Origin of the sequence: Streptomyces sp. NPDC057099 (genome assembly GCF_042671245.1) — a bacterium.
Lineage (GTDB): Bacteria > Actinomycetota > Actinomycetes > Streptomycetales > Streptomycetaceae > Streptomyces > Streptomyces purpurascens.
The window spans coordinates 1-56,367 of record NZ_JBHUTX010000040.1; the positions used below are offsets into that span (position 1 = coordinate 1).

Annotated in this window: 51 protein-coding genes and 1 pseudogene (1 of these 52 only partly in view); 28 read left to right on the forward strand and 24 right to left on the reverse strand. The window is 72.8% G+C overall.

The window, feature by feature from the left end:
* The 3 genes from ACFT4A_RS32585 to ACFT4A_RS32595 all read right to left on the reverse strand — a co-directional run.
* The coding region (locus tag ACFT4A_RS32585; RefSeq protein ID WP_382837359.1) for a DUF1996 domain-containing protein at positions 1–2,008 on the reverse strand (2,008 nt) is incomplete at its 3' end.
* Between the two features lie 243 nt (positions 2,009–2,251).
* Positions 2,252–2,935: a lytic polysaccharide monooxygenase gene (locus tag ACFT4A_RS32590; protein WP_382837361.1), complete on the reverse strand. Its 684-nt coding sequence runs from the start codon at positions 2,933–2,935 to the stop codon at positions 2,252–2,254.
* A gap of 141 nt (positions 2,936–3,076) precedes the next feature.
* Complete coding sequence (locus tag ACFT4A_RS32595) at positions 3,077–3,709, reverse strand: GNAT family N-acetyltransferase (RefSeq protein WP_382837364.1); 633 nt, start codon at positions 3,707–3,709, stop codon at positions 3,077–3,079.
* 75 nt (positions 3,710–3,784) lie between these two features.
* Between ACFT4A_RS32595 and ACFT4A_RS32600 the strand changes: the two genes are divergently transcribed.
* The gene (locus tag ACFT4A_RS32600; RefSeq protein ID WP_382837367.1) at positions 3,785–4,324 is read left to right on the forward strand and encodes an MmcQ/YjbR family DNA-binding protein; all 540 of its coding nucleotides are present in this window, start codon (positions 3,785–3,787) and stop codon (positions 4,322–4,324) included.
* Between the two features lie 88 nt (positions 4,325–4,412).
* The gene (locus ACFT4A_RS32605; RefSeq protein WP_382837369.1) at positions 4,413–5,507 is read left to right on the forward strand and encodes a YihY/virulence factor BrkB family protein; all 1,095 of its coding nucleotides are present in this window, start codon (positions 4,413–4,415) and stop codon (positions 5,505–5,507) included.
* Positions 5,508–5,512: 5 nt separating this feature from the next.
* Here ACFT4A_RS32605 and ACFT4A_RS32610 read toward each other — a convergent pair whose 3' ends face one another.
* The 3 genes from ACFT4A_RS32610 to ACFT4A_RS32620 all read right to left on the reverse strand — a co-directional run bounded on the left by ACFT4A_RS32610 (position 5,513) and on the right by ACFT4A_RS32620 (position 10,974).
* The gene (locus ACFT4A_RS32610) at positions 5,513–5,965 is read right to left on the reverse strand and encodes a flavodoxin family protein (protein WP_382837372.1); all 453 of its coding nucleotides are present in this window, start codon (positions 5,963–5,965) and stop codon (positions 5,513–5,515) included.
* A gap of 88 nt (positions 5,966–6,053) precedes the next feature.
* The gene (locus ACFT4A_RS32615; protein WP_382837374.1) at positions 6,054–10,391 is read right to left on the reverse strand and encodes an HAD-IC family P-type ATPase; all 4,338 of its coding nucleotides are present in this window, start codon (positions 10,389–10,391) and stop codon (positions 6,054–6,056) included.
* A gap of 16 nt (positions 10,392–10,407) precedes the next feature.
* A complete protein-coding gene (locus ACFT4A_RS32620) occupies positions 10,408–10,974 on the reverse strand; it encodes a hypothetical protein (protein ID WP_382837377.1) in 567 nt (188 codons plus the stop codon).
* 254 nt (positions 10,975–11,228) lie between these two features.
* Between ACFT4A_RS32620 and ACFT4A_RS32625 the strand changes: the two genes are divergently transcribed.
* The 3 genes from ACFT4A_RS32625 (at position 11,229) to ACFT4A_RS32635 (ending at position 16,410) form a co-directional block, all read left to right on the forward strand.
* Positions 11,229–13,118 (forward strand): protein-arginine deiminase family protein, encoded by a 1,890-nt coding sequence (locus ACFT4A_RS32625; RefSeq protein ID WP_382837380.1) that lies wholly within the window; start codon positions 11,229–11,231, stop codon positions 13,116–13,118.
* A 207-nt stretch (positions 13,119–13,325) separates the two neighbouring features.
* On the forward strand, positions 13,326–14,990 hold the full coding sequence (locus ACFT4A_RS32630) for an alkaline phosphatase D family protein (protein ID WP_382837382.1): 1,665 nt from the start codon (positions 13,326–13,328) through the stop codon (positions 14,988–14,990).
* A 55-nt stretch (positions 14,991–15,045) separates the two neighbouring features.
* On the forward strand, positions 15,046–16,410 hold the full coding sequence (locus tag ACFT4A_RS32635; RefSeq protein WP_382837385.1) for a carbohydrate-binding protein: 1,365 nt from the start codon (positions 15,046–15,048) through the stop codon (positions 16,408–16,410).
* A gap of 7 nt (positions 16,411–16,417) precedes the next feature.
* Here ACFT4A_RS32635 and ACFT4A_RS32640 read toward each other — a convergent pair whose 3' ends face one another.
* Genes ACFT4A_RS32640 through ACFT4A_RS32660 form a run of 5 tightly spaced genes read right to left on the reverse strand, consistent with a single transcriptional unit; the run spans position 16,418 to position 20,367 of the window.
* Positions 16,418–17,593: a serine hydrolase domain-containing protein gene (locus ACFT4A_RS32640; protein ID WP_382837388.1), complete on the reverse strand. Its 1,176-nt coding sequence runs from the start codon at positions 17,591–17,593 to the stop codon at positions 16,418–16,420.
* Positions 17,590–18,507 carry a DUF6895 family protein gene (locus tag ACFT4A_RS32645; protein ID WP_382837390.1) on the reverse strand — a complete coding sequence of 306 codons (918 nt, stop codon included), beginning with the start codon at positions 18,505–18,507 and terminating at the stop codon, positions 17,590–17,592. Before ACFT4A_RS32645 ends, ACFT4A_RS32640 begins: the two co-directional genes overlap by 4 nt.
* The gene (locus ACFT4A_RS32650) at positions 18,504–19,466 is read right to left on the reverse strand and encodes a DUF6895 family protein (protein ID WP_382837393.1); all 963 of its coding nucleotides are present in this window, start codon (positions 19,464–19,466) and stop codon (positions 18,504–18,506) included. The genes ACFT4A_RS32645 and ACFT4A_RS32650 overlap by 4 nt, the downstream gene beginning before the upstream one ends.
* Positions 19,463–20,158 (reverse strand): hypothetical protein, encoded by a 696-nt coding sequence (locus ACFT4A_RS32655; protein ID WP_382837395.1) that lies wholly within the window; start codon positions 20,156–20,158, stop codon positions 19,463–19,465. The genes ACFT4A_RS32650 and ACFT4A_RS32655 overlap by 4 nt, the downstream gene beginning before the upstream one ends.
* A 20-nt stretch (positions 20,159–20,178) precedes the next feature.
* On the reverse strand, positions 20,179–20,367 hold the full coding sequence (locus tag ACFT4A_RS32660) for a hypothetical protein (RefSeq protein WP_189729786.1): 189 nt from the start codon (positions 20,365–20,367) through the stop codon (positions 20,179–20,181).
* 210 nt (positions 20,368–20,577) lie between these two features.
* On the opposite strand from ACFT4A_RS32660, the gene ACFT4A_RS32665 reads away from it, so the two are divergent.
* Positions 20,578–21,111 carry a DoxX family protein gene (locus ACFT4A_RS32665; RefSeq protein ID WP_382837397.1) on the forward strand — a complete coding sequence of 178 codons (534 nt, stop codon included), beginning with the start codon at positions 20,578–20,580 and terminating at the stop codon, positions 21,109–21,111.
* A gap of 75 nt (positions 21,112–21,186) precedes the next feature.
* Complete coding sequence (locus ACFT4A_RS32670) at positions 21,187–21,750, forward strand: hemerythrin domain-containing protein (protein WP_382837400.1); 564 nt, start codon at positions 21,187–21,189, stop codon at positions 21,748–21,750.
* A gap of 75 nt (positions 21,751–21,825) precedes the next feature.
* Here ACFT4A_RS32670 and ACFT4A_RS32675 read toward each other — a convergent pair whose 3' ends face one another.
* Together ACFT4A_RS32675 and ACFT4A_RS32680 are read right to left on the reverse strand one after the other, a co-directional pair.
* A complete protein-coding gene (locus ACFT4A_RS32675) occupies positions 21,826–22,791 on the reverse strand; it encodes an NAD-dependent epimerase/dehydratase family protein (protein WP_382837403.1) in 966 nt (321 codons plus the stop codon).
* 127 nt (positions 22,792–22,918) lie between these two features.
* A complete protein-coding gene (locus ACFT4A_RS32680) occupies positions 22,919–23,449 on the reverse strand; it encodes a hypothetical protein (protein ID WP_382837406.1) in 531 nt (176 codons plus the stop codon).
* Positions 23,450–23,701: 252 nt separating this feature from the next.
* Here ACFT4A_RS32680 and ACFT4A_RS32685 point away from each other — a divergent pair, with 252 nt between their 5' ends.
* Positions 23,702–24,334: a hypothetical protein gene (locus tag ACFT4A_RS32685; protein ID WP_382837531.1), complete on the forward strand. Its 633-nt coding sequence runs from the start codon at positions 23,702–23,704 to the stop codon at positions 24,332–24,334.
* Positions 24,331–24,867 (forward strand): hypothetical protein, encoded by a 537-nt coding sequence (locus tag ACFT4A_RS32690; RefSeq protein WP_189729795.1) that lies wholly within the window; start codon positions 24,331–24,333, stop codon positions 24,865–24,867. Before ACFT4A_RS32685 ends, ACFT4A_RS32690 begins: the two co-directional genes overlap by 4 nt.
* A 31-nt stretch (positions 24,868–24,898) precedes the next feature.
* Here the strand turns inward: ACFT4A_RS32690 and ACFT4A_RS32695 are convergent, their stop codons facing one another.
* The gene (locus ACFT4A_RS32695) at positions 24,899–25,222 is read right to left on the reverse strand and encodes a hypothetical protein (RefSeq protein ID WP_382837410.1); all 324 of its coding nucleotides are present in this window, start codon (positions 25,220–25,222) and stop codon (positions 24,899–24,901) included.
* Between the two features lie 210 nt (positions 25,223–25,432).
* On the opposite strand from ACFT4A_RS32695, the gene ACFT4A_RS32700 reads away from it, so the two are divergent.
* Both ACFT4A_RS32700 and ACFT4A_RS32705 read left to right on the forward strand, forming a co-directional pair.
* On the forward strand, positions 25,433–25,888 hold the full coding sequence (locus tag ACFT4A_RS32700) for a hypothetical protein (protein ID WP_382837413.1): 456 nt from the start codon (positions 25,433–25,435) through the stop codon (positions 25,886–25,888).
* 61 nt (positions 25,889–25,949) lie between these two features.
* Positions 25,950–26,804, forward strand: a complete 855-nt coding sequence (locus ACFT4A_RS32705; RefSeq protein WP_382837416.1) for a fructosamine kinase family protein — start codon at positions 25,950–25,952, stop codon at positions 26,802–26,804.
* 50 nt (positions 26,805–26,854) lie between these two features.
* Here ACFT4A_RS32705 and ACFT4A_RS32710 read toward each other — a convergent pair.
* Positions 26,855–27,318: pseudogene (locus ACFT4A_RS32710) on the reverse strand (alkaline phosphatase family protein); the annotation flags it as partial.
* Between the two features lie 126 nt (positions 27,319–27,444).
* Positions 27,445–28,761, reverse strand: coding sequence for a hypothetical protein (locus tag ACFT4A_RS32715; protein ID WP_382837418.1), 1,317 nt, complete (start codon positions 28,759–28,761; stop codon positions 27,445–27,447).
* A gap of 186 nt (positions 28,762–28,947) precedes the next feature.
* Between ACFT4A_RS32715 and ACFT4A_RS32720 the strand changes: the two genes are divergently transcribed.
* The 6 genes from ACFT4A_RS32720 to ACFT4A_RS32745 are packed head-to-tail and all read left to right on the forward strand — an operon-like array spanning position 28,948 to position 34,641.
* Entirely contained in the window at positions 28,948–30,807 is a 1,860-nt protein-coding gene (locus ACFT4A_RS32720) for an ATP-binding protein (RefSeq protein ID WP_382837420.1), read from the forward strand.
* Complete coding sequence (locus tag ACFT4A_RS32725; RefSeq protein ID WP_382488620.1) at positions 30,804–31,226, forward strand: roadblock/LC7 domain-containing protein; 423 nt, start codon at positions 30,804–30,806, stop codon at positions 31,224–31,226. The genes ACFT4A_RS32720 and ACFT4A_RS32725 overlap by 4 nt, the downstream gene beginning before the upstream one ends.
* Positions 31,223–31,585: a DUF742 domain-containing protein gene (locus ACFT4A_RS32730; protein ID WP_184598817.1), complete on the forward strand. Its 363-nt coding sequence runs from the start codon at positions 31,223–31,225 to the stop codon at positions 31,583–31,585. Before ACFT4A_RS32725 ends, ACFT4A_RS32730 begins: the two co-directional genes overlap by 4 nt.
* Positions 31,557–32,183, forward strand: coding sequence for an ATP/GTP-binding protein (locus ACFT4A_RS32735; RefSeq protein WP_382837423.1), 627 nt, complete (start codon positions 31,557–31,559; stop codon positions 32,181–32,183). Before ACFT4A_RS32730 ends, ACFT4A_RS32735 begins: the two co-directional genes overlap by 29 nt.
* Complete coding sequence (locus ACFT4A_RS32740) at positions 32,180–33,418, forward strand: cytochrome P450 (protein ID WP_382837426.1); 1,239 nt, start codon at positions 32,180–32,182, stop codon at positions 33,416–33,418. Before ACFT4A_RS32735 ends, ACFT4A_RS32740 begins: the two co-directional genes overlap by 4 nt.
* Complete coding sequence (locus tag ACFT4A_RS32745) at positions 33,415–34,641, forward strand: cytochrome P450 (protein ID WP_382837429.1); 1,227 nt, start codon at positions 33,415–33,417, stop codon at positions 34,639–34,641. The genes ACFT4A_RS32740 and ACFT4A_RS32745 overlap by 4 nt, the downstream gene beginning before the upstream one ends.
* A gap of 214 nt (positions 34,642–34,855) precedes the next feature.
* Here the strand turns inward: ACFT4A_RS32745 and ACFT4A_RS32750 are convergent, their stop codons facing one another.
* Positions 34,856–36,349, reverse strand: a complete 1,494-nt coding sequence (locus ACFT4A_RS32750) for a helix-turn-helix domain-containing protein (RefSeq protein WP_382837432.1) — start codon at positions 36,347–36,349, stop codon at positions 34,856–34,858.
* A 136-nt stretch (positions 36,350–36,485) separates the two neighbouring features.
* Between ACFT4A_RS32750 and ACFT4A_RS32755 the strand changes: the two genes are divergently transcribed.
* The 5 genes from ACFT4A_RS32755 (at position 36,486) to ACFT4A_RS32775 (ending at position 41,852) form a co-directional block, all read left to right on the forward strand.
* Entirely contained in the window at positions 36,486–37,106 is a 621-nt protein-coding gene (locus tag ACFT4A_RS32755) for an L-threonylcarbamoyladenylate synthase (RefSeq protein ID WP_184598807.1), read from the forward strand.
* A gap of 362 nt (positions 37,107–37,468) precedes the next feature.
* Positions 37,469–38,224 carry a dienelactone hydrolase family protein gene (locus ACFT4A_RS32760; RefSeq protein WP_382837435.1) on the forward strand — a complete coding sequence of 252 codons (756 nt, stop codon included), beginning with the start codon at positions 37,469–37,471 and terminating at the stop codon, positions 38,222–38,224.
* Positions 38,225–38,346: 122 nt separating this feature from the next.
* Positions 38,347–39,192, forward strand: coding sequence for an MHYT domain-containing protein (locus ACFT4A_RS32765; RefSeq protein WP_382837438.1), 846 nt, complete (start codon positions 38,347–38,349; stop codon positions 39,190–39,192).
* 46 nt (positions 39,193–39,238) lie between these two features.
* Entirely contained in the window at positions 39,239–40,744 is a 1,506-nt protein-coding gene (locus ACFT4A_RS32770; RefSeq protein WP_382837440.1) for a metallophosphoesterase family protein, read from the forward strand.
* A gap of 79 nt (positions 40,745–40,823) precedes the next feature.
* A complete protein-coding gene (locus ACFT4A_RS32775) occupies positions 40,824–41,852 on the forward strand; it encodes an LLM class flavin-dependent oxidoreductase (protein WP_382837443.1) in 1,029 nt (342 codons plus the stop codon).
* Positions 41,853–42,185: 333 nt separating this feature from the next.
* On the opposite strand, the gene ACFT4A_RS32780 is transcribed toward ACFT4A_RS32775, so the two are convergent.
* Entirely contained in the window at positions 42,186–43,160 is a 975-nt protein-coding gene (locus ACFT4A_RS32780) for a TauD/TfdA dioxygenase family protein (protein WP_382837446.1), read from the reverse strand.
* 88 nt (positions 43,161–43,248) lie between these two features.
* Positions 43,249–44,793, reverse strand: a complete 1,545-nt coding sequence (locus ACFT4A_RS32785; RefSeq protein WP_382837449.1) for a glycoside hydrolase family 32 protein — start codon at positions 44,791–44,793, stop codon at positions 43,249–43,251.
* A gap of 157 nt (positions 44,794–44,950) precedes the next feature.
* Between ACFT4A_RS32785 and ACFT4A_RS32790 the strand changes: the two genes are divergently transcribed.
* From ACFT4A_RS32790 to ACFT4A_RS32805, 4 genes are read left to right on the forward strand one after another with little or no spacing between them, the layout of a single operon-like run.
* Entirely contained in the window at positions 44,951–46,360 is a 1,410-nt protein-coding gene (locus tag ACFT4A_RS32790; RefSeq protein WP_382837452.1) for an extracellular solute-binding protein, read from the forward strand.
* Positions 46,357–47,313 carry a carbohydrate ABC transporter permease gene (locus ACFT4A_RS32795; protein ID WP_382837455.1) on the forward strand — a complete coding sequence of 319 codons (957 nt, stop codon included), beginning with the start codon at positions 46,357–46,359 and terminating at the stop codon, positions 47,311–47,313. The genes ACFT4A_RS32790 and ACFT4A_RS32795 overlap by 4 nt, the downstream gene beginning before the upstream one ends.
* Positions 47,314–47,330: 17 nt before the next feature.
* Positions 47,331–48,185 carry a carbohydrate ABC transporter permease gene (locus ACFT4A_RS32800; protein WP_382837458.1) on the forward strand — a complete coding sequence of 285 codons (855 nt, stop codon included), beginning with the start codon at positions 47,331–47,333 and terminating at the stop codon, positions 48,183–48,185.
* Complete coding sequence (locus ACFT4A_RS32805; RefSeq protein ID WP_382837461.1) at positions 48,182–49,558, forward strand: glycoside hydrolase family 32 protein; 1,377 nt, start codon at positions 48,182–48,184, stop codon at positions 49,556–49,558. Before ACFT4A_RS32800 ends, ACFT4A_RS32805 begins: the two co-directional genes overlap by 4 nt.
* Here ACFT4A_RS32805 and ACFT4A_RS32810 read toward each other — a convergent pair.
* Positions 49,521–50,585 carry a LacI family DNA-binding transcriptional regulator gene (locus ACFT4A_RS32810; RefSeq protein WP_382837463.1) on the reverse strand — a complete coding sequence of 355 codons (1,065 nt, stop codon included), beginning with the start codon at positions 50,583–50,585 and terminating at the stop codon, positions 49,521–49,523. The genes ACFT4A_RS32805 and ACFT4A_RS32810 overlap by 38 nt on opposite strands.
* 104 nt (positions 50,586–50,689) lie before the next feature.
* Between ACFT4A_RS32810 and ACFT4A_RS32815 the strand changes: the two genes are divergently transcribed.
* Positions 50,690–51,520, forward strand: coding sequence for an aldo/keto reductase (locus ACFT4A_RS32815; RefSeq protein WP_382837466.1), 831 nt, complete (start codon positions 50,690–50,692; stop codon positions 51,518–51,520).
* Between the two features lie 35 nt (positions 51,521–51,555).
* Here ACFT4A_RS32815 and ACFT4A_RS32820 read toward each other — a convergent pair whose 3' ends face one another.
* The 4 genes from ACFT4A_RS32820 to ACFT4A_RS32835 form a co-directional block, all read right to left on the reverse strand.
* Positions 51,556–53,901, reverse strand: coding sequence for a SpoIIE family protein phosphatase (locus ACFT4A_RS32820; protein ID WP_382837469.1), 2,346 nt, complete (start codon positions 53,899–53,901; stop codon positions 51,556–51,558).
* 60 nt (positions 53,902–53,961) lie between these two features.
* Positions 53,962–54,429 (reverse strand): peroxiredoxin, encoded by a 468-nt coding sequence (locus ACFT4A_RS32825; RefSeq protein ID WP_382837471.1) that lies wholly within the window; start codon positions 54,427–54,429, stop codon positions 53,962–53,964.
* Positions 54,426–54,806 carry a DoxX family protein gene (locus ACFT4A_RS32830; protein WP_382837474.1) on the reverse strand — a complete coding sequence of 127 codons (381 nt, stop codon included), beginning with the start codon at positions 54,804–54,806 and terminating at the stop codon, positions 54,426–54,428. Before ACFT4A_RS32830 ends, ACFT4A_RS32825 begins: the two co-directional genes overlap by 4 nt.
* Positions 54,807–54,881: 75 nt before the next feature.
* A complete protein-coding gene (locus tag ACFT4A_RS32835) occupies positions 54,882–55,628 on the reverse strand; it encodes an AraC family transcriptional regulator (RefSeq protein WP_382837477.1) in 747 nt (248 codons plus the stop codon).
* Positions 55,629–55,718: 90 nt separating this feature from the next.
* Between ACFT4A_RS32835 and ACFT4A_RS32840 the strand changes: the two genes are divergently transcribed.
* Positions 55,719–56,367, forward strand: the 5' portion of a protein-coding gene (locus tag ACFT4A_RS32840; protein WP_382837534.1) for an MFS transporter. The gene runs 509 nt beyond the window's last position; only the first 649 of its 1,158 coding nucleotides appear in the window; it begins with the start codon at positions 55,719–55,721; its stop codon lies beyond the right edge, outside the window.

Here is a 56,367-nt window from a genome sequence, read left to right on the forward strand (position 1 = left end):
GTCTGGCGCGGCGGAGGACCACGAAGCCCGAGATGAGGAGTACGGCACCCGCCGCGGCCGGCCACAGTTGGGCGCCGGTCTCGGCCAGACTCCCGCTGCCGACCGCCTGGGGCTCGGTCCGGGGCGGGGCCGCCGGGGTCGCGGCGGCGCTGGTCGCCGTGCCGACGGCCTGGGACTCGCCGAGGCCGTCCGAGTCCTCGCCGGTGTCGCCCTTCGAGCCGCCCTGCTCACCGGACTTCGCCGAGGGCGTCGCGTACACCTCGGCCTCGTCGGCGGGCGAGTCGCTCGGCTCCGGCTCGGGGGCCGGCTTGGCCGTCGCCGGTGGCTTGGAAGCCTCGTCCTTTCCGTCGTCGCCCGTGTCGGCGGGCTTGCCGCCCGCGTTGCCGTCCTTCGGGGCGTCCGGGGTACGGGTGGGCTGCTCCTGCGGGGCTTCGGGGGCCTTCGTCGGCTCCTCGCCCGGCTCCTCGCCCGACCCGGGCTCCTCGGTCGGCTTGTCGGTCGGCTTCTCGGTCGGCTTGTCGCCGGGCTCGGCTTCCGCTCCGGCTCCGCACTTCCGGCCGTCGTTGATGCAGTCGACCATCTCCCCCATCAGGTCCTCGTCGAAGACGTTGATGAAGTCGCCGTGGTCCGTGACCGGCTTGTGCAGCTGCTCGGGGAAGGAGTCCACCGCGAACAGCGGTGTCGTACGGCCGCCGTCCTTCAGGCTCGGCGCGTCGACGTCGTAGACGATGCGCTGGACCAGCTGCGGAATCGCCCGGAAGCCGGACGGGCACGCGCCGGAGGCGTCGGCGAACGCCACATGCGTGCGGTGGTTGGCGCTGTCGATGTTGCGGCCGTCCCAGCAGCTCTGGAACTTGAAGGAGCGCACCACGTCACTGCCCTTCGGGCACAGCGGGTACTTGTCCTTCAGCTGCCGGTCCTCGAAGCCGGTGCAGCTCCAGGAGGCGTTGGCGTTGGCCGTGCCGTTGACGAACGACTTGGCGTCGCCGGTGATGATGCGCAGCAGCCGCGGCATGGCCGTGACCTTGTCGCGCGGGTTGCCCACGAAGTCGAGCGTGACCTGCTTCGGCGTGACGATCGCGCCGGCGTTGCCCTCGATGCCGCCGCCGGGCGAGTTGGCGTCCTGCTCCTGGGTGCCGTTCTGCACGCGCAGGACGGGCCAGTAGTAGGAGGACTTGTCGCCCTGGTCGTCGCAGCTGGTCTCGGCGTTCGCGAGGTCCTGGTCGCCGGCGAAGGCGTTGTTGGCCTGGTTGCCGACGTAGTCGTGGAAGTGGTGGGCGCCGTTGGTGACACCCGGGGCGGCGATGATGTTGTCGGAGTTGAACAGGCCGTTCTCGTTCACGCCGCAACTGGTGGCGAAGGTGCCGCGGGAGGCGTTGCCCTTCTGGCGGGGGCTGTTCACATTGGGCTGGACGCCGGTGATGTCCGCGAAGTCGGCGGCGACCGGTCCGTTGCCCGCCTGTCCGCCGTTGTTGCCCTGGCCCTGCTCCTGGCCGTTCCCCTGCTCCTGGCCGTCCTGGCCTTGCTCCTGGCCGGGCTGCTCTTCGCCGCCGCCGTCGCCGTCCTGGCCCTCGCCCTGCTCGGGAGCCTGGTTGCCGGAGTCCCGGACGGTGCAGGCCGCGAGGGCGTCGAGCCCCTCGGGGCGGTCGCCGACTCGGTCGATGGCGATGGCGATGCGCTCGAGGGTCGCGCCCCGCTTCTCCTTCAGCGGGTTCATGATCGCGTTGTCGGCGAAGCCGGAGTCCTGCTGGATCTGTTGTGCCGACGCGCTCAGCCGCTGGTAGGCCTTGGCGATCTGCTCGTCCAGCAGGGCGAGTTCCTTGTCGACCTCCGCCCTCGCCTGCTCGGGGACCGAGGTCAGCCGGCTGCCGACGTCGGGGCAGTCGATCGTGGATCCCGCGGTCCGCACCCCCGTACCGGACCGCGTCTGGGCGGGCTCACCGCCCGAACCGCCGTCCGTGGCCGAGGCGTAGACGTTCGCCGCCATCAGGCCGCCTCCGCCCAGCATCAGCGCGACTGCGGCGAAGGTCGCGCGCCGTGGGCCTGTAGGGCGTCTTCGCGTATTGCGTGCCAAGGGTGCTCTCCTGCGCTTGAGGCGTTCCGGGCATGAAAATCCCCTCGCCCCATACGTGCGGGAGCACCGGAGCGTTCAGCCACCCCGGAAATTCTTCGAGAACTCTCAGAAAGCCCGCACAGCCGTACCCCGCCGGACTCGCCCCGTCCGGCGGGGTACGGCAGCCGAAGCGGCAGGTCAGCGGAAGTTCACGTCGCTGCACAGGAAGTAGGTCTGGTCCATGTGCGATGCCTGCCAGATCGTGTAGACGACGTGCCGGCCGCTCAGTCCCGAAGTACTCACGGGGATCTCGTAGTTCTGGCTGGGCCCGTACTTGCCGGTGCGGGTGACGAGCCGGAGGTCGTTCCAGGTCAGCGGCTGGGTCGCGGGGTTGAAGCCCTGCCGCGTGACGTACACCAGGAAGTAGTCGGCGCCGTGGCTGGCCTGGTCGTACAGCTTCACGGTGAAATTGCTGCCGATGTCCGTCGTCTTCCAGGCGCCGACCGTGTCGAGGGAGTTGTACCGGCCGCCCTCGGTCCGGCCGCCGCTGCACAGCTGGCCGTTGGGCACCACGGCCTGGAAGTTGCCGGCGGAGCCGTTGCGGTACAGGCCGTTCCAGTTCCACATGGCGTTCGCGTCGCTCCGCCACGCCTGCCAGCACATGGGGTCCTGCTGGGCCATGGCGGGGTTGAGGTGGTCGTTCCCCCAGCGCAGCCAGCAGCCGTAGTTGCGGGATGCCGGGTCGACGACGGAGCCGTGGGCGACGGCGGTGCCGCTCCACGGGATCAGGCTGAGCAGCGCGGCGACCAGCACGCTCAGGGCGAGCGTCAGACGGGACCTGACCGGACGGGACTCTTTATAAGCATGACCATGACAATCCATGATCTCCTCTTTCGGGTGTGGGGGTTGCGGTGCTTGCGGTGTGCCGTGCGTGGGGAGTGCGGGCACGCGTGGGAGCGCTCCCGCACTGTCCACGCTGCGCCCGATGGCACGGGTCGGCAACGCACGATTGCGCCACTTCCGTCAGAGCCGGTCGAGTTCGTTCGTGATGCGGCCGAGGTAGGTGGCCGAGCCGGGCTCCGGAACGTCGATCTCGCGGAACCCCAGGCGGTCGTAGAAGGCCCTGGCCTCGGTGTTGGCGGTCGCCATGGCCAGGTGGACGGCCGGGACTCCCCTGCCTTGGAGGGCCCCGAGCAGCGTCCGCATCAGACGGCGGCCGTGGCCCCGGCCCTGCCAGTCGGGCAGCAGGTCGATGTGCAGATGCGCGGGATACGCGGCCAGTTCGGGCCTCACCATCCGTTCCGGGTGGTGCAGCAGGTGGGCCATGGCCTCGTCCGGAGTGCGCGGCGGCTCGGGCGGTTCCGGGTAGCGGCCGGCGACCAGGGGCAGCCACGTGACGCGGAACTCCGCGGCGAACCGCGGGGTGTCGGCGGCGCCGAGGATGTAGCCGACCGCCCGCCCCTGGCCGTCGTCCAGCACGAATGCCAGTTCCGGCTCCAGGCGGACGTAGGGAGCCGCGAAGGTCACCGGGAAGATGCCCGGGTCCGCGTAGTGGGGGCGGCTGTCCCGGCCGGCGTGCGCGGTGCGGATGCAGATGTCGTCGAGGGCGGAACGGTCCTCGGGGCGGTACGGGCGGATCGCGGGGGACGTGGTCATGACGGCATCGTGCACGGCGTGGGAGCGCTCTCTCAACCCGCTGTGACGAGATGACGCGTGTGCCGGACTCCCGCCATGACGACCGTGACCCAGCTGCGCAAGGCGGCACTCGCCCTCCCGGAGGCCGAGGAGGGGACGCACTTCGGCATGGTCGCCTTCTCGGTGCGGGGCAAGGGCTTCGCCTCGGTGATGAAAGACGGCCGGGTGCGGCTGTACCTGCCGCGGGAGGAGACCGAGGCGGCCCTGGCCGCGCATCCCACCGGTGAGCGCCTCGAGCGCATGGGCACGCCGATCGGCTTCAGCGTGCCGCTCGCGGATGTCGGCGGCAAGGATCTCAACGCCCTGGTCCGGGCGTCCTGGTTCAGCCGCGCCCCGAAGCGACTCGCCGCGTCCCTGGCAGCGGCGGAGGCGGCGGCCGACGCCCCGGGCGGCGACCTGCCCGCCGGTATCGGCCGGCCCGCGACGCAGGCCCTGCTCGGCGCCGGTGTGACGACGCTGGAACAGGTGGCCCGGCACTCCCGGGCGGAACTGCTGGCGCTGCACGGGGTCGGGCCCAAGGCCGTGCGAGTGCTGTCGGAGGCGCTGGAGCAGCGGGGGCTCGCCCTGCGGGGGTGATGGTCCGGCCCGGGGCAGGTGACGCCGACGCGGCAGGTGCGGCCGGCCGGGCCCGCTTAGGGGCCCGGAGCGGGGTTACCCGGCTCGCATGGTGAAGCTGCATATTCCTGGTCGAAAAGAACATCACGCGGGTGAGACTCCGCCGTCGGAGCCGTCCGAGCCGTCGGAGCCGTCGGAGAGTTCTGGTCCCGCGCGCGGGACAGCCGGTCCGGGGCCCGAAGTGGAGCGTGCGGCGCCCGACACGCCGAGTGAGCTGCCCCGGACGTCGTGGGGTGCGGTGCTGAAGGGCAGCATGCGGGAATTCAAGAAGGACGAGCTGACCGACCGGGCGGCGGCGCTGACGTACTACACGGTGCTGTCGATGTTCCCGGCGCTGCTGGTGCTGGTGTCGCTGCTGGGGCTCACCGGCAAATCGACCACGGACAAGGTGCTCGAGAACATCCAGCAGTTCGCTCCCGGCGCCGCGCGCGACATCATCACCCGGGCCATCGAGCAGTTGCAGGGCAATGCCGGCATCGGCTCGGTGATGGCGATCGTCGGTCTCGTCCTGGCGGTGTGGTCGGCCTCCGGCTACGTGGCGGCGTTCATCCGCTCCGCCAACGCCGTCTACGACATGCCCGAGGGGCGGCCGGTGTGGAAGCTGCTGCCGGTGCGGGTGGGTGTCACGGTCGTGCTGATGGTGCTGGCCACGTTCAGCGCGCTGATCGTGGTCTTCACGGGCGCGCTGGCCCGCCAGGCCGGAACGGTGCTGGGGGTCGGCGACACCGCTTTGACCGTGTGGTCGATCGCGAAATGGCCCGTTCTGGTCGTGCTGGTCACGATCATGATCGCGATTCTGTACTGGGCGACCCCGAACGCCAAGGTGAAGGGGTTCCGCTGGGTCACCCCGGGCAGTGTGCTGGCCCTGCTGATCTGGCTGGTCGCGTCGGCGGGCTTCGCCGTGTACGTGGCCAACTTCGCCTCGTACAACAAGACCTACGGCACGATGGCCGGTGTCATCGTCTTCCTGGTGTGGCTGTGGATCACCAATCTGGCGATCCTGCTGGGTCTGGAGTTCGACGCGGAGACGGTACGGCAGCGGGCCGTCGCCGGGGGGCATCCGCCCGAGGCCGAGCCGTACACCCAGCCACGCGACACCCGGGCGTGGGACGAGGAGGACCGGCGCCGGGTGGACGACACCTGAGCTGTTCAGCCCATGAGTCCGGCGGCGACCGTCGCGCCCAGTTCCCAGCACCTCTCGATGTCGCCCTTGTCCGGCTCGCCGGTCACGGTCACGGCCTCGGCGGTGCGGCGCCAGCCGAGGCCCGTGGTGACGGACTCGATGCCCCGTACGGCTCCGGTCACGTCGTTCCCGCCGTGCACGTAGTAGCCGAACGGCCGGCCGCGCGTCGCGTCCAGGCACGGGTAGTAGACCTGGTCGAAGAAGTGCTTGAGGGCGCCGGACATGTAGCCGAGGTTCGCGGGGGTGCCGAGCAGGTAGCCGTCGGCCGCGAGGACGTCGGAGGCGGTGGCGGACAGCGCGGGCAGGCGCACGACCGTGACGTCCTCGATCTCGGGGTCGGTCGCCCCGGAGACGACGGCTTCGAACATCGCCTGGCAGTTGGGCGAGGGCGTGTGATGGACGATCAGCAAGGTGGCCACGGCACCCGACCTTACAAGTCGTGAAGGGCATGAGCGGCCGGCGCGAGATCCGGTGCCCGTCCCTCGCTCTCCGTACGAGAAGGGAGCGTTACGCCACCACCGGCCGGGCGATCCCGCTCTGCAGCAGTTCCCGGGCCTGCTGGGTCAGGTCGCCCAGGCGCAGGGCGAGGCGTGTCACGGCCTCGTAGAGCAGGTGGACGGCCCGGAGGTGTTCCAGGCGCGGGGCCAGGGCCGAGAGGGCGATCGCCAGGGCCACGCCCGCCCAGGCCACCGGACCGAGCGGGGTGCAGCCGAAGAAGTGGCTGACGCCGGGGGTCTGGACGAGGGCGGCGAGTACGGCGGCCGAGCCGAGGGCCGTCACCCACACCAGCGGGCTGCGGCGGCGGCCGGAGAGGGTCTGCACGAGCTGGGCGCCGACCACGCCGCACAGGGCCATGGTGGTGGACCGGCGTTCGGTGCCCGGGGTGAGGCGGCCGATGAGGTACGCCGTGACCGCGCCGAGGCAGGTGGTGATGCCCCGGCGCCGGATGGAGCGCAGCAGCGGGGCGCCGAGGACGTTGAGGCCCATCGGGCCGGTCGCGGCGTGCTCCGCCGTCGAGGGGTCGTCGCTCGGCGTCACCGCCACCGCCATGGCCGGGAACATGTCGGTGAGCAGGTTGACCAGCAACAGCTGACGTGTCGACAGGGGTGAGGCGCCGGCCAGCAGGGTGCCGAGGACGCTGAAGCCGACCTCGCCGGCGTTGCCGCCGATGAGGATGCTCACCGCGTCGGCGACGCTGCGCCACAGGGCACGGCCCTCGGCGACGGCGTCGACGAGGACGGACAGGTCGCCGGTGGTGAGCACGAGGTCGGCGGCGTTGCGGGCGGCCGCGGAGCCGCGGGACTCCACGCCGACCCCGACATCGGCGGCGCGGATCGCGGCGGCGTCGTTGGCACCGTCGCCGGCCATCGCCACGACCCGTCCGGCCTGTTGCAGGGCCTCGACGACGTGCAGCTTCTGCTCGGGTGCGACCCGGGCGATGACGCCCGCGCCGCGCAGGACCCGGACGCGTTCGCGGCGTTCCATGGCGACGAGTTCGTCGCCGGTGACCGCCTCGGTCTCCTCCGGCCAGCCCAGTTGCAGGGCGATGGCGCGGGCGGTCTCGGGGTGGTCGCCGGTGAGCATGACGGGCAGGATGCCGGAGCGGCGGAGTTCCGCGAGCAGGGCGTGCGAGGTGTCGCGCGGGACGTCGGCGAGGGCGACGAAGCCGCTGAACTCCAGGTCCGCGAGCGGCGCGTCGAGTTCGGCGTCGGCGTCGTCGGCCCTACAGGGGCGCCGGGCGACGGCGAGGACGCGCAGACCCTTTCCCGCCAGCTCGTGGGCGGTGTCGGTCGCGTGGCCGGGGAGGTCCCGGCAGGCGGGCAGGATCGTCTCCGGGGCGCCCTTGACGACGAGGAGTTCACCGAAGTCCGGGTCGCCGTCGCGGCCGACCGCCGCGGCGTAGCCCCTCCGGGTCTCGAAGGGCAGCTCGCCGGTCGGGGTCCAGCCCTCGTCGGGCGGGGCGACGTCGAGGACGGCCTCGTCGGTGGCGTGCGCGACACGGCGGCCCTGTCCCGTCTCCTCCTGCGGGCAGGCGCGTGCGGCCAGGCGCAGGACCGGCAGGGCCTGTTCGGTGCCGGTCTCGAGGACGGTGCCGTCGGCGGTGGCGACACGGACCAGGCGCAGTCTGTTCTCGGTGAGGGTGCCGGTCTTGTCGAAGCAGACGGTGTCGACCCGCCCGAGCGCCTCCAGGGTGCGCGGGGTGCGGACCAGGACGCCTCGCCGGGACAGCCGGCGGGCGGCCGCCATCTGCGCGACCGTGGCGACGAGCGGGAGTCCTTCCGGTACGGCGGCGACGGCGACCGCGACACCGCCGCTGACGGCGCGTCGGACGGGGCTGCCGCGCAGCAGGGACAGTCCGGTCACGGCGGCGCCGCCCGTGAAGGTCACCGGCAGTGCCTTGCGGGTCAGTTCCTGCAGCCGGGCCTGGACGCCGGCGGGTGGCGGGGTGCGGGCGGCGAGGGTGACGGCGCGGCCCGCCTCGGTCTGCTCGCCGGTGTCCACGACGAGCGCGGTGGCGCGTCCGGCCACGACGGTCGTGCCCTCGAACACCATGCAGGCGCGCTGGGCCACCGGCAGTCCGGGCGTGGCGTCGACGGCCTTGGACACGGGCAGGGACTCGCCGGTGAGTGCCGACTCGTCGACCTCGAGGCCCTCGACCTCCAGCAGGCGCGCGTCGGCGGGTACGACGTCGCCGGCGCCGAGGCTGATCTCGTCGCCGGGCCGCAGCCGGGCGGCGTCGACGGTGACGGTGCGCCGGTGGCCGTCCTGCCTGCGGGCCTTGGGCTGCTGCCGGGCGGCCAGCCGGGCCAGTGCCTGTTCGGCGCGCATCCGCTGGAGTCCGCCCGTCACGGCGTTGAGGTCCATGGCGCCCACGACGAGCATGGCGTCGACGAGGGAGCCGAGCAGCGCGGAGGCGACGGCGCCGGTTGCCAGGACGGGGGTGAGCGGATCGTCCAGTTCGCGGCGTACGGCACCGGCCGCCTGCCAGGTCCAGCGGGCGGGCGTCACGGCGGGGTGGCGGATCAGGCGACCGGCCTGCTGTCTCGAGCGGTCGGCGAGCAGGGCGAGTCCGCGGGGCTCGCCGTCGCGCCCGGCGCGTCCCAGCCGGTCGCGGACCTCGTGGGGTTCCAGGGCGTGCCAGGGGATGTGCAGTCGTGGCGGGGGCGGGGTGGCCCTGGCCACCTGGGCGGCGGCGAGCCAGCCGGCGAGCAGGGCGTTGGCGGCGGCGATGTTGACGGGGGCGTGCCGGGTGAGGGGCCACATGCCGAGCCGGCCCAGGCGCTGTCCGCCGCGGGCGACCAGGAGCCCCGACAGGGCGGCGCCCGCGCGGGCCAGTGTCTGCGAGCGGCGTCCGACGCGCCGGGCCGCGGGGATCGCCGTCAGCAGCCGCCAGACGTCGGCGAGGCCGCCCGGGGCCAGCGCGTCGACGCCCCAGGAGACGGCGGCCCGTCCGTCGGTGAGGGCGATGGCCACGTCTCCGGCGGGCAGTCCTGCCGCCACGTCTCCGTCTCCGGACTCGTTCAGGCGGGCGACGGTCACGACCACGTGCCCGTCCTTCTGCAGGGCCCGCACGACGTCTCCGAACGGCTTGGCTCCCGGGGCGACCTCGTCGGCGAGCCGGATGATGTCCTTCAGGTCGGAGCCGCCGGCGATCACGACGTGGAGTCCTGCCCTGCGGGCGGCGTCGAGGACGGCCTCGGCGAAGGGGTGGACCGGGTCGTCGGGCAGCCCGTCGGAGTCGTCTTCGGTGTCCTCCCGCCGGCTGCGCAGGGCGTCGGCGTGCAGGACGAGGGCGTCGGCGATCTCCAGTTGCCGCAGGCGCTCCCCGTTGCGCAGCAGGATCCCGGCGTGGGCGAGGAACGTGCCGAGGGTCGCGCCGAAGGCGGCCGGTCCGTACCGGGCGGCCTTCGGGGATCCCGCCAGGACCGCTTCGGCCGCGTCGTTCGCCCGGTGCGTGACGAGGAGGGTGGCGGCGGCGCCCGCGACGCTGCCGGTGCTGGCGTGGGAGGCGTACTCCGCGGCGGGCGTCACCTTGAGCGGCGGCCGGGTGTCCGGCAGACAGGGCAGGCTGGTGCGCCGTTCGTGGACGATGTCGTCGTGCAGTGCCTCGAAGGCCGCGGCCCGGGCCACGGCCTCGGTCAGCTGGGTGCCGCGCAGGGCGCCGTCGAGCACGAGGGCCAGCGGGGTCTGGCCGGCGCCGTGCGCGGCGGCGTTGGCTGCGGCCAGGACGAGTTCCATGCCGGAGGTGCCGAACCGCTCCCGGAGCAGGGCCCTGAAGCGGGGGTTCTCGCGCAGCAGGGTGACGGCCGCGGTGATGATGCGGGAGGTGGGCGGCAGACGCAGGGACCGGCCGACGAAGGCGCCGGCCGCGCCGGCGGCGTCCAGCAGGATCGCCGCCGCGGTGACGCGCACCTCGGCGGGATCGCCGGGGTGGCTGGTGTCCCGGGCGTTCGGGTCGGCGCCCTCGTCCAGGCCGAAGCGGGCGGCGAGGTCGGTGGCCCGCTCGGTGACACGGTCGGTGACGGCGTCCTCGGCCACGGTGATCACCAGGCGGGACAGTCCCTCGTCCCAGTACGCCGTGAGCACGTCCGGATGGTCGAGCAGTTCCTCCGCCATCTCGCGGGCGATCGCGCCGGCCTCGCCGTCGGTGCGCCGCAGGGCGAGGTGGACGCGCTGTCCGGCCATCCAGTGCTGTCCGCCGGTCAGCGCGTTGCGCGCGACGTTGCGCACGCGCCGCGTGGTGTCGTAGACGGACGTCACGCCCTGGGCGGTGCCGCGGACGGCCCCTGCGGCCGCACCGGCCACGGCCCCGACGAGCGGGGCGACGTCGAAGCGTGTGAGCATGTGCCGCCGTCCCGGCTCAGCCGGCTGACCGGCTGTCGTGTCCGTGCGGGTGAGCGTGTTCCCGGTCCGGCTCGTCGTGGTGCGCGGTGGCCTCGGCGACCTGCTTCAGCGCGGAGGCGGTGGCGGTGTCGCCCACCTTGGCGGGCTGTTCGTGGACGTGCTGTTCGGCTGGCTCGTGCCGGTAGTGGGACGCGGCGAGTCTGCCGCCGGGGCCGTGCGCGGAGGTGTCCTGCTCGTCGGGCGTGGCCTGGGTGCCCTTGCGGCGTTCACCGGTCCGGGCGGTCCGTGTGCCGCCGTTCGGTGACGCGCCGTCGTGCTCCTGTCCGGGCCGGGGCCGCGTCAGCCAGGCGACGGCGGCTCCGGTCAGTGCCACCGGCCACTCCACCACTCCGGCCACACCGAGCACACCGGCACCGGCGTAGACGGCCATCCTGCGTCCGCGCGGCGACACCTCGCCGATCTTGTCCAGGGCTCCTCCGGCCACCTTGCCCACCTGCTCCGCGCCCGGCAGATGCCTGAGGCCCGAGGCGACGGCCCGCAACGGCTGCGGAAGATCAGACGAACGTGATGTCTCCTGGTTCATGTCGACCTCCACGGGCGCGTTGTTCAGCGACGTCAACCGGTTTCCCAGCCCTTTGCCCCATATTCCGCCTTTGGGATGGTTGGCGCTTGTCTTGTTCGGCCGAGGCCCGAGGAGGAGGGCGCGGCCCGCCCGGTAGATCCATCGATGTAGCCGGCACCTCGGCGCACAGCACGATGTACGGCTCGCCGGGGCGGAGGAGCATGGTCTGCGGACGTCCTCCCGTACCGGCCTCTGATCTGCCGAGGAGACTCGTCATGCCCGAAACACCGAGGGCGCGTGTGCCGCGCCGCGTCGCGGTGGTCACCGTGGCCCTGCTGGTCGCCGCCACAGGGACGACGGCGGCCGCACAGAAGCCGCCGACCGCCGCGGACCTGCGTGCCGATGTGAACCAGGACGGCCGCGTGGATGTCGCGGGGACGTCCGACGAGACGGGCGAGGAGGTGTGGCGGCCTGGGCGTGGCGCGGTCTTCCTCGCGAACGTCGACGACGACGCGCGGCGCTGCCGGATGCGCCCCGGAGATCTGGACCGTATCGATCCGGCCGTGGACGAGCGGCTGGCGGCCTGCCATGACGGGGCGGACGAACGGGTCAACGGGGAGCGGGACCGGGCGGACCTCGCCCCGTTGCGGGTCCCGCCCGCGCCGGTGGGCGAGGACGCGTCGGGGCGGGTGGAGGTGGCGGCGGAGCAGCGGCCGTACGTCCGGCTGTTCGTCAGACGTGACGGGGCGCTTCGGGTCCTGCGCGGACCGCTGACGGCTCATGAACTGCGGGCGGGTGCCGAACTGGCCCTGGAGGGGCGGGACATCGTCCGCGACCCTCGGCGCTGGGACGGCGAGGTCACCGTCACCCTCACCGTGACCGACCGCGGCCGCACCACCTCCGACCGGGTGCGGCTGAAGGTGGCGCCCGTGCTGTTCCAGAACGATCTGCAGCGCGCCGAGCGTGTCTTCGCGGCCGAGCCGGGCCCGGGCAGCGGTGTCGCCCCCGGCCCCTGGAGCGCGGGCGACGCCTACCGGCCGAGGGAGTGGCGGCCGTTCGCCTCCTCCCTGGTACGGGCGGCGGGCGCCGCGGGGCTGTCCCGGCGGGACGTGACCTTCACGGCCGGTACGGAGCAGTGGTGGCGGGACATCTGGCGGCAGGACATGGTCGAACCGGGCATGGCCGGTGTCCCGGCGCCCGGTGGAGGGGTGCACAGCATGCGGGTGCTGTTGCGCGCTCCGGTGCTGTGGGCGCCGCCCGAGGGCGGCAGGACCACGCTGAGCCGGTCGGCCCGGCTGCTCTTCCGTGACTTCCGCGGGCCCGACATCGGGGTCGTGCAGCAGTTCACGCCGGGGCGTGAGCCGAGCGGCGTCGATCTGCAGAACTTCACCGGCAACTTCGAGTCCGTACCGCCGTACGAGGGTCACCCGCACGGGCGGGTGCTGTACGGCACGGCCCCGGAGCAGGCACCCGATGCGGCGTTCGTGCGGATGATCGAGGCGCAGGGCAGGCAGCCGGCCATCACCATCGACACGTCGTGGCTGCTGGTCGGCCATGTGGACGAGACGGTCCATGTGGTGCGGGCCGAGAACGAGCGCGGCTGGACACTGGCGGTCGCCGACCCCCGGCAGGCGCTGGAGCTGATGCGGCATGCGCGGCGCGCCGGGGAGGGCGGGCAGCGGCTGTTCGCGGACACGAGCGCGGAGCGCAAGCCGAGCGTCGACACCCTGCTGGCGGACGATGCCTTCCTCGCCGGCAACGAGGAGGCGGCGCGGCGCATCGACGACCAGATCGCCGTGCTGCTGCGGGAGACGGGGCTGTCCCGGCGCGACCTGGTGCGGGTGCCGGTGCTGTACAAGACGCTCGGGGCGGAAGCGGAGGGGCCCATGGGTGCGATCGCCTACTCCCCCAGCATCGCCAACGGCCTGTCCCTGACCGCCCGGGACTACGCCGCGCCGGATCCGCACGGGCCGAAGGTGCGCGGCCGCGATCTGTTCCGCACCGCCGCGCAGAAGGCCCTCGCCGCCGGCGGAGTGCGCGTGCACTGGGTGGAGAACTTCGCCTGGTCGCACCTGGCGGGCGGAGAGGTGCACTGCGCGACGAACGCCCTGCGGGACACGTCCGGGGGTGCGCGGTGGTGGAACACCGACCCGGGCGGCCGGTGACCTGCCCCCACTCCGCCACTCCCCCTCCGCCGCCGGCCGACGCCGGCGGCGGCGGAGGCGTTTTGCGGCCTCTGGTGTGAACGCCCCGCAGGTCGCGCCCGCTTTAGGCATTTTGTCTGCTTAGCATGCATGCTCCGCGCTCCGCACGTCGGCGATGCCCCACGCGTCCGCCCGGGGGCGCAACTGCCCCGTACGAGAGGACACCAGATGACGCTGACGGGCCGTCGCAATGCACCGTCCGAGCATGCCTTCTCTCCGCATGACGCGGTACTGCGCGGCGCGGCGCCGCACGTCGCCCGCCGCCGCTTTCTGACCGTCACCGCGGCGGCCGCGATGCTCGCCTTCACCACCAACCGGCCGGCCCGCGGCGCCACCGCCGCTCCGGAACTGGACGCCGCCCGGGTCTCCGACGACCCCTTCACCCTCGGCGTGGCCTCCGGCGATCCGCTGCCCGACTCGGTGCTGATCTGGACCCGGCTGGCCCCCGAGCCGTTCACCGCGGACGGCGGCCTGGGCCAGGAGCGGGTCGCCGTCTCCTGGGAAGTGGCCACGGACGAGCGGTTCGCGCTCGTCGAGCAGCGGGGTGTCGCCACGGCGCATCCCGAGTACGCCCACAGCGTGCACGTCGACATCAAGGGCCTGAGGCCGAACAGCCACTACTACTACCGCTTCCGGGTGGGCAGCTGGATCAGCCCCACGGGCCGCACCCGTACGGCACCGGCCGCGGGCAGCGCCCTCGACGGCATGCGGCTGGCCGCCGTGGCCTGCCAGGCCTACCAGGACGGCTACTACACCGCCCACCGACATCTGGCGGAGGAGGACGTCGACGTGGTGTTCCACCTCGGCGACTACCTGTACGAGTACCCGGTGGACTCGGCCGGCGGGGCCCGCCGCTACAGCGACCGCAAACTGCCCGACGTGTTCAACCGCGAGACGATCACGCTCGCGGACTACCGGCTGCGCTACGCGCTCTACAAGAACGACCCGGACCTGCGCGCCGCCCACGCCCGGCACCCGTTCCTCGTCACCTGGGACGACCACGAGACGGAGAACAACTACGCGGGCGCCTTCGACGAGAACGGCACGTCCCCGGAGCAGTTCCTGGCGCGACGCGCCGCCGCCTACCGGGCCTACTGGGAGAACCAGCCGCTGCGCGCCGAGCAGCTGCCGCAGGGCCCCGACGCCCGGCTGTACCGCCGGCTGGCCTGGGGGTCGCTAGTCCAGTTCGACCTTCTCGACACCCGCCAGTACCGCTCCGACCAGGCCTACGACGACCGGCCGCACGCGCCGGGCACCGAGTCGGACGACCCGGCCCGCACCCTGACCGGCGCCGCGCAGGAACGCTGGCTGCTGGACGGCTGGCGGAACTCCGGCGCGCTGTGGCACGTGCTGCCGCAGCAGGTGTGCTTCTCACAGCGCAAGTTCGACGTGACCGGCCCGGCCCGGGTCTCCATGGACGCCTGGGACGGCTACCGCGGCTCCCGCGACCGGGTCACGGCGGGCGCGAAGGCCGCGGGCATCGACAACTGGATGGTCCTCACCGGCGACGTCCACGTCGGGTACGCCTTCGACATCAAGGACGACTTCGACGACCCGCGGTCCAGGACGCTGGGCACGGAGTTCACCTGCACCTCCATCTCCAGCGGCGGCAACGGCACCGAGAAGCCCGACAACTGGGACACCTATCTGCGGGCCAACCCGCACATGAAGTACTACGACGGCCGGCGCGGCTACGTCCGGGTCGAACTGGGCCGCGCGAACGCCCGGGTCGACTTCCGGACCGTCCCGTCCATCACCCAGCCCGGGGGCACCGTCTCGACGACCGCTTCCTTCGTCACGGAGGTGGGTTCGCCCGGCCTGAAGACCGCGTGAGACGCCCGGTTCCCGCAGTACCGCAGTTCCACCGTGATCGAAGGAGACACATCGCATGGTCCACAGACACGCCGTGACCGGTCGCCGGGCGGCCCTGACCGCGCTCGGCGTACTCGTCGCCGGGCTCCCCTCCGCCGTGGCGGCCGAGCCGGCGCCCCCGGCGGGCCCGCTGCCCTCGGCCGCCCAGACCCTCGGCGCCGACCGGCCGTCGGCTCCGGTGCTGCGTGCCCTGGAGCGCGACCTCGGGCTGACCCCGGCCCAGGCGTCCCTGCGGCTGGTCAACGAGGCGGAGGCCGGCACCCGGGCGGGGAGGCTGCGCAACGCCCTGGGCAACCGCTTCGCCGGGGCCTGGCTGCGCGGCACGACGGCGCAGGAGCTCGTGGTGGCCACCACGAACACCGCGGACGTGCCCGCCATCAAGGCCCAGGGCGCCAAGGCCGCCGTCGTGAAGAAGACGCTCCGGGACCTCCAGGCGGCGAAGAAGAAGCTGGACGGGGCGGCGGCCCGTGCCGACACCCGTGACACGCCTCTGTGGTACGTCGACATCCCGGCGAACCGGGTCGCGGTGCAGGCCCGGAGCAAGGCCGCGGCCGCCGCGTTCGTCAAGGCCGCGGGACTCGACGCCAAGAGCGTGGGCGTCACGGTGACGGCGGACCGGCCACGCCTCCTCGCGGATGTCACCGGCGGCGACGCCTACTACATCAACGGCAGCGCCCGCTGCTCGATCGGGTTCTCCGTCACCAAGGGCGCGCAGCGGGGCTTCGCCTCGGCCGGCCACTGCGGCAAGAAGGGCGCCACGACGACCGGGTTCAACCAGGCGGAGCAGGGCACATTTCAGGCCTCCACGTTCCCCGGCAAGGACATGTCGTGGGTGGCCGTCAACGACCAGTGGACGACCACGCCGAACGTGAAGGTCGAGGGCGAGCAGAAGGTCCAGGTCACCGGCTCGGTCCAGGCCCTCGTCGGGGCCGCCGTCTGCCGCTCCGGCTCCACCAGCGGGTGGCACTGCGGCAAGGTCGAGCAGCACGACGCCAGTGTCAGCTACGCCGAGGGCAGGGTGGACGGGCTGACCCGGACGACGGTGTGCGCCGAGCCGGGCGACTCCGGCGGGCCCTACGTCGCGGGCGTCCAGGCGCAGGGCGTGACCTCCGGCGGTACGGGCGACTGCAAGAGCGGGGGCACGACGTTCTATCAGCCGGTCAATGCGCTGCTCAGCGACTTCGGCCTCACCCTGAAGACCGCCGCCGTGGAAGCCGCGGCACCGCAGGGCAGCGTCGCGCAGACGTGGGCCGCCGGCCGTGTCTACGAGGCCGGTGTCACGGTGAGCCACGCCGGGGTGCGCTACCAGTGCCTGCAGACCCACCAGGCCCAGGGCGCGTGGGCGCCGACCGGCACTCCGGCCCTGTGGCAGCGGGTGTGACGACGGGTCAGGACCGTCCGGCGCCGGTGCGGCACACGCCGTGGGCGCCGGGCCGGTCCCGCTGCTCCTCCGTCAGCAGCGCGTACGCGGTGGCCAGGAACGGGTCGTGGCCGCGGAAGCGGCGGGTGCACACCGCGGCCAGGGCCGTGCCGGTGTCGGGGCGGAAGCCCAGGAACGCCTGCTGGCCGAGGGTGGCTCCGCTGTGGAAGTACAGCGGTCCGCCGTCGGTCGGGTGACAGAACCAGGCGGTGGTGTGGACGTGCCGGTGCCCGATGCCCCGGCGGAGCACGGGTCGGCGCACCTCGCGCAGGGCCGCGGCGAGTTGTGGTGAGGGGCCGGTGGGGTCCAGATGGGCTTCGAGGAAGGTGAGCAGGTCGTGCGGGGTGGCCCGTACGGCACCCGCCGCCTGGAAGCCTCCGGCGTCGAAGGGGGGCACGGGTGACCGGCCGTCGGTGCCGTGCCCGAGTGCGTCGAACCCGGAGTCGTCCGCGCGCAGGGTCGTGTCGTGCAGGCCGATCGGGTGCAGGACCTGGTCGGTGAGCAGGTCCTCCCACGGTGTGGCGGTCGCGGCGGCGAGTGCGTGTCCGAGTACGGCGACGCCGTAGTTGGAGTAGCGCCACCGGGTGCCGGGGCGGTGGCGCGGCCGGTGCCGCAGGAAGGCGTCGACGACCCGGGCGGCCGGGAAGCGACCGTAGGGGTTGGTGTGCCAGGCGGGCAGGGCCCGGAGGAGGAAGCCGGGCGGCAGTGCGGGCAGTCCGGACGTGTGGGTGATCAGATGGGCGAGCGTCACCGGGTCCGCACCGGTCGGCCGCCCCCTGCCCAGGAGGCTGACGGCCGGTTCACCGCCGGACAGCCGGCCGCTGTGGATCAGCCGGGCCAGCAGCAGCCCGGTGAACGTCTTGGCGGCCGAGCCGATCTCGTACCGCAGGTCCTCCCGGGACAGCGGCGGAGGCGGGGCGGTGCCGCCGCTCAGGACGGTACGGCGGCCGTACCGCGAGAAGGCGAAGACCACGTCCGGGGCATCGGACACGGTGACGGCGTCCGCGAGCCGCGCGTCGAGTGATCCGTCGTCGGGGGCCGGATCCGGTGACTGGGCGCGCGGGACGGGGTGGGCCGCCTCGGGCGTGGTGCGAGGGGCGTCGGTGGCTTCGCCCTGCCGCGAGGCGTGCCGGCGGGGCGTCACGAGGCGTGTGCCAGGCGGGACAGGGAGCGGGATGTGGCCAGTACGGAGGCGTAGGCGGCGACCAGGGTCGGGTGGTAGACGATGTCGAACACCTCGTCCGGGGCGCCCTCGGGCATCGTCCGCAGGGCCGGCATGGCCCCGTCGGGCTGCTGTGCGGCGGCGAAGCCCTCCCAGGCCCGTTCGTCCAGGGTGGGGCGGGGCAGGCAGGCGTCGACCACCAGCAGTTCGCCCAGCAGGTCCCAGCGTTCGAGGTCCAGCCAGTCGTCGATCCAGACGGGCAGCCAGGTCGCGAGGTAGTCGGCGGTGGCGGGCGGCAGGCCGTCCGGGTTCTCGCCCCAGTCGGTCAGGTGGAACACGTTGTGCGTGACGTCGTAGGCGATGTGCCCTTCCACCGTCCAGGGCTCGGGGGTGCGGGCCAGCCAGGTGGTGTCCCGCAATTCGGCCTCCGCAGGACGCGGCGGGAGGCCGAACCGGCGCTGGAACGCGGACAGTCCGAGCCTGCGGGTGGGGGTCGCCTCGAACGACACCCAGCTGTCCAGCCGGTGGTTCAGGGCGGCGGCGCGCTCCACCTCCGGCTGGTTGTAGCCGAGTTCCTTGAAGGGCAGGTACACCTCGAACGGGATGGGGGAGATCGGCTCCGTGAGCTGCCCGCGCACCAGCATGCGGCCGCCGTCCAGCGTCTCGCGCCAGGCGTGGTCGAGGAGTTGCCGGGCCAGCTGCGCCTGGCGTGATCCCGCGACTCCCTCGCGGAAGAGCACCTTGCAGATCATGGCGAGTTCGCCGATGGGTTTGAAGCGCTCCAGGAAGCCGACCTCCGGGTCGACGTCGGGTTCCAGCTGGAATCCGTCACGGTGGGCCCACAGCCATTCCAGAGCGCCCGCTCCGACGTTGTGGATCAGGCGGGTGTCGGTCATCCCAGCACTCCTTGTCCGCCGGGCCGGTGGTGTGTGTCTGCCCGGGCTCCGTCCTCGAGTCGCCCTGTGGTCAGGGTTGCCGCGAAGGCGGCCATGAGGGTGGGGTGGTAGTGGGAGAGGAAGTCCGGGCCGCCGTCGTGGTCCGTCCCTCCCCCTTGCTCCGGGATCGCGCCGGAGGGGTGCTGTACCGCCGCGACCCGTGCCCAGGCGTCGTCGAGGACGGCGGGTTCGGGCAGCAGGGGCAGGCTCGCCGCCACGGCCAGAAGCTCGCACCCGAGGTCCCACATCCCGGCGTCCAGACAGGTGTCGAGCCAGGGCGGCAGCCAGTCGGCCAGGTAGTCGGCCAGGTCCGGTGGTACTCCCCCGGGCCCGGCGCGCCCCCAGTCGGTGAGGTGGAAGACCACGTGGGTGAGGGAGTAGCCGGAGGACTGCTCGAAGGTCCAGGGCTCGGGCAGCCCGGCCAGCCAGGTGTGCCGCAGTGCCTCCGGCAGCGCGTCGGAGGGCCGGATGCCGCTGCGTGTCTCGGCGTTCAGGACGCCGAGCCGCCGGGTGGGCTCCTGCTCGGTGAGCCGCCAGCCGCGGGTGCGGGCGACGGTGGCGGTGGCGGCCTCGTAGCCGGGGTGCCGCAGGCCCGCCGCGGCCATGGCGGCGTACACCTCCAACGGGTAGGTGGCGAAGGGCTCCAGCCGTTGCAGGCGCACGAACAGCTCTCCCCGGCCGGTCTGTTGCCACGCGAAGGCCATCAGGTCGGCCGCGCACGCGTGGAGCGGATCCGGGGGCGCGGTGTGCCGGGACACGGTCGCGCACACCTGGGCCAGTTCCCCGAGCGGTTTCCAGCTGCGGTTCACCTGTCCGTCGGCGGCCAGCGCGTCCTCGCCCAGCGCGAACTGCTCACGGTGTGCGGACACCCATGCCAGCGCGTCCTCGGCCACCTGTCGTGGCCCCCGTACGTCCCTCACACGAACGCTCCCGTCCGTGTCAGCCGCGCGGCCTTCACCTGCAGCGCCACGAGCGGATCCTGACCGCCCATCAACTCCACGAAGTCCAGGCCGTTCTCGAGACCCAGCGTCCGCGGTACGCCGTCCAGCAGGGTGAGCCAGCGTCCGGCGCCGGCCGCCTGCCGCCAGTCTCTGCGGCGTACGGCGCGCACGAAGCCGCGGGCGACGTCGACCGGCCGGTGCACGGCCGCGCGGGCGACCGCGCTGTCCTCGCCGGGCAGGGCGAGTGCGGCCAGCACCGCGAGCTGGTGCGTCAGGAGTTGCCAGGTCGCGCCCTCGAGCCAGGCGGCGTCGGGTTCTTCGTCCGGGCCGTCGGCGTGACCCGGGTCGAGCCGCCGCAGCGTGCGTCGCATGGCCCAGTGGCTCCACACGACGGTGGGGGCGGCCTGGGCGCCGGGCGGGTAGGTCTCCACGGCCTTCCGGAACACGGCGAGTTCGTCGGGCGGGGGCGGGGTGTGCACCAGGGTGCTCGGCAGCAACGCGTCGGCTCCCAGCACACGTACGGCCGCGAGGGCGAGTCCCTCCGCTTCCGGGTCGACCGCCACGGGGGCGGCCGCACGAGCGTGGTCTCCGCTCCGAAGAGCGGAGACCACGCCGGAAGCGAGGTCCCGCACCGCGTCCTGCAAGAGAGACGAAGTGCCTGACTGCTTCATGGTTGCTCCTGTCGATCCACTCAACCCTTCTTGGGGCGCGGGGTGGGCGGCGACAGGAGGAGTCCGAATCCGCCCTTGAACAGCGCGAGTGCGGCGCACTCACGGCTGTCGCGGTAGATACCGTCGGTTTCTGCCGGGTCGAGTGCGGCCTCGATGTCGGCGCTCTGGATGCCCGTCAGTTCCTTGGCGACCTTGTCGGTGGGGGACATTGCACCATCTCCTTGAGGGAAGCGGATGCTTTCTCCTCTAGTGCACCTGATGGTGACAAATCATGCCAACTTACCCATGAGTTTATTTACATCACTTGTTCAACATCCGACGCACGCGTATCAACTCCTGGGGGCGAACCGGGTGCGTGCTTTCGCCCCTGGCGGGGAACCCGGCGAGCGCTGTACCCACCGACACCCTGGGAGAGGGTCATGAGTCTGTTGCGCGTGCTCGGCCGCCCCATGCTGGCCTCGATGTTCCTGACGGGCGGCCTGAGTTCCGTCCGCGCCCCGGAGGAGGTCGCCCCGGTCGCCGAACCGGTCGTCCAACCGGTCACCGAACGTGTCTCGGCGCTGCCCGACCGCACCGAGCAGGTCGTACGGCTCAGCGGCGGCGTACAGGTCGTGGCGGGCCTGATGCTGGCCACGGGGCGCATGCCGCGTCCGGCCGCGCTGGCCATCGCTGCGACGCTGGTGCCCACGACGCTGGCGGCGCACCGGTTCTGGGAGGCAAAGGACCCCGAGGAACGGGCCCGGCAGCGCATCCACTTCTTCAAGAACATGTCGATGCTCGGCGGGCTGCTGATCGCCGCGGACGACACCGGCGCACGCCCCTCGCTGCTGTGGCGCGGCACCCATGCCGCGCACGGCCTGCGGCACGACGCGGGACTGGTGCGCCGCTCCGTCCGTGCCACCGCTCGGCCTGCCGCCGCGGCCGGCCGGGTCCGGGCCAAGCTCCCCGTCTGAGCCGCCCGGGACCTGTTCGGGGCCGCGCGTTAGCCCATTCGGGGCAGGGGGACCCGGGGACAGGAGGTGAAGGACATGGGACACGGAGGAAACGTCATCGACGAGCTGGTGACCGATCACCGCGAAGTCGAGGAGATGTTCGGCAGGATCGAGGCGCTGCCGTCCGGTCACCAGGACCGCAAGGTGTACGCGGACCAGGTCACGATCGAGCTGGTACGGCACTCGGTGGCCGAGGAGGCCTACCTGTATCCGGCCGTACGCGAGCACGTGGCCAACGGGGACGTCCTCGCCGACCGTGAACTCGCCGACCACGCGACGGCCGAGCGCATCATGAAGGACCTGGAGGCCTGCGACGCGGGCGACGCCGACTTCGACCGGCTGATGGGCATGCTGACGAGCGAGATCCGCTCCCACCTCGCGGACGAGGAGAAGACCCTCTTCCCCGCGCTGCGGCAGGCCTGTCCGATGGACACGCTCAACGAGCTGGGCGACAAGGTCCGCAAGGCGAAGAAGACCGCCCCGACCCGGCCCCACCCGGCCGCCCCCGACAGGCCCCCGGCGAACAAACTCCTTGCTCCGGGCACGGGGATGGTCGACCGGCTGCGCGACGCGCTGACCGGCCGCGGCAAGTTCGGCTAGGGCACAGCCGCGCGCACCCGGGGGCCCGGGCGCGTCGGTGCGCGCGCCGAGGAACCGGGGGCGTGCCCGGGTGGGTCAGCCGGCCGTCGCGTCCTCGCGGAACCAGGCGATCGCGCGCCGCAGCCCTTCCTCGGCGCGTACCTGCGGTTCCCAGCCGAGCTTGTCGCGGGCCAGCGTGATGTCCGGGCAGCGCACGGCCGGGTCGTCCACCGGGCGGGCGACGGGGCGGATCTCCGAGGCGGACCCGGTCAGTTCGACGACCAGTCGCGCCAGGTCGAGCATGCTGATCTCGGTCGGGCTGCCGATGTTGACGGGGCCGCGCATGCCGTGGGCGGCCGCCGCGAGGACGCCGCGCACGGTGTCGTCGACGTAGCACAGCGACCGGGTCTGCCGGCCGTCGCCGGTCACGGTGAGCGGCTCGCCCGCCAGGGCCTGCCGTACGAAGGCCGGCACCACGCGTCCGTCCTCGCCGCGCATCCGGGGGCCGTAGGTGTTGAACAGCCGCACGACGCAGGTGTCGGTGCCGAGGGTCTCGGCGTGTGCGGTGGTCAGCGCCTCGCCGAAGCGTTTGGCCTCGCCGTAGACGCCGCGCGGGCCCACGGGGTTGACGTTGCCCCAGTAGCGCTCGTCCTGGGGGTGCTGCCGCGGGTCGCCGTAGATCTCGGAGGACGAGGCCAGGACGAAGCGGGCCCCCGAGGAGTGTGCGAGGTCCAGGGCGTTGCGGGTGCCGAGGCTGCCCGTCTCCAGGGTGTGCAGCGGCAGCCGCAGGTAGTCCGCCGGGGACGCCGGGGAGGCGAAGTGCAGGACGAGGTCGGGCCGCTGCCTGACCGGCAGTCCCTCCGCGACGTCGGCCTGCACCAGCGTGAAGCCGGGCCGTTCGAGCAGCGGGGAGATGTTCTCCGCCCTGCCGGTGCTGAAATCGTCCACGCAGGTGACGGCGGCGCCCGCGTCCAGCAGGGCCGCGCACAGATGGGATCCGACGAATCCGGCACCGCCCGTGACGACGGCGTGTTCCCAGCTCCGTGCGAGGGCGGTGGTCATGTCGGTCTCTCCTCCGTCGGCGGCGTTCCCACGCTCAGCGTCCGCCGCCCGTGTGAGCGGGGCACGGTCGCGTACGGCAAAGAGGTGAGTGACGGAGGGTGAGGACGGGCTCCGGCAGGGGCGCCGGTCAGGCGGTCAGTGTGCGGCCCGGGTGGAGGCGGTCCAGGAGCTGGGAGTGGTGCAGTCCGGCCACCGGGGCTAGCAGGTCGGGGTGGCGCAGCAGGGCGGCGGCGCGGCGGTCGCCGTCGTCGGGGGCGACGAGCCGGCGGAACTCGGCCGGTGTGCCGGTGCTGTGGCTGCCCTCGGCGAGCGCGGCCACCGCCCGGTCGGCCAGCTCCGGGTCGGTGAGCAGGCAGGCGGCCCAGCTCGCGACGACCTCGTCCACCCAGGTGCGCCAGGCGTGCGCGTCGTCCCCGTCGTCGTCCGGGGCCGCGTCGGCGCCGGAGACCCAGTCGAGCCGCGCGGAGCCGCCGGGGCCCGCCATGCCGAGCAGGGCGGCGTCCATCTCGGTCGGGTACCTGAGCCACGCCGCAACCGTCACGGCCTGCCGGGCCTGTACCTCGCACAGGGCGGAGGCCAGCGCGCCCCCGGAGGCGGGGAAGGCGCGGGTCAGCCACTGGGCGGTCGCCGCGATGACAGGGGAGAGATCTGCTTGCACTGCCGGGCCGTCCGAAAGGGTGGGGGAAGCGGGGATCTGCCCGTAGACGGTAGTCGCCGCCGTGCTCGCCCGGGCGTGACAGGAACCTCCTCCGTGACGTGGCCTCGGCCACATCGCCGGAGCCCGGACGGAGGAGCCCCGGTGCCGTTTCGCCTCGAAAGGGCCGGGCACCCGGCCCGCGTGCTCTTCCACGGTCCCGGTGAGTCCGGCGAACCCAGTGGTCCGGCCCGGTCTACCCGAACCCGGTCGTCGCTGCGCACCCTGCGCTTCGACGGCTGGATCGCGGGCATCGGAACGGCGTCCGGCGCCCGGGTGGTGCTCGGGCACTGGGCGAGATCGCCGTTCGGGCCGTTCAGCGATGTGATGGTCGAGGAGCCCGGCGGGCTGCGGCTGCTGCTGGCGCCCTCGCGGGAGACCGCGGACTTCGTGGCCGCCACGTATGTCTTCGACGAGGTTCGGGTCGTGCCGGTCGGGGTGCGGGTCACCGACCGCCGGCACTGGGCCGTCTCGGCACCGCCGCTCGACCTCCGTTTCAGCACCGGCCGCAGGGGCCTGCGGGGCCTCGCGCTGCGGGCGGTGCCGGTCCGGCTCGCCACCAGTCCGGGCTGGATCGCGCTGTGGGACCGGCCCGCCCGGCTGCTGCTGGGCGCGCGCACCCACGGCAGCGCCCGGGCCGGCCGGCACCAGTGGTACGGCGTCCGGGACCTGCACCCCGTCACCTCGGCCATGGTCACCTACGAGGGCGAGAGCCTCGGCGCCCTCGCCCGGGTCGAGCCTCCCGTGCGGTTCGGGCCCGGCTCGACGCCCCGAAGTCCCTGCCTCGTACGTGTCACCACGCGGGTGGCCGTGGCACAGGGCCGGAGCAGAACAGGAGCAGTGCCATGACGGAACAGCGAGCGGACCCGCCGGGCGCACCGGGTGCTCCGGCCACGGACATGTCCCTGCTGGGCATCTACCTCAACGACCATCTCGCCGGTGCCACCGCCGGGACCGCCCGAGTCCGCTATCTGCTGCGCTCGTGCGGTGATCCGGTGCTCGCCGACGCGCTGGCTCCGATCGCCGACGAGATCGCCGAGGACCGGGCGAGCCTGCTCCACATCATGCGACGGCTGGACGTCCCGGTGCGGCGCTACAAGGTCTACGCGGGCCGGGCCGCCGAGCAGATGGGGCGTCTGAAGAGCAACGGCAGCCTGGTACGGCGTTCCCCGCTGAGCACGCTGTGGGAGCTGGAGGCGCTGCGGCTGGGAGTGGACGGCAAGACCGCGGTCTGGCAGGCACTCCGCGCCCTGGCCGGCACGGACCGACGCCTCGACGCGCGACAGCTCGACGACCTCGTCGAACGGGCCCGGCGGCAGCACACCTCGCTGGAGGAACTGCGCCGCAGACAGGTCGACGTCGCCTTCCGCGAGACCGGCTGACGCACGGTTTCTCCGGAGAATCGGCCCCACGTCACCAGAACCTGCTGCTGAGGGCGGGCTGATGCGTCAGATCCACGGCGTCGCGCAGCCGCAGCGCGACGCTGATGGTGGCGCGCAGGGCCGAGGGGCGTACGGTCTGGGCGGTCTCGGTGGCCAGGACCAGCAGACAGGCCGCCGCCTGCTCGACGACCGGGACGGGGAGGGTGAAGTCGCTGTCGGCGGCCGCGCGGAACGCCTTCAGGGGGATCGCGGCTCCGTCGATGGCCCGTTGCGCGGCCTGCTCCAGGTGCTGTGCGGCCTGTTCGCACACGGGGGCGGGCAGGGCGATGGTGCGCTGGAACGGTGAAGTCGTCATGCCCGACTGCTCCCCCGGCGGCGGCCGGTTCTGTCGGTGGGCGACGGGATTTCACCGTCCCGCGTGACCGGCGCGTGGCGAATGTCCCGGAATCGAAACGGCCGTCGAGCCGAGCACAACGGCGGGCGGCCGGGGCAGGTCTACTCCTGCGACCAAGACAAGAAAAGAAATAACGAACTGCCGCAACAGACCACAACGGGGGTATCCAGAATGATCCGCACCACCGCGCGTCCGGCCCGCTGGCGCGCCTACGCCGTCGGCTGTGTCGCCGCTCTCGGCATCGCCGCCGCCGCGGTCCCGGCCGCCGCCGCGTCCGCCGTCGACGGCAACGGCCGGTACACCGCCGAGGAGATCCACACCTTCCTCGAGGACTTCTACGGCGAGCACGGCCCCGGCGACTTCGCCCGCAAGTACGGCATCTCGCCGCAGCTCAAGGAGAAGGTCGCCGACAACCCGGAGTTCGACGTCCTGCTGTGCGCCCAGAACGTCCCGGCGTCCATCGACATCGGCCCGGTCACCACGGCCCAGTCCGCACGGGTCGGCTGGGCGACCGTGAGCACGTACTGGAACGGCGGGTCCGGCAAGGCCGACTTCACGGCCTATGTCGACCTGGACGCGACGCGGCCGATCCAGCTCCTCGACGTCGACTGCGGTTCCGGGAGCTGAGCGACTCGGCCACGACCGTACGCTGGTCGCAGATCAGCCGCGGAGCCGAGGAGGACCACGTATGACCGCCCGTACGGACGCCGCCGCCCGGCTCACCGGACGGGTGGTCACCGGCGAACGGCCCCTGTCCGGGGCCCTCGCGGAGGTCACCCTCGACGACGGGCGGGTGGTGGTCGTCAAGCGTGCCGACGATCCGGGGGCGACCCGGGCGGAGGCGGCCGGGCTGCGCTGGCTGGCCGGTGCCGGGGCGGTGCGGGTGCCGGGCGTGCACGGCCACGACGGGAGCTGGCTGGTCATCGACCGGGTTCCGCAGGGGCGGGCGAGCCGCGAGGCGGCGGTCCGTTTCGGCCGTGACCTGGCGGTCCTGCACGCCGCCGGGGCGCCGGCGTTCGGCGCGTCGCCACCGGACGGTCCCGCCGACGCGTACATCGGGCTCGCCCCGATGCGCAACGAGCCCGGCACCGACTGGCCGCGCTGGTACGCCGGGCATCGTGTCCTGCCCTATCTGCGGCGCGCCGTCGACCAGGGCACCGTCCGTCCCGGTGAGGCGACCGTCGTGGAGCGGCTGTGCGAGCGACTGCCCGGGCTGGCGGGGCCGGCCGAGCCGCCCGCCCGGCTGCACGGCGACCTGTGGAACGGCAACGTGCTGTGGGGGTCCGACGGGCAGGTGTGGCTGATCGACCCGGCCGCGCACGGCGGGCACCGCGAGACCGACCTGGCGATGCTGCGTCTCTTCGGCTGTCCCCACCTGGAGGCGGTACTGGAGGGCTACCAGGAGCAGGCGCCGCTCGCCGAAGGTTGGGCGGACCGAGTCGGCGTGCACCAGCTGTTCCCGCTGCTGGTGCACGCCGCGCTGTTCGGCCGGAGTTACGCGGAACAGGCCCTCTCGGTGGCCCGTGGCGCCCTGGCGGGGTGACCTGTCGGCGGGTCACGTCGTGCCGTGGAGCGGGCGGGGCGGGCCGGGCGTCACACGTGCGGGCGGCGGCCCCTCTCCTGGCGCGGGAAGCGCTGGTCGGCTCCCGGCAGCGTCGGCTCGGGCAGGGTCGCGACCTCCTGCTGGGCCTTCCGCAGCTGCTCGGCGGTGTCGTCGGGCAGACGCGGCGGACGCGGCCGGGCGTGCGAGAAGCGGAAGGCGGAGGTCAGGTCGCCGAAGGTCTCCCGCCGCCAGTCGCTGACGTTGGCTCCTCGACTCCGGTGAACCGCTCCAGGAACCGCAGCGCGGAGGTGTGGTCGAAGGGCTCGGAGGCGACCCAGCCGCCGACGGTCCACGGCGAGACGATGACGGCGGGGACACGGAAGCCGCCGCCGATCGGCAGCCCCTGGACGAACCCGTCCGCCGTGCCGGCGGCCGGGGTCGGCGAGACCACGTGATCGAACAGGCCGTCGTTCTCGTCGTAGTTGAGGATGAACGCGGTCTTGCGCCACACCTTCGCGACCAAGGCACGGGGTGCGGTTGGCCAAGACCTGACCGGCCATGTCCCCGCATGCCCAGCGCGTTGCCCGGGCTTGGGGGACGGATGGTCAGTGCGTGAACCGGGGCGCGGTCGGGGGCCGGGCTACGAGCGTCGCCCCTCGACCGCGGACCAGACCTCCGCGAGGAGGGCCGGGTGGTCCTCTCCGTATGTGACCACGGCCGCGTACAACGCGTCGAAAGCCGCCTGGAGCGGGTCGGGTTCGGCGGCGCCGATGATCGCGGGGAGGGCCGCGTGGGGCTGCGAGACGCGCAGGGACGGGTCCGGCGGGCCGAAGCTGATCATCAGGGTGCAGTGAGTGGAGTCGGGGGCCGGCGGACTCACCGTGGTGGTCGGTGATTCCGCCTCGGCGGCCGCCCTTCTCGCCACGGCGGCCGCCGGGCCGACCACGGCCTGTGCGACCTCCTGGGGGTGCAGGCCGCGGTCGCCCGGGGACAGGGACGGCCGGAAGGGGGGCCGCTCGGGCGGGACGGCACGGCCGACGGTGCGGTCCGGGACGTGCGGGTCGGTGGCCAAGGTCTGCCACATGCGGGCGTCGTCGTCGAAGGGCGGGGGCAGCGGGCGGCTCTCGGCCAGGGCCGTGAGCGCGTCGGTGACCCAGCCGAGGGAGGCGAGACCGGCCGCCTCACAGGCACGGCGGGCGGCGAGCAGGGCCACCGCGCGCTGGGTGGCGGAACCGGAGGCGTCGAGGGCGTGGAGCAGGGCGTGGTCGAACGGGCGGAGGCCGCGGACGTTGCCGCCGACCTCGCGCAGGGCCTGACTGGGCGACTGTCCGCCCCACTCCCAGCGTTCGCGGGCGAGCAGCCGCTCCCGTTCCGCCGCCTCCTCGGCGAGGCGCTCCTGGCGCTCGGCTTCGGCGCGTTCGGCCGGGGTGGGAGGCGGCGGCAGTTCACGGGCGTAGCGGTGCCAGTGGGCGGCGTTCAGCGAGGTCTGCTTCACGACGCGGTCCGGCTCGGGCGGGGCGGGCCAGAACTGCAGGAGGTAGCGGTCCAGTTGGGGCTCGTCGTCCGTCCGGGTGTCCTTCTCGCCCGCCCGGTCCATGCCCAGGGCGCAGTACCGCACCCGGTAGTCGGTCTCCTCCAGGCCGAGCGGCCAGGAGTCCTCGCCCGCCCACTGCACGAGCGCGCTGTCCCGCGACACGGGGCGGAAGGACACCTCCACCACGTCTTCCCAGACCGGATCCAGCGGCGGGGCCCCCTCACACACCTCGACAGTGAAGCCGACATCGCCGGTGTGCAGGCCGGTGCTCAGGTGCAGGGAGCCCGGCGACGCCGCCCCGCACAGCCCCGAGCTCTGCCCCGCGAACGCCTCGTCGAGGCTCGGCCCGTAGCCGTCCGGATCGCTCTCGACGTAGATCTGGCCATAGTGCACGAATACCTCTCCCTCGACCGGCCTGCGCACGATCAGCTCCTCCTCGCAAGGGATGGAATGGTGAGCGGTCGGCATCGTGGCATCCGCCACTGACAATCTCCTCCGCATGGCAATCCCGACAGTTACCTCAGATGCGAACAGACGGCGATCACTTTCGGAACGAAGTGGCGCTCCACCGTGCGAGATCAGTCGATGACGGTGTGTACTGTGCTGCGGGTGGCTCGCCAGAGCACCTCGGACTTCGCCCTGACCACTCCCCCTGGAATCGCTTCGATGATCGAACTACCGGACCTGGCCGTCGGTGGTCTCGCCCTCGGCACACTGTCCGCGTTCGCCCTCGGCGGCGGGCTGCTGCGCTCCCGGCGGCAACTGGCCGCCCAGCGCGCGAAAACGGCCGCGCTGCGGGCGCAACTCGACGGCACCTCACGGGCGTTCACGGCCGAGGTCGAGCATCTGGCGGCGCGGCGCCTGCCCTCCGCCGCCCGGCAGGTCGCGCATCCCCACGTCACCGTGCCCGGCCCGCTGAGCCCGCAGCTCGCCGGTTCGCCCCTGGGATTCGCGCTGGAGCAGGTGCTGAAGGGACTGCACGCCGAACTCGCCGCGCAGCGCACCCGGATCGACGCCGCCGCACAGGCCGGGATGCGCGGGGCGACCCGGGAGATCCAGGCGGCGCTGTACCGGCTGCAGGACGCCCTGCGCGGTCTCCAACAGCGCTACGACGACCCCGAGCTGGCGCAGACCCTGTTCGAACTGGACCACGAGAACGAGCAGTCGCTGCGCCGCGCGCAGATCGCCGCGGTGGTGTGCGGGGCCTGGGTCGGGCTCGCCCGGGAGGAGTCCCACCTCGTGGACGCGGTGACGGGCGGTCAGGCCCGGCTCGCGGGCTACCAGCGCGTCCGGATCCACAACCACCTGGCGGCCGGCACCGCCCTGGTGTCCCACGCCGTCGAGCCGGTCGCCATCATCGTCGCCGAACTGCTCGACAACGCGCTGCGGCACTCCGCGCCCGACACCGGCATCGTGGTCAATCTCGAGGCCGTCCACCACGGTGCCTGTGTCACCGTGGACGACGCCGGGCTGGGCATGACGCAGGACGAACGCGCCCGGGCCCAGCGCATGGTGGGCAGTTGCGAACCGATCCTGCTCACCGAGCTCGGCGACCCGCCGCGCATGGGACTCGCCGCGATCGGCCGGCTGACCCGGCAGTTCGATCTGAGCGTCGACCTGTCCTCCCCGTCGCCGTACGGCGGTGTGCGGGCGGTGCTGCGGATCGACCGCCATCTGCTGACCAGGATCGACCCCGAGGAACTGCCCCCGGCGGCCAGCGCCCCGCGCTCCACCCGCAAGGAGACCGTGCGGGACACGGCGGGCGACTCCGCCTCGCCCCGCGGCACGGAGCCGGGCGCGCCCGCGCCCGCGCCCGCCTGGTCCGGCGGAACCGAACCGGCCTCGGCCCCCGCGTCCGACGGGCCCGACCGGCCCGCCGGGCCCCGCAGGGCCGCACCCGCCCCGGCCACCGCGCTTGACCGGCCCCACGCGTCCACTGGGCCTCACCAGGCAGACGAGCCCCTCGGGTCCTGCGAGTCCGAGCCGACCAACGGGCCCCAGCCCCCTGAACCGACCACCGGGCCCCAGACGCCCGAGCCGACCACCGGACCCGAGAGGCCCGCGCCGGCCGCGCCGGCCCCCACCGCCTCGTCCCACGAGCACGGCTACGGCACGGACCAGGACGGCCGGGCCGCAGCCCCGGCCCCGGGCCATCACAGCCCCCGTGACAGCGGCGGCCTCCCCCAGCGCCGTCGCCGCAGCCGGGCCACGCCGTCGTCGGACTCCCAGGGCTCCGCGTCCGCTCCGGCTCCCGGGCCGCAGCGCAGGCCCCGGCGCCCCGAGGAGTCCGCCGCCGCCCTCGGCGCGCTCCAGTCCGGCACGGCGGCCGGACGTTCCGCCGCCGCCAGGCCGAACACCGGCGCCTTTCCAGCCGTATCTGAGGGTGCCCCGGCCGCGACCACGGCCGACACGGCGTCCGACGACACCGATCACGACCGGAACGACCACGAAGGGGGAACGGCTCGATGACCAGCCGCGCAGCGGGGGACACGGCATGGGTGCTCGAACCGGTCCTGGAGGTGCCGCACGTCGTGGCGGCCGTCCTGCTCACCCGGGACGGGCTCGTGACGGGCTACACCGACGCGCTGTCGCAGCCGTCGGCCGAGCGGGTCGCCGCCATCACCAGCACCGTGCAGGGCGCCTGCCGTACCGCGGCGGCGGCGTTCGCCGACACCGACCGGGCCGAGATACGGCAGGTCGTCATCGAGTCGGACCACGGCTATGTGCTCATCGTGCCGACGGACCACGGCACCTGCGTGGCCGCGTACGGCGATCCCGAGGTGCGTCTCGACCTGCTCGCCCACCGGGTGCACTCGCAGGTCGCCCGGCTGGGCGAGAAGGCGATGGCCGCCGGGCCCCGAGGGGCCGACGGCGGCACGCCGGCATGACCGGCCGCAGAGGCGGCCGTCCCCTGGTTCCCGCGTACCTGTCGACCGGCGGGGTGGCGCGGCCCAGCCGTGCCCATCTGGAGCGGCTGTCCGTGCTCACCGGCAGCGGTGAGCCGGCTCCCCCCGATCTGCCCGCCGCCCAGGCGGCCCTCCTGGAAGAGCTGGAGTACGGGTCGCTGACGGTCGTGGAGGCCGCCGCCCTGCTGCGGCTGCCGGTCTCCGCCGTGCTGGTGCTGGCCGCCGGCCTCGTCGACCGCGACCTGGCACTGGCCCGCGCGCCCATCCCGCCCGCCCGACGCTTCGACCCCGACCTGCTGAAGAGAGTGGCCGATGGCCTCCGCGACCTCAAGCACCGTTGACGCCCAGCCCGGCGGCACGGACATCCACCTTCCCGACACCGCGCGCGACCTGGTGAAGATCCTGGTCACCGGGCCCTTCGGGGTGGGCAAGACCACCCTGATCGGCTCCGTCTCCGAGATCCGTCCGCTGCACACGGAGGAGCAGCTCACCGAGGCGTCCGTGGCTGTGGACGATCTCGCCGGAGTGCGGGACAAGTCGACCACCACGGTCGCCATCGACTTCGGCCGGATCAGCCTGCCGGGCGGGATCGTGCTGTACCTGTTCGGCACGCCCGGCCAGGAGCGGTTCCGGCCGCTGTGGGACGACATCTCCTACGGGGCGCTCGGCGCGCTCGTCCTGGTCGACGCCCGCCGGATCGACGCCTCGTTCGACGTGCTCGGGCTGGTGGAGGAGACCGGGCTGCCGTACGCGGTGGCCTTCAACACCTTCCCGGACGCGCCCCGCCACCACACGCCCGAGCAGTTGCGTGCCGCCCTGGACCTGGAGCCGACGACCCCGATGGTGACCTGCGACGCGCGGGAGGCGGACTCCTCGATCGACTCCCTGCTCGCCCTGGTCCAGCACCTGATCGACCACCGACCCGCGGAGCACCGGTGACACATCCGTCCCCCGCCGAGCAGGCCTTCTCCCTCGCGTCGCCCGTACGCCTGTGGGAGGACGGCTTCGCCCGCGACCCCTCCCCCTACTACGCGGCCCTGCGCGCCCACGGCCCGGTCGGCTGGGCGGAACTCGCGCCCGGTGTGGCGGCGTACGTCGTCACGGACCGGCGGGCGGCGCTGGACCTGCTGCACGACACGAAGACGTTCTCGCACGATCCCCGGCCGTGGGAGGCGACCGTCCCCGACGACTCGCCGGTGCTCGGGATGATGCGCTGGCGGCCCAACACCCTGTTCGCCGACGGCGCCGCCCACCTCCGCTACCGCACCACGCTGATCGACGCCTTCGACCTGGTGGAGCCGCACGACCTGCGGGCCCGGATCCACCGGGCGGTGCACCTGCTGGTGGGCCGGTTCGGGCCGCGGGGCGAGGCCGACCTGGTCGGCGAGTTCACCAGGCCGCTGATGGCGCTGGTGTTCAACAGCCTGTTCGGGCTGCCGGACAGCGCGAGCGACCGGCTCGACTCCGCCCTCGGCAAGCTGATCGAGGGCGGCGCGCAGGCGGCGGAGGGCGAGGCCGAGTTCGGCGGGTACGTGCTGGAGCTGATCGCCGCCAAGACGGAGCGGCGCGGCGACGACCTGCCGAGCTGGCTGCTGGACCATCCGGCGGGGCTGACCCCCGAGGAGGTCACCTGGCAGGTCTTCCTCACGCTCGGCGCGGGGCACGAGCCGACGGCCAACCTGGTGTCCAACGCGCTGTCCAGGATCCTCGGGAACCCGGCCTACTACTCGACGCTCACCAGCGGCGCCCGTCCCGTGACGGACGCGGTGCTGGAGGTGCTGCACCACGAGACGCCGCTCGCCAACTACGGCATCCACTACGCCCGTACGGCCGTGACCTTCCACGGCGTATGGATCAGGGCGGCGGTGCCGGTGGTGATCTCCTACGGGGCGCTGGCGCAGGCCGCCGAGCAGGAGCGCGGCGCGGACCGCCACTCGGGGGACGCCTCCCATCTGTCCTGGTCGGCGGGCCCGCACGCCTGCCCGGTGAAGCAGCACACCCTGCTCATCGCCACCGAGGCGATCGAACGGCTCACCCAGTGGCTGCCCGACCTCGAACCCGTGCTGCCCCGTGAGCGCCTCACCTGGCGTCCCGGTCCCTTCCACCGCTCGCTGACGGAACTGCCCGTCCGTTTCAGCCCCCGCTCCCCCGACCGTCCAGGAGGACGACCGTGACCGTGACCGACCGCATCGCTCTCGACCCGTTCGGCGCCGACATAGCGGGCGAGAGCGCCCGGCTGCGCTCCCTCGGCCCGATCGTGCCCGTGGAGCTGCCCGGCGGCATCCCCGCCTGGGCGCCCACGCGCTACGACACGCTGAAGGAGCTCATCCTCGATCCGCGGGTGAGCAGGGACCCGCGGCTGCACTGGCGGCTGTGGCCCGAGGTCGGCGAGCACCCGTCCTGGGGCTGGATCCTGGGCTGGGTGGGCGTGGTCAACATGCTCTCCACCTACGGCGCGGACCACACACGGCTGCGCAAGCTGGTGGCGCCCAGCTTCACGCACCGGCGCACCGAGGCGATGCGGCCCCGGGTGGAGGCGATCACGGCGGAGCTGCTGGACGCGCTCGACGCCGTCGGCGACGAGGTCGTGGACATCAAGGAGGGGTTCGCCCATCCGCTGCCGATGCGGCTGATCTGCGAACTGTTCGGTGTCCCGGACGAGTTGTGGGAGGACACCGCCCGGATGATCGCGGCCATCATGGACACCACCGACCCGAGCCCGGAGCACGCCGCGTCCGTCCAGCGGCAGATCGGCACGGTGCTGCCCGCGCTGATCGCGCACAAGGCCGCGCACCCTGGCGACGACATGGCCACCGAGCTGATCCGGGTCCGGGACGAGGACGGCGACCGGCTCAGCGACGAGGAGCTGCTGTACACGCTGCTGCTGGTCATCGGGGCCGGCTTCGAGACCACCGTCAATCTGATAGGCAACGCGGCCGTGGCCCTGCTCCGTCGCCCCGAGCAGCTGGCCGCCGTGCGGTCGGGGGAGATCGGCTGGGACGCCGTCGTCGACGAGACGCTGCGCGCGCACCCGTCGATCGCCTCGCTGCCGCTCCGGTTCGCCGTCACCGACCTCACCGTCGGTGATGTCACGGTCCCGGCCGGCGACGCCATCATCACGACGTACGCCGCCGCGGGCCTCGACCCCGAGCACTACGGTGCGGACGCCGACCACTTCGACGCCACACGCGCCGCCGACGACCATCTGGCGTTCGGGATCGGGGTCCACCGGTGCATCGGCGCCCCTCTGGCCCGTCTGGAGGCGCTCACCGCGCTGCCTGCCCTGTTCGACCGCTTCCCCGACCTGAGCCTGGCCACCGGTGGCGAAGGCCTGCGGCAGGTGCCGTCCTTCATCGCCTTCGGCTGGCAGGAGATCCCGGTGCGGCTGCGGGGCTGAGGCGGCCGACGGACAGCTCGCGGGAGCGCGACCGGTCCCCCGTTCCGGTCGTGCCCCCGCGGTGCGTTGAACTTACGTCCATGGCAGAGGCCTTGTGAACCGCGTCGATGCCCGTTGCGCGCTCAACAAGGCTCACCCGTGCACAGCTGAGTCCGGTTGGCCCGCTTTCGTCCCGCCTGCATCCGGCCAACCGGTTGCCCCTGAGGCAAAGAGGTCAGTCGCGGCGGTGGAAAACCGGCAGGTCGAGGTCGCCTACGGCCAGGTGCGCGAGCACCACCTCGTACAGGTCGGTGCCGGCGGCCAGCAGCTGGCGTTCCAGGACGGGTTCGGCGCTGCGGACGTGCTCGCGCACGGTCTGCGCGTGCACGCCCAGGGTCTGCGCGGCCCGTTCGGCGTTGCCGCCGGCGGCGATCCAGGTGCGCAGGGTCCGGCGCGGGTTCCTGGCGTCCGCGTCCAGCCGGCCCAGCAGGTCCTGTGCCCAGGCGCGCACAGCGGGCCCGGACAGCAGGTCGCAGAGCCGGAGTCCGGGGTTGCCGGTGTCGCTCGCCGGATGCGCGTCGGGCAGGCCTATCCGGGTGTTGAGCGCCAGGTGGACGACTGCCCGGACCGTGAGGTCGGCGAAGTCCGTGCCGAGCAGGCCCTCGACGCGTTCCATGCGGGCGCGGACGGTGTTGCGGCTGACGCCGAGGACCTTGGCGGCGTTGACGGCGGTGAACTCCAGGCCGAGACGGTTGGTGGCGAGCAGTTCGGCGCGGGTGTGGTGCGGCAGGGTGTCGAGCGGGCGCAGCACATGGGACGTCCAGTCGCGCAGCGCCACCGGGTCCATCAGGCGTTCCGGGTGGGTGCGCTCGGCGTACACGGCCGTCTTGTCGGGCCGGAAGTGGGCGACCGCGAGGGCGCTGACGGCCTGTCCGTACGCGGTGGCGGTCCGGGCCAGGCTCTGCCGGACGCTGCCGCCGAGGAAGAGGTCCGGGTGCCGTCCCACCAGTGATCGCAAGGCCTCGCGGGTGGCGTCACGGGGGCTGACGACGATCACGTGCCCGTCCATGGCCGGGCAGCGCACGACCAGGGCTTCCTCCCCGGTGCTGTCGAGGCACTCCTCGGCGACGCGGTCGCGTACGGCGGGGCCGGACTCGACCACGTACACGCACGCGGTGTCGGCGTCGAGCAGTCCGGGCCAGAGCCCGGCGGCGACGCGGCGGGCGGCGACGGTGTCCTCGACCATGAGCAGCTGCAGGATGGCCAGGCGCAGGTCGGAGGTGGCCCGCCGGAGCCGGTGTCCTGCCGCGGTCGACTCGCGCGCCGTCAGCAGGAGCTCGATCACCTGGGCGGTGTGCGTGACCACGTCGGAGGCCCGCCGGTCGAAGGGGGTCTCGCGGGAGACGGCCAGCACGCACGCGTGGGAGGGGTGTTCCACCCGGACCAGGCGCAGGTGGCGCTCCCGGCTCTCCCAGGCGGCGGAGGCGATCCGGCCCGCGGTGATGTCCGTGACGAGGTCCTCGTCCAGCGGCAGCCGGTTCCCGGCGATGAGATTCCCGGCGGCGTCCTGCAGGGCCACCGATCCGCGCACGGCGCCGGAGAGCCAGGCGACGACTCTGCGGACGTCGCGTCCCGCGGGGCGCAGATGCTCGAGCAGTTCCTCCGCCCACGCCGGACCCGCGCCGGCCGGCGTCTCCTGCTGCCGGTTCCCGTCCTCTCGGCCAGCCACCTGGGCCTTCCCCTCGCTCCTCGCACCGCCTCCGGCGCACCGGTCGGGGACGTTACCTCACGTGTCCCACGCACTCATCCCGGGACGAGACCCGCCCCTGCGCCACCGACCCGCGCGGGCGGCATAAGCTCGGCAGATGGCGAAGTACTACGACGTGCACCCCGACAACCCCCAGCCGCGCACCATCGGCCAGATCGCCGACAGCATCCGCGCGGACGCTCTTGTCGCCTACCCCACGGACTCCTGTTACGCACTGGGCTGCCGCCTGGGCAGCCGTGACGGCATCGACCGGATCCGGGCGATCCGCAAGCTGGACGACCGGCACCACTTCACCCTCGTGTGCCAGGACTTCGCGCAGCTCGGCCAGTTCGTACGGGTAGACAAGGACGTGTTCCGCGCGATCAAGGCGTCGACGCCCGGCAGTTACACGTTCATCCTGCCCGCGACGAAGGAGGTGCCGCGCATGCTGCAGCACCCCAAGAAGAAGACGGTCGGCGTCCGGATCCCGGACCATGTCGTCACCCAGGCCCTGCTCGCCGAGCTCGGTGAGCCGCTGCTGTCCAGCACGCTGCTGCTGCCCGGCGAGGAGGAGCCGATGACGCAGGGCTGGGAGATCAAGGACGAGCTCGACCACGTCCTGGACGGGGTGGTCGACTCCGGCGACTGCGGCACCGAGCCGACGACGGTCATCGACTTCTCCGGCGGGGAGGCGGAGATCGTACGGCACGGCGCGGGCGACACCTCGCGGTTCGAGTAAGGGGTCCTTTCACTATGAGCGTCCGATCAGGGCGCGTGGTCTGGAGCCGTGCATCGCAAGGCGCCGGAGCGTCTGCGTGGCGGAGCCACGTGGGCGTTTCGGCAACGCGGCGAGGTGCGGTGCCAGGCCGCGCGACCCGGGCGCTCATAGTGAAAGGACCCCTAAAGGGCACGCCAAGGGCCGTTCATGGTTCAACCGTGTGCGGGGGGGGGTGGGCGAAATGCCCCGGGAAAGCGCGTGTCACGATGCCCGTGATCCGCCCGGTCACGCGGACGGGTCCCCGGCCGGGATCCCGCGGGTCCGTCACCTCGCGGGTCCGGGACCCCGCAGCTCCGACACCCCCGCAGAGAGGCAGCCCAGCCATGACCGCCGTACAGGGAAACGCCGTCGACATCCCCACCGAGGACGGCACCGCCGACGCGTATCTGGCCCGTCCCGACGACGGGGCCGCCCATCCGGCGGTCCTGCTCTACATGGACGCCTTCGGCCTGCGTCCGCGGCTGCGGTCCATGGCCGACCGGCTGGCCGGTGAGGGCTACGCGGTGCTGGTGCCGAACGTGTTCTACCGGCACGGCCGCGCCCCGCTGTTCGATCTGCCCGAGTTCATCGATCCGGGGGCGCGTCCGGAGATATTCGAGCGCATCATGCCGGTCATGCGGACCCTGACTCCGGACGTCGCGATGCGGGACGCCGCCGCCTACCTGGGCTGGCTGGCCGAGTCTCCCGCGGTGGCCGACGGCCCGGTCGCGCTGACCGGCTACTGCATGGGCGCCCGCCTCTCGCTGCTGACCGCCGGCACCTTCCCGGAGCGGGTCGCGGCCGCGGCCGGCTTCCACGGCGGGCGGCTGGCGACGGACACGCCGGACAGCCCGCACCTGGTGGCCGGCGCGATCACCGCCGAGCTGTACTTCGGCCACGCCGACCAGGACCCCTCGCTGCCGCCGGAGCAGATCGAGCGCCTGGAGGAGGCCCTGACGGCGGCGGGCGTCCGCCACCGCTGCGAGGTGTACCCGGGCGCGCCCCACGGCTTCACGCAGTCCGACACGGCGTCGTACCACCAGGAGGGCGACGAGCGGCACTGGGCGGCCCTGCTCGACCTCCTGAAGCGCACATTCTGACCGAAGTCGACTCTCGATGAACGGAAGTTGTCGATCTACCGACGGTAAGGGCTTGCTTTCACGTGTCCACTGCCCGTAGACCTTGCCTCCACACCAGCCAAGACTCTGGGGGGAGTTGGCTCATGGACGGCACGGTCGACGGGTTCCGCTACGGTGCGGTGACCCCGGTTGCGGCCTATCTGATGGCTTGCCTGGGCGGGGCACTGGGGCTGCGGTGCATCGTGCGCTCGCTGCTCGACACACGATCCTGGAAGCCCGGCTGGCTGGCGTTAGGCGCTGCCTCCATCGGGTGCGGCATCTGGACGATGCACTTCATCGCCATGATCGGCTTCCACGTGGAGGAGACCCGGATCCGCTACGACGCGGCCACGACGGTGCTCAGTCTCGTCGTGGCCGTTGTCGTGGTCGGCATCGGCGTGTTCATCGTCGGCTACCGCGGCACGGGCCGCACGGTCCTGGCGGTCGCGGGGACCGTCACGGGCCTGGGCGTCGCGACGATGCACTATCTGGGCATGGCGGCGATGCGGCTGAACGGCGACGTCGGCTACGACCCGCTCGGTGTCGCGCTGTCCGTGCTGATCGCCATCGCCGCCGCGACCGCCGCCCTGTGGTCGGCCGTCACGATCCGCAACCTGCTGATGAGCCTCGGGGCGAGCCTGGTGATGGGGGTGGCGGTGTCCGGGATGCACTACACGGGCATGGCCGCCGTCAGCGTCCATGTGCACGACACGGCCAACGGGACGTGGGCGGGCGACTCGCCCATGTCGCTGCTGCTGCCGATGCTGCTGGGGCCCGTCGTCTTCCTGCTGCTGGCCGGGGTCGTGGTGATGTTCGATCCGCTGCTGGTGGTGGGCGAACGGCCCTCCAGATCGCATCCGGACACCTCCGCCAGGGGCTCGGCCGCCAACTCCGCCGCGTCGCAGGGCGGTTCGCGGCAAGCAGCGAGCTGGCCCATCCGCAAGCGCTGAGCAACCCGCCACGGACGGCCTCCGGATCGATTGTTACGGTGCATCGGTGTCTGACTCCTCACGCGATACCGCCGAAGGCGCAGGCTGGAACAGCACCGAACGCGGCGCGTACCAGCAGTTGATGCCGCAGCGGGTCGAGAAGATCTCCTGGCTGAACCCGAAGACGCTGTGGGCCGCCCGCAACGGCGTGCTGGCCTCCTGGTTCGGCGACCCCACCGGCCGAATACGCGGCCGGTGGGTGGCGCAGCGCGAGGCCACCGGCGCACCGGCCGACAAGGTGATCCGGCGCGAGGAGCCGGACCGGTTCTCCTTCCTCGTCATCGGCGACACCGGCGAGGGCGACGACCCCCAGTACGCCGTCGTGCCGGGCTTCCTGAAGACCGGTCAGGACACCAGCTTCGCCGTACTGGCCAGCGACGTGATCTACCCGGTGGGCAGCGCGGACGACTACGACACCAAGTTCTTCCGCCCGTACCAGGACTACCAGGCGCCCATCTACGCGATACCCGGCAACCACGACTGGTACGAGGACCTCGGCGGCTTCATGCGCGTCTTCTGCGACGACGCCCCGCCGCTGCCGCCCGAACCCCGGCCGCGTCCCCTCAGCCGGGCCTGGCTGCGGTCCCTGCTGTGGCACAAGGCGCGTCCGGACGACGGGCAACACCTGGCCGAGGCCCGCAAGTTGCGCTCCGCCCCTGCCCAGCAGGCCGTCCAGCCGGGCCCGTACTGGGCGATCGACGCCGGACCGGTGCGGATCATCGGCATCGACACGGGTCTGCTGGGCACCCTCGACGCCGAGCAGGGCGCCTGGCTGCGCGAGGTCTCCCAGGGGCCCCGCCCGAAGATCCTGGTCACCGGCTCGCCCCTGTACGTGGACGGCAGGCACGAGCCGTGCGCCATCGAAGGGGGCGGCACGGTCGACGACATCGTCCGCGACCCGGCGCACCACTATGTGGCGGCGATCGGCGGCGACATCCACAACTACCAGCGCTACCCCGTCCGGCTGGACGACGGACGCACCCTCCAGTACGTGGTCGCTGGCGGCGGCGGGGCGTTCATGCACGCCACCCACACCATCCCCCGCGTCTCCGTCGCGGACGTCACCGAGCAGGACTTCCGCTGCTATCCGCTGCGCGGTGACTCCCTCGCCTTCTACAGCCGGCTCTACGGCCACCGGCTGCGCATGCGCCGCTTCTTCACGCTCACCGAGGCCGAGGCGACGGCCGTGATCGCCGAGCGCCTGGGCATCCGGCCGGCCCGCGCCCCGGGTGCCTCGGCCCGTGTCACCCGGCGCGTCCGCCTGGTCGCCGGGCTGCTCGGCACCGGCCGTCGGCCCGACAAGGCCAAGCGGTTCCGGCTGCCCGTACGGAAGATCTACACGTCGCTGTTCTCGCCGAGCTCGGCGACCTACAGCCCGCCGTTCTTCAAGTGCTTCCTGCGCCTGGACGTCTCCCCGGACGCGGTCCGCCTGCGCTGCTACGCGGCCACCGGCGACCGCGCCCAGGAGATATCCCCGCCGGTCGAGGACGAGGTGACGATCCCGCTGAGCTGACCCGGGGCGGCGGGAACAGGGCGGGCCATCGCGGGGTTGGCAGACGTGCACCCATTGAACGTTCAATGATGGAGGGTCCGTGCCACCGACCTCGCGACCGCTGCGCAAGCTGGGTTTCCTGACCATCGGGCTGTTCGACGAGGCGGACCCACGCCGTGGCCACGAGTCCACACTGGAGATCATCGAGCTGGGCGAGCGGCTCGGTTTCGACAGCGCCTGGGTACGCCACCGCCATCTCCAGTACGGCATCTCCTCCCCCGTCGCGGTCCTGTCCGCGGCCTCCCAGCGCACCCGCCGCATCGAACTCGGCACGGCGGTCATCCCGCTCGGCTGGGAGAACCCGCTGCGGCTGGCCGAGGACCTGGCCACCGTCGACCTGCTGTCCGGTGGCCGGCTCAACCCGGGCGTCAGTGTGGGCCCGCCGATGCATTTCGACCAGGTCAAGGGCGCGCTCTACCCGGACACGGCCGAGGCCGAGGACTTCGGCCACGGGCGGGTGGAGCGGATGCTGGACTTCGTACGGGGCAAGTCGGCGACGGACTTCAGCGGGCGGGAAGGCTTCGAGGTCTTCTCTCAGCGGGTGCAGCCGCACTCCCCCGGCCTGGGCCGCCGCATGTGGTACGGCGGTGGCAGCCTGCGCTCGGCCCGGTGGGCGGGCGAGCACGGCATGAACCTCCTCACCAGCAGCGTCGTGAAGGCCGAAGACTCCGACGGGCCTCACGACTTCGCGGAGATCCAGCTCTCCCACATCCGCGCCTTCCGCGCCGCCCACCCCGACGGCGAGGCCGCCCGGGTTTCGCAGGGCCTCGTCGTCATCCCCACGGACTCGGCCACGCCCGACCAGCGCGCCCGGTACGAGGAGTACGCCGCCAAGCGCACCCCTCGCACGACCGAACCCCAGGGCCCGGCCCGACTGCTGTTCGCCCCGGACCTGGTGGGCACCTCGGCGGAGATCGCCGAGCGGCTGCACGGACATGCCGCGTTCCGGGAGGTGGACGAGGTGGCGTTCGCGCTGCCGTTCACGTTCGAGCACGAGGACTACGTACAGATCCTCACCGACATGGCGACGAGGCTCGGCCCGGCGCTGGGGTGGCGAGCGGGCGTCTAGAGTGTCCGGCGGGCCGAGGCGATACACCTCCGTCCCGGCCCGCCGGACCGGCACGAGCCACCGGCGGCCGGTCGCAGCGTGGGCCCCGCCGGACCGACACACCTCACCAACTCCGACGGGCCCACCCCCGCCCGCCAGGCCGACGCGCCCCACCCGTCAGACCCGCGACACAGCACTTGGCGGGCCCACCCCCGCCCGCCAGGCCCACACGACTCGCCACCGGCGGACGCCCCCCACCCGACGGACCCCACGACACACCACCAGCCGACGCACCCCACCCGCCAGCCCCCGCGACTCACCACCGGCCGACGCGCCCTCACCCGCCGGCGCGACTCACCAACGGCCGGGCGCCGTCCCGGTGATCGGTTCCGACGGCTTGCCGTCGACCCCGACGGGCACGTCCCCCGCGAGCATCACCCGGTGCATGATCCGCGGGTGGTCGAGGTGCGCGGTGTCGCCCGGGGCCAGGTGCATGGTGGCTCGGTTGTCCCAGAACGCCACGCTGCCCGGCTCCCAGCGGAACCGGACCGTGTACTCGGGCCGGACCGCCTGCTCCAGCAGCAGGTCCAGGATCGCGCCGCTCTCGGGCCGGGAGAGGCCGGCGATCTGCTCGACGTAGTAGCCGTTGACGTAGAGGATCCGCTCCCCCGTCTCCGGGTGGACGCGCACCAGCGGGTGCAGCGAGGCGACCTGACGGTCCAGCAGGTGCCGGACGTACGCGTCGTCGCCGGGCCGGGGCTGGTAGCCGACGCCGAGCCGGTGCTCGGCCCGCAGTCCGTCGACGAACTCCCGCAGCGGCGCGGAGAGTCCGGCGTACGCCGCGGCCAGGTTCGACCAGGTGGTGTCGCCGCCGTAGGGCGGTACGGTCTCGGCGCGCAGGATCGTCGCGGCCGGCGGGTCGACGCGGGCGCCGTGGTCGCAGTGCCAGCCGCGGAGCAGGGTGTGGCGGCGACGCCGGAGCCACTCGTCGTGCTCCATGCCGAAACGCCCGCCCAGTTCGAGACGGTCGGCGGTCGTCTCGATCTCGGGAAAGTCAGGGGGCGAGGCCTTCCCCCGCCGCGGCAGCACCACGATCTCGCCGAACCGGCGCGCGAACTCCACATGCCCGGTGTGGTCCAGCCGTTGGCCCCGGAAGAACACCACCTTCCACCGCAGCACCGCCGCCCTGATCGCGGCGATCACGGCGTCGTCGAGGTCCGCCGCCAGGTCGACCCCACCGATCTCGGCGCCGATGTGCCCGGCGACCGGCCTCACCTCCACCCCGGCCTTCCGCGCCGCCTCGTCCGTGCTCGGGCTGTCCGTCGTCATGAGCGCTCCGCTGGTCGTGGGCGTGGTCCGTCCTTCCCGAAGATCGTGACAGTGATCTCCGCCCGGGGCGACACCGCACCGGCACCGCTCACACCTCGAACTCCCGGATCGTGGTGTTCCGGAACACCGCCCTCCCGTCGATGGTGAACAGCGCCAGCCCGTTGTCGACCAGGTACGGGAACGCCGCCGTCGAGTGCACGTACCGGCCGTCGTCCAGGAACAGTTCCACCGATGTGCGGTCGACCAGGGCGCGGAGTGTCACCGTGCGCCGGGCCGGGTCGAAGGGGCTGTGGCTCTCCTGCCATCGGCCCGACATGTCCGGGGACACGGTGGGGCGGCGGTTGAGGTAGGCGTAGTCGCGGTGGACTCCGGCGTCGATGTGCCGGGCGCCGTCCGGGGAGCGCCGCAGTTGCATTCCCGCGCCCGTGAGCTGGTCCCAGGTGATCTCGCAGGTCAGTTCATAAGCGGTGCCCCGGTAGTCGAGGACGCGGGTGCCGTCGACCGCCAGGTCGCCGAGCCGTACCGTGCGCGAGACGTACCGGTCGAGCGCGGCGACCGGCCGGGACACCAGGTGGTAGGTGCCGTCGGCCGCGCGCTTCAGCGTGATCTCGCGGACGATCGAGTCGGTGCCGTTGAAGCCGTCGCTGTCGATGGTGGGCGTGATCTGGGCGTAGTCCCAGTTGTTCAGCCAGCCGATGGCGTAGCGGGTCTCCTCGTCGAGCGTGCCGTCGGCGCCGCGTTTGTCGAAGGTGACGGCTCCGTACCAGTCCCAGCCCCGGTCGAGCCACTGTGGTTCGGCCGCGTCGGCGGTGAAGGCGCTCCCGTCGAAGGAGCCCGTCCAGTACGCGTACGTGTTCGGCAGCCCGGCGGCCTTGCCGTTGGCACTCACGCCGAGCACCCACTTCACCGTGCCGTCCCCGGCGCGGATCCGGAACAGGTCGGGGCACTCCAGCACGCCGATGCCGCCTTTGACGAAACCGCTCACGTACGTCCAGGACTTGAGGTCGGCGGAGTGGTAGAAGCCCACCTTGTCGTTCTCGGCGAGGGTCATCACCCAGCGGCCGCGTTCCTCGTCGCGGATCACCTTGGGGTCGCGGAAGTCGCGCACACCGGGGTTGGGCAGCACCGGGTCGGTGCCGTGCGGGGTGAAGGAACGGCCGCCGTCGGTGGAGTAGTACAGGTACTGCGCCTGGTCGCTCGGACCGTCGTGCGGCGACATCGTGGCCAGGGCGACGACCGCGCCCGCCCCGAAGCCCGCCGTGTCGTCCGTGTCGACCACCGCCGAGCCCGACCAGACGTCGCCGTTGGGGGTGGTGTCCTTGGGTACGGCGATCCCCCGGTCCGTGAAGGAGACCAGGTCGGTGCTGGTGGCCAGGCGCCAGGCGGTGCCGACCGCGCCGGAGAGGTAGTCGGCGTTGTGGAGGTAGTAGTAGTGGTACGCGCCGTCGATCCAGACCGGGCGCTGCGGGTCGTTCTTCCACTGTTCGGGGACGGTGAAGTGGTAGGCGGCGCGGTAGCTCGCGGCTGCCCTCCCGGGCCCGGCCGCGGCCGGGCCCGCCGCGGCGGGCAGTAACGCGCCGGCCGCACCCACGGCCGAACCGGCGAACAGCGCTCTCCTGCTGATCCCGCTCATCACACTCGTTCCTCTCGTCGGAAACGGCGGCTCATGGGACCAGGACTCTCGGACCTAACTCGTTAAAGGTCAAGCGGTCACACGCCTTGACAGGTCCCTGCGGCACTCACATCATCTGGGCATCACCCCTCGTCTAACACGAGTTAGGCCCACAACGATGACCGACTCGCACCTCACCCGCCGCGCCCTCATGCGGTACGGCGCCTACGGCGCGGGGGCCGCCGCGCTGGGCGGTACCGCCGCGAGCTGGGACCGGCTCACCGGAGCCGACATCCCCGGCCGGGACGACGGCTCCCTGGTCGTCGCCACGCTGGGCCCCGCCTACGGGCCGGAGGCCATCCGCACGCTCCAGGAGGGCTTCCGCGAGCTGCACCCCGACATCAAGCTCCGCGTCAACGCGGTGCAGGCCGTCGACTGGTCGGACTTCTTCGCGAAGATCCTCACCCAGGTCGCGGCGGGTACCGCCCCCGACCTCGTCTACGTCGCCACCGAGGGCGTGCAGCTGTTCGCGCAACGGCTGGGCGTGGCCCTGGACCGGTGGGTGCGGCGGGACGCGGCCGAGCTGAAGGAGTACTTCGCCGACGTCCACCCGTCGCTGGTGGAGTCGATGATGTACGAGGGCAGTCTCTACCAGCTGCCGGTGGAGTTCAACGCGGCCGACATGTACTTCAACCGGCAGGTGCTGCGCCGGGCGGGGGCGGACTTCCCGCCGGCCCACTGGACCCGCGACGACTTCACCACGCTGCTGCGGGACATGAAGAAGTCCAGCGGCTCCCGCTTCACGCCGTATTTCTGGACCAACCGGCTCTGGGGCGGTGTGGTGCCCTGGCTGTTCGCGAACGACACCAACCTGCTCACCGAGTCCAAGGCGCCCGGCGGGCGGTGGCTGTGGGACGGCTTCTATCCGGCGGCTCAGCGCAAGGGGCGTGGGGGCGGCTTCCGGTGGACGACGCCGCAGGCCACCCACGACCGCGTGGAGGAGGTCTACGACTATCTCGCCTCCCTCATCCAGGACGGCCTGTGCACCCGCCCCGAGGGCGGCAACGGCCAGAACCTCATCGGCGTGTTCTCCACCGGCCGGGTCGGTGTCACTCCGGCGGGCGGCTTCTGGGCGGGCGGGCTGTCCCTGGCCGGTATGGAGCCGGACGGGTTCGACGTTCAGTACTTCCCGCGCTGGCGCACCCAGCGCATGCAGTACGGCGCGGCGGGCTACGCGCTGCTGCGCACCTCGAAGATGCAGGACGAGGCATGGGAGTTCATCAAGTACGCGGCCCGCAAGGACACCCTGGAGCGGCTGTTCACGACGAACCAGACGACCCCGGCCCGCCGCTCCCTGCTGACCGCCGCCCGCTACGAGAAGACGGGTCCCGCGCACTGGCCGGTCTTCTACGACACCCTCGACCGGTTCCCGGACACGGGCCCGATCCCGGCACCGCCGCAGGTCGCCGAGGTCGAGCAGGTGCTGCTGAAGCACACCGGTACGGCCCTCGCCTCCCCGCGCTCGGTGCGTCCCGCGCTGCGCCGGATGCAGGGCGATCTAGACAAGGCCATGGAGCGTGACGCATGACGAACACCCAGACACCGCCCGCACGGGCCGCCCGCCCCGAGGCCGCGCCGTCCCCGACGCGGAAGCGTCCCCCGGCCCGCGACCGGGGCAGCCGGCTGCTGGCGACCCTGTTCCTGGCCCCGACGATCGTCGGCATCGTCGTGTTCACGGTCGTCCCCATCGTCGGCTCGGTGGTGCTGAGCCTCTTCCACTGGAACGTGATCGACTCGCCGGGTTACGCCGGGCTCTCCAACTACGGGGAGGTGTTCGGCGATTCGACCGTCCTGGTGTCCTTCCGCAACACGCTGGTGTTCATGGTGTTCGCGGTGGCGCTGCAACTGCTGATCGCGCTGGCGCTGGCCCTGACCATCAACGGCCGGATGCCGGTGTGGCTGCGGTCGGTGTTCCGCTCGGCGTTCTTCTTCCCGCTCGTGCTGTCCGCCGCGTCGATCTCGGTGGTGATGAAGTACCTGTTCAACCAGGACTTCGGGGTGGTCAACTGGCTGCTCGGCTTCGTCGGGATCGCGCCGGTGCCGTGGCTGACGTCGGAGAACGCGGCGATGGCGACCGTGGTCCTGGTCTATGTCTGGCAGCAGTTCGGCTTCTCGTTCCTGCTGTTCATCGGCGGCCTGAACAACATCCCGAAGGAGATCCACGAGGCCGCCGCCCTGGACGGCGCGACCGGCCTGCGCAAGCACCTCACCGTCACCCTGCCGCTGCTGTCACCCACGCTGCTGGTCGCCTCGGTCGTCGGCATCATCAACGCGCTCCAGGTCTTCGAGCAGCCGTACGTCCTCACCAGCGGCGGTCCCGGCGACTCCACCCGCACCGTCGTGATGGTGATCTACGAGACGGCGTTCGAGCAGTTGCGCTTCGGTGAGGCGTCCGCGGTGGGTGTGCTGCTGTTCGTGCTGATCATGGCGGTCACAGCCCTCCAGTTCCGGCTCAGCCGGCGTTTCGTCCACTACCAGTGAGCCGGGTGAGTCCTCCCATGAGCCAAGCAACCCTGCCCTCCGGCCGTGTGCGGTACCGGCTGGCGCCCTGGGCCCGGATCGCCGGGCTGGCCGTCTGTGCCCTGCTCACCCTCGGCCCGGTGGTGTGGACGGTCTCCACCTCGCTGCGCACGCCTGCCGAGGCGTTCAACCTGCCGCCGCAGCTCGTCCCGTCGAACCCGTCCACCGAGGCGTACCGCGGGGTGTTCGACCAGATCGACGTCTGGCTGCTGGCCCTGAACTCCACGCTGGTCACCGCGCTGATCGCGGTCGGCCAGATGATCACGGCGGGCCTTGCCGGATACGCCTTCGCGCGGCTGGAGTTCCGCTTCAAGAAGCCGCTGTTCGGCCTGGTCCTGGCGACGATGATGGTGCCGTTGCAGGTCACCATCGTGCCGGTGTTCCTGGTGCTGAAGTCGATGAGCCTGACCGACACCCTGCTGGGACTGATCGTCCCGGCGTTTCCGACCGCCTTCGGCACGTTCCTGATGCGGCAGTACTTCCTGGGCATGCCCAAGGACCTGGGCGAGGCGGCGATGCTGGACGGTGCCGGGCCCTGGCGGACCTTCCGGTCCGTGTACGCCCCGCTGGCGGCGCCCGGCCTCGCGATCGTCGGCGTGCTGGCCTTCAACTACCACTGGAACGAGTTCTTCCGGCCTCTGATCCTCGAGACGTCGGGGCAGAACTACACGTTGCCGCTGGGTCTGGTCTCCCTCCAGGGCAACCTCGGCACCGGCTCGATCTCCGTCGTGCTCGCCGGTGTCGTCCTCTCCATGCTTCCCGCCGTCGCCGTGTTCGTCGTCGGCCAGCGCCCTCTGCGCGAGGGCATCACGTCCGCAGGAGTCAATCGTTGAGCCTCACCGCTCCCCCGCAGGATCCGCACGCCCCGCGCTACCGGGTCCGTCCGCCCGCCAACTGGATGAACGACCCGAACGGGCCCTTCCGCTGGCGTGGCCGCCACCATCTCTTCTACCAGCACAACCCGGACGCCCCGGTGCACGCGAACGTCCACTGGGGGCACGCCTCCAGCTCCGACCTCGTGCGCTGGGAGCATCACCCGATCGCGCTCGCCCCGACGCCGGGCGGCCCGGACGAGGCGGGCTGCTGGTCGGGGTGCGTCGTCGATGACGACGGTGTGCCGACGGCCGTCTACACCGGGGTCGACCGTGACCACGCCGGGCTCGGCACGATCTGCCTGGCACGGGCGGCGGACCCGGACGACGAATCGTTGACCGAGTGGACTTCCCTGCCCACGCCGGTGGTGACGGGCCCGCCCGAGGGGCTGGACGTGGTGATGTTCCGCGACCCGTTCGTCTTCCGGCACGGCGGACGGCGCCTGGCGCTGGTCGGCGCGGGGCACGCCGACGGTACGCCGTCGGTCCTGCTGTACGACTGCGACGACCTGACCGACTGGCGGTTCGCCGGTGTGCTCCTGGACGGCCGGGACCCGGCCGCCCGGGCGGCGTTCGGCGACCGGGCGACCGGCTGGGAGTGCCCGCAGCTGTACGCGACGCGGGGCGGCGAGTGGGGGCTGGTCGTGTCGCTGTGGGACGGCCACCCCTGGACCACCGCCTACCTGACGGGCCGTCTGGACGCGGATCTCCGCTTCACCGCGAGGACCGGCGGTCGGCTCGACCACGGCCGTGACTTCTACGCGCCCGCCGTGCTCCAGGAGCCGGACCGGGCCCTGATGTGGGGTTGGTCGTGGGAGGCCCGGGAGCAGGGCGAGCACGACTGGGCCGGTGTGCTGACCGCTCCCCGTGTCGTCGACGTCCACCCGGACGGGGCGCTGCGGGTGGCCCCGGCCCCGGAGCTGCACCGCTTGCACGCCGAGGAGCCGTTCGTCACCGCCCCATGCCGGACCGCGCTGCCTGCGGCCTACGACCTGACCGTCAGTGCCCGCGACCGCACCACGGTGAGTCTGCTGAGGTCGGCCTCGGGCGCCGAGCTGACGGTCCGTCTGGACCCGGCCGAGGGCACCGTCACGCTCGACCGGAGCGACTGGCCCCGTACGGAAGCGGCGGAACCGGTCGTCGTCCATGTACCGCCGCACGAGGAGCTCACGGTCCGCGTCCTCGTCGACGGCTCGCTGTACGAACTGTTCGTCGGCGACCGGGCCACGGTCACCGAGCGCGTCTACCACCGTGCGGACGACACAAGGGAGTTGAGCGTGACACCCGGCGCCGCCGTCACCGGATGGGCGCTGGTCCCACCGACGCACGGCTGATCACCGGGCAGGCCAGGCGCCGCACGGTGGCGGGCGGTGTGCGTCCGGTGCCGATGGCTTCGAGGAGGAGGCTCGCCGCGGCCTCCCCCATCGCCCGGTGGGGCAGCGCGACGGTGGTGAGGGGCGGTGCCAGGTAGGCGGCCATGTGCTCCTGGTCGTCGTAGCCCACCACCGACAACTCGCCGGGTACGGAGATCCCGAGCCGGGTCGCGGCGTGCAGGACGCCCGCCGCGACCCTGTCGTTGTAACTGAAGATGCCGGTGGGCCGCCCGTCGGCCGGGGCACCGTCGAGGAGGCGGACGGTGCCCTCGTACCCGCCGGAGATCTCCCCGCCGGTCCGTACGACCCAGTCCCTGGGCACGGTGATGCCCTCGGCGCGCAGCGCGTCGCGGAAGCCGCGCAGCCGCTCCACCGAGGCGATGTCGTCCTGGCCGCCGACGAACGCGACCCGCCGGTGCCCCTGCTCCAGCAGCAGCCGGGCCGCCGTCCGGCCTCCCGCGCGCTCGGCGGGGATGACGGCGGGCAGCGAGTCGTCCTCGGGCAGGCAGTTGGCCAGCACGGAGTGGGTGCGGTGCAGTCCCTCGGGGACGCGGACGCGGCGCAGGGACATGGCCGCGTAGATGATGCCGTCGACGCGCCGGTCGAGGAGTTCGGCGACCGCCGCGTCCTCCTTGGCCGGGTCGCCGCCGGAGTCGACGGTGAGGACCAGGTGCTCCCCGGACCAGGCGGTGTCCATGGCGCCGCGCAGCAGCCGCCCGGCGAACGGCGAGGAGGCTATCTCGTCGGTGACCAGGCCGATCACGGCCGTACGGCTGCGGCGCAGGCCGCGGGCGACGGGGTCGGGCCGGTAGCCGAGCTGGGTCGCGGCCTGCCGGATGCGTTCCTGGGTGGCGGGCGAGAGGTTGCCGTCGGCCCGGCCGTTGAACACGAAGGACACCGCGGTGTGCGACACGCCGGCGAGCCGGGCCACGTCCCGCGAGGTGGGACGCCCCGATCCCGTCCCCGGCTTCTTCTCGGCGCTGCCCATGCCGTCCGCCGTCCTCATCCGCCACCCGTCCGGTTGATCATCGCCCACCCTATCCGTGACGCTGGAGGGACGACACGGTCAACAGTCAACGGGAAGGTCCGACGGTGATCAGCATCCCGAAGCACACGCTCAACGACGGTACGACGCTCCCCGCCCTGGGCCTCGGCACCTGGCCGCTGGGCGACGACGAGGCGCAGCAGGCGGTGCTCTCGGCCCTGGAGGCGGGCTACCGCCTGATCGACACGGCGACGAACTACCGCAACGAGACGGGGGTGGGCCGTGGGGTGGCCTCCGGCGTGGTGCCGCGCGAGGAGATCGTCGTGACGACGAAGCTCCCGGGCCGGCACCACGGCTACGAGGAGACCCTCGCCTCGTTCGAGGAGTCCCGGGCCCGCCTGGGCCTGGAGTATGTCGACCTGTACCTGATCCACTGGCCGCTGCCGCGCGTGGACCGGTACGTCGACGCCTGGAAGGCCATGATCAAGCTGCGTGACGAGGGGCTCGTCCGGTCGATCGGCGTCTCGAACTTCACGGCCGGGCACATCGAGCGGCTGGAGAAGGAGACCGGTGTACTGCCCTCGGTCAACCAGATCGAGCTGCACCCCTTCCTGCCGCAGGACGAGCTGCGCGCCTTCCACGCCGGCAAGAACATCGTCACCGAGAGCTGGAGTCCGCTGGGCCGGGGCACGCCCCTGCTGGACGACCCGGCCGTGGCGCGGATCGCCGAGGCGCACGGGGTGTCGGCCGGGCAGGTGGTCCTGCGCTGGCACACGCAGCTGGGCGCGGTGCCGATCCCGAAGTCGGCGAACCCCGAGCGGCAGCGCGCGAACCTCGACGTCTTCGGCTTCGAGCTGAGCGAGGAGGAGCTGCGGGCGGTCGCCGACCGGGCGCACCGGCGGGTCGGCGGGGACCCCGAGGTGCACGAGGAGTTCTGAGAGGCACCGCGGGCCGGACGGGCCGACGGCCGTGGTCAGAACAGCGGTGTGAGGGGCTGCTCGCACCAGATGGTCTTGCCCCTGGTGGTCTGCCGGCTGCCCCAGCGCTGGGTGAGCTGGGCGACCAGCAGCAGCCCGCGCCCGCCCTCGTCGTCCTGGTGGGCCCGCCGCAGGTGCGGGGAGGTCGAACTGCCGTCGGACACCTCGCAGATGAGGGTCTGGTCGCGGATCAGCCGCAGCTGGATGGGCGCGGCGCCGTACCGGATGGCGTTGGTGACCAGTTCGCTGACGACCAGTTCGGTGACGAAGGCCGTCTCGTCCAGTCCCCAGGCGGTGAGCTGATCGGTGGCGGCCTGGCGGGTGACGGCCACCTCCGCGGGGTCCGGGGTGACGTCCCAGGTGGCGACCTGGTCCGCGCCCAGAGCCCGGGTGCGGGCCAGCAGCAACGCCACGTCGTCGCTGGGCTCCTCGGGCAGTACGGCCTTCAGCACGGTGTCGCAGAGGGCGTCGAGCGAGTCGGCGGGCACGGTCAGGGCGCGGCACAGCTCGTCGGTGGCGTGGTCGACGTCGCGGTCGCGGTCCTCGATCAGTCCGTCGGTGTAGAGAGCGACGACGGAGCCCTCGGGCAGTTGGAGCTCCGTCGCCTCGAACGGCAGCCCGCCGACGCCCAGCGGTGGTCCCGCGCTCAAGGGGATCAGTCGGGCGGATCCGTCGGGCAGCACCAGGGCGGGGGCGGGATGCCCGGCCGCGGCCAGGTTCAGCCGGCGCGTGACGGGGTCGTAGACGGCGTAGAGGCAGGTCGCTCCGAGTTCGGCGACCTCGTCGCCCTCGTCGTCCGCCGCGAGATGGGTGACCAGGTCGTCCAGGTGGGTGAGGAGTTCGTCGGGCGGCAGGTCGACGTCGGCGAGGGTGCGTACGGCCGTGACCAGCCGGCCCATGGTCGCCGAGGAGGGGATGCCGTGTCCCACGACGTCCCCGACGACCAGCGCGACCCGGCTGCCGGACAAGGGGATGACGTCGAACCAGTCGCCGCCGATGCCGGCCGCCGATCCGGAGGGCAGATAGCGGTGGGCCACCTGGACGGCGGCCTGGCCGGGCAGTCCCCTCGGCAGCAGGCTGTGCTGGAGGGCCAGCGCGGTGGTGCGTTCCCGGGCGAAGCGGCGGGCGTTGTCGACACAGACCGCGGCCCGGCTGGCGAGTTCCTCGGCGAAGACGGCGTCGTCGGCGGCGTAGTCGTCGGGCTGCTTGATGCGCACGGCCACGGCGACACCGAGGGTGGTGCCGCGGGCCCGCAGCGGCACCGCCATCATCGAATGGACGCCCTTGCGGTAGGGGCGTCCTTGCGGGGCGCGCGTGTTGCGCTCGGCGACCCACCGCATGAAGGACGGCTCCCCCGCCTGGCTGAGGATCGCGCGGCCCTCACGCATCGCCCGGGCGATGGGTGAGAAGCCGGGGTAGACGTCCACTTCTCCCAGGCGCACGGCCGCTTCCGGGGTGCCTTCGGAGTGGGAGCCGTGGGCGACTCGGCGCAGCGCGATCTCCTCGGTGGGCACGGTCGGCGACTCCTCAGCGCCGAGGACCCAGTCGAACAGGTCCACGCTGGCGAAGTCGGCGAACCGGGGCACCACGACCTCGATCAGTTCCTCGGCCGTGCGCACCACGTCCAGGGTGGTGCCGATGGTGGCCGCCGCCTCGTTCAGCAGGGCCAGCCGCTGCCGGGCCCAGTACTGCTCGGTGCTGTCGAAGGCGGCGAGGGCGGTGCCGAGGAGCTCGCCGGCGGCGTCCCGGACCGGCCACATCTCGGTGACCCAGGCGTGCTCCCGGTTCAGGGCCGGGGCGCCCGTATAGCTCTCGTAGCGGAGCGGACGGCCCGTCTCGATGACGTGACGGAGATGCCAGTTGAAGCCGCGGCTGTGCTCGGCCTCCTCGACGGTCTCCGGGAAGTGCCGGCCGAGCAGGGTCTCCTCGGGAACGCCCATCACATGGCAGGCCGCGTCGTTGAGCCGCATGTAGCGCTGGCTGGTGTCGAACACGGACATCGACATGGACGCCTGCTGGAAGGCCTGCCCGGCCAGGGACGTCTCGGCGCTGCCGGGCTGATCGGCGGTGACGACGAACCCGGGCCCCGCCTCCCCGTCCGGGCCCGTCACGGCGCACCCTCTGACGCGGAGCCCGACCAGATAGCCGTCGCGGTGGCGCACCATGACGGTGCCGGACAGCGCCGACACCGCCTCGGGCGGCACATCCTCGGCGAGCAGCTCCCGCACGGCCCGGCCCACGGTCTCCTCGGCCGGATAGCCGGTCAGCCTCCGGGCACCCTCGCTCCACCCCGTCACAATGCCGCGGGCGTCGATGATCGCAGCAGCGGAGGCGTCCTCCATTCGTCCAGGATCATCCCTTTACCGCCCGCTATCAACCGCGGCGGCGCATTCGTGACGGTGTCAGCTCCGGTGAGCGCGCAGGGCGGCGAGCGCCCGGTCGGCGTGGGCGTTCATGCGCAGCTCGCTGCGGACGACGTCGAGGACGGTGTGGTCCTGGGCGATGACGAACGTGGTCCGTTTGGTGGGGGCCAGGGAGAAGCCGCGCTTCACACCGAACCGCTCGCGGACCGTGCCGTCGGCGTCGGACAGCAGGGGCATGCCGAGGGTGTGCTGTCCGGCGAACTCCTGCTGCCGCTCGACGGTGTCCCCGCTGATGCCGACCGGGCGTGCGCCGGCGGCGGCGAACTCGGCGGCGAGGTCGCGGAAGTGGCAGGCCTGCGCGGTGCAGCCGGGGGTCAGGGCGGCCGGGTAGAAGAAGAGCACGACCGGCCCCTCGGCGAGCAGCCCGGACAGGGTGCGGACGGTGCCGGTCTCGTCGGGCAGCTCGAAGTCCTCGACCTTGTCGCCCGTCTCCACGCGCGCGCTCATGACCGGCCCTCCGCGTTCCGTGCGACGCCGCGGGCCCAGAGCACGAGGGGCACCTGCAGCGGCAGGCGCCCGAAGGCGGCGGCCTTCTGCGGCGTGGGGCGGTGGCGCCAGTCGGCGGCCATCTGCACGTTGGCGGGGAACACCCCGACGAAGAAGGCCGCCGTGGCCAGCGCGGCCGCCTTGCGGGTACGCGGCGCCGCCAGACCCGCGGCCAGCGCCAGCTCGGCGGCACCGCTGGCGTAGGTCCAGGTCCTGGGCTTGCCCGGCAGAGCGCGCGGAATGGTCGCGTCGAACGAGCGTGGGGCGGCGAAATGGGCGACCCCCGCGGCGGCCAGCAGGCCGGCGAGCAGCAGGGGCGAGCGTTCGGACCGGGACACGGTTCCTCCTCTGATGGCCTGCCGCGCGATATTACCGGGCGGTAAAGGGATGTCCGGACCGGGGGGTTCACCAGGTCAGGGGCGGCGGTTGTGGGTGCCCGGGGTGTAGCCGAACGAGCGGCGGAAGACGTCGATGAACGCGCTGGCGGAGGACCAGCCGCAGCGGTGGGCGACGGTGGTGACGGGCAGGCCGTCGGCCAGCATCCGCAGGGCGTGGTAGAGCCGCGACTGCGTGCGCCACTGCGGGAACGTCATGCCGAACTCGGCGCGGAAGAGCCGGCTGAGGGTGCGCTCCCCCACCCCGGTCGCGGCGCCGAGCGCGGCGAGGGTGCGCGCGTCGGCGGGGTCGGCGTGGACGAGCGCGCAGACGGCGGCCAGCCGCGGATCGGCGGGCGCGGGCAGGCGCAGCGGCTGCTGCGGCGAGAGGCGGAGCTGGTCGCGCAGGACGGCGCGCAGCCGGTGGCGCTCGGGACTGTCGTCGCCGGGGTCGCGGGTGTAGGCGAGGATCAGCTCGCGCAGCAGCGGGCTGACGGCGAGGACGGCGGGGTGGTCCAGGGCGAGGGGGTTGTCGTCGGCGGGCAGGCCGACCAGGTGCAGGTCGAGGCGGCCGTGGGCGCGGTGGGCGTGCACGGTGCCGGCGGGGACCCAGATGGCGCGGGTGCCGGGCGCGAACCAGGTGCCGGCGCCGGTGGTGACGGCGACGACGCCGGAGCCCGCGTAGACGATCTGGTGGTCGTCGTGCCGGTGCGCGTCGATGCGGTCGCCGGCGGTCAGCCGCTGGGCGCGGGTCGGTGCTTCTGGGGTGTGGCGGATGTTCGGCACAGTCCGGCAGATTATCGGAAGCGGGCCAGACGCGCCGCCGACGACGATCGCCGGGTGACCGCTTCGAGACGCGACCGACCCGTCCTGTTGATGTCCCTGGGGCACGCCTGCGTGGACGTGTACCAGGGAGCCGTGGCCGCTCTGGTGCCGTACTTCGTCGCCGAGCGCGCCTACTCGTATGCCGCCGCTTCGGGTGTCGTCCTGGCGGCCTCCCTGCTGTCGTCGCTGGTGCAGCCGCTGTTCGGGGTGCTCACCGACCGGCGGGCGATGCCGTGGCTGCTGCCGCTCAGCGCGCTGACGGCCGGGGCGGGCGTGGCCCTGAGCGGGGTGACCGGCTCCTACGCGCTGACCCTGGCGGTGGTCGCCGTGTCGGGGGTCGGCGTGGCCGCCTACCATCCGGAGGCCGCCAGGGTGGCGCGGGCCGTCGCGCACGGCAGGCACACGGGGATGAGCTGGTTCTCCTTCGGCGGCAACGCCGGTTTCGCCCTGGCACCCCTGCTGGTCTTCGCCGTGGTGGCCACGGGCGGGCTGCGCGCCTCTCCGCTCCTGGTCGTCCCCGCCCTGACGGGAGCGGCGCTGTGCGCGGCGGCGGTGCGCTCGGCCGGGTCCGGCGCCGACGGCGACGGCGCGTACGTCGCCGAGGGCCGGGACGACTGGGCGTCCTTCCTGCGGATGTCCGGGGCGGTGGTGTGCCGCTCGGTCGTGTTCGTCGGCCTGAGCGCGTTCGTCTCGCTGTATG

Coding starts and splice junctions, on each gene's coding strand:
- ACFT4A_RS32590 (WP_382837361.1), bottom strand. CDS start 2,935: ATGGATTGTCATGGTCATGCTTATAAAGAGTCCCGTCCGGTCAGGTCC.
- ACFT4A_RS32595 (WP_382837364.1), bottom strand. CDS start 3,709: ATGACCACGTCCCCCGCGATCCGCCCGTACCGCCCCGAGGACCGTTCC.
- ACFT4A_RS32600 (WP_382837367.1), top strand. CDS start 3,785: ATGACGACCGTGACCCAGCTGCGCAAGGCGGCACTCGCCCTCCCGGAG.
- ACFT4A_RS32605 (WP_382837369.1), top strand. CDS start 4,413: ATGGTGAAGCTGCATATTCCTGGTCGAAAAGAACATCACGCGGGTGAG.
- ACFT4A_RS32615 (WP_382837374.1), bottom strand. CDS start 10,391: ATGCTCACACGCTTCGACGTCGCCCCGCTCGTCGGGGCCGTGGCCGGT.
- ACFT4A_RS32620 (WP_382837377.1), bottom strand. CDS start 10,974: ATGAACCAGGAGACATCACGTTCGTCTGATCTTCCGCAGCCGTTGCGG.
- ACFT4A_RS32625 (WP_382837380.1), top strand. CDS start 11,229: ATGCCCGAAACACCGAGGGCGCGTGTGCCGCGCCGCGTCGCGGTGGTC.
- ACFT4A_RS32630 (WP_382837382.1), top strand. CDS start 13,326: ATGACGCTGACGGGCCGTCGCAATGCACCGTCCGAGCATGCCTTCTCT.
- ACFT4A_RS32635 (WP_382837385.1), top strand. CDS start 15,046: ATGGTCCACAGACACGCCGTGACCGGTCGCCGGGCGGCCCTGACCGCG.
- ACFT4A_RS32645 (WP_382837390.1), bottom strand. CDS start 18,507: ATGACCGACACCCGCCTGATCCACAACGTCGGAGCGGGCGCTCTGGAA.
- ACFT4A_RS32655 (WP_382837395.1), bottom strand. CDS start 20,158: ATGAAGCAGTCAGGCACTTCGTCTCTCTTGCAGGACGCGGTGCGGGAC.
- ACFT4A_RS32660 (WP_189729786.1), bottom strand. CDS start 20,367: ATGTCCCCCACCGACAAGGTCGCCAAGGAACTGACGGGCATCCAGAGC.
- ACFT4A_RS32665 (WP_382837397.1), top strand. CDS start 20,578: ATGAGTCTGTTGCGCGTGCTCGGCCGCCCCATGCTGGCCTCGATGTTC.
- ACFT4A_RS32670 (WP_382837400.1), top strand. CDS start 21,187: ATGGGACACGGAGGAAACGTCATCGACGAGCTGGTGACCGATCACCGC.
- ACFT4A_RS32675 (WP_382837403.1), bottom strand. CDS start 22,791: ATGACCACCGCCCTCGCACGGAGCTGGGAACACGCCGTCGTCACGGGC.
- ACFT4A_RS32690 (WP_189729795.1), top strand. CDS start 24,331: ATGACGGAACAGCGAGCGGACCCGCCGGGCGCACCGGGTGCTCCGGCC.
- ACFT4A_RS32695 (WP_382837410.1), bottom strand. CDS start 25,222: ATGACGACTTCACCGTTCCAGCGCACCATCGCCCTGCCCGCCCCCGTG.
- ACFT4A_RS32700 (WP_382837413.1), top strand. CDS start 25,433: ATGATCCGCACCACCGCGCGTCCGGCCCGCTGGCGCGCCTACGCCGTC.
- ACFT4A_RS32705 (WP_382837416.1), top strand. CDS start 25,950: ATGACCGCCCGTACGGACGCCGCCGCCCGGCTCACCGGACGGGTGGTC.
- ACFT4A_RS32725 (WP_382488620.1), top strand. CDS start 30,804: ATGACCAGCCGCGCAGCGGGGGACACGGCATGGGTGCTCGAACCGGTC.
- ACFT4A_RS32730 (WP_184598817.1), top strand. CDS start 31,223: ATGACCGGCCGCAGAGGCGGCCGTCCCCTGGTTCCCGCGTACCTGTCG.
- ACFT4A_RS32735 (WP_382837423.1), top strand. CDS start 31,557: ATGGCCTCCGCGACCTCAAGCACCGTTGACGCCCAGCCCGGCGGCACG.
- ACFT4A_RS32755 (WP_184598807.1), top strand. CDS start 36,486: ATGGCGAAGTACTACGACGTGCACCCCGACAACCCCCAGCCGCGCACC.
- ACFT4A_RS32760 (WP_382837435.1), top strand. CDS start 37,469: ATGACCGCCGTACAGGGAAACGCCGTCGACATCCCCACCGAGGACGGC.
- ACFT4A_RS32765 (WP_382837438.1), top strand. CDS start 38,347: ATGGACGGCACGGTCGACGGGTTCCGCTACGGTGCGGTGACCCCGGTT.
- ACFT4A_RS32780 (WP_382837446.1), bottom strand. CDS start 43,160: ATGACGACGGACAGCCCGAGCACGGACGAGGCGGCGCGGAAGGCCGGG.
- ACFT4A_RS32785 (WP_382837449.1), bottom strand. CDS start 44,793: ATGAGCGGGATCAGCAGGAGAGCGCTGTTCGCCGGTTCGGCCGTGGGT.
- ACFT4A_RS32790 (WP_382837452.1), top strand. CDS start 44,951: ATGACCGACTCGCACCTCACCCGCCGCGCCCTCATGCGGTACGGCGCC.
- ACFT4A_RS32795 (WP_382837455.1), top strand. CDS start 46,357: ATGACGAACACCCAGACACCGCCCGCACGGGCCGCCCGCCCCGAGGCC.
- ACFT4A_RS32800 (WP_382837458.1), top strand. CDS start 47,331: ATGAGCCAAGCAACCCTGCCCTCCGGCCGTGTGCGGTACCGGCTGGCG.
- ACFT4A_RS32810 (WP_382837463.1), bottom strand. CDS start 50,585: ATGGGCAGCGCCGAGAAGAAGCCGGGGACGGGATCGGGGCGTCCCACC.
- ACFT4A_RS32820 (WP_382837469.1), bottom strand. CDS start 53,901: ATGGAGGACGCCTCCGCTGCTGCGATCATCGACGCCCGCGGCATTGTG.
- ACFT4A_RS32825 (WP_382837471.1), bottom strand. CDS start 54,429: ATGAGCGCGCGCGTGGAGACGGGCGACAAGGTCGAGGACTTCGAGCTG.